Raw genomic sequence first — 40784 nt, forward strand, 5'->3', positions numbered from 1 at the left:
GGGGATCTCATGACGGATCAGCCGAGCGCGATTCCCGTGTAGTAGTTCTGCAGGATCCTGCCGTAGCTCCATCCGGCTCTGGCCTTGTCGCGCGAGCCGTTCTGCGACATCCAGTCGCCGTCGGTCCAGTCGCGGCAGGCCGTCGTCGTCGCGCAGTACTGCGCCCGGAAGATCTTCCCGCTGCGCGTCAGCCTGGCGCCCCACGTCGCGTCCACGGCGGCGCTGGTCGCCGCCGTGGCGGAGCCTGGCTTGTAGACCTGGCTCGACGTGTGGTCGTAGACGTCGAAGCACTGGCCGCTGGACGTCTTCTTGTTCGAGTGCAGCGCCCAGTACCAGCCGAAGTTCTTCACGGCCATGGCACCGGCCTTGAGCGACTCAGCCGGCCAGGTCGACACCCACTCGTTGGGCAGGACGTTCTTGACGTACGTCTTGAACTCCACCCGCTCCACACGGTCCAGCGACTTCCGGTACACGAGGATCGTGGTGGGCAGCCTGGTGTCCGAGCCGTCGCTCTTGCACCCGGTGGGCGCTGAGCTCAGGAACTGGTGCGAGGCGTTCTGGTTCTTGAGCGTGGGGTTCAGGTTGGCCTTGGCGCCTGGGGCGAAGTCCTGGTAGGTGCCGGTGTGGCCGCTGTTGTAGAAGACGCGGACGGTCTGGCTGCTGCGGTTCCAGACCGAGGCGGCTTCGTTCTTGATGCACTTGCCCTGGCCCTCACCGGGCCCCTTGAAGTCGTAGCAGGTGGGCTGGCTGGTGGCGTAGTCGGCGACCGATGCGGTGAAGTCGGAGACCGAGCCCTGGTTGTTGCTGTTGAAGTAGTAACAGAACTCGCCGGTCTCGCAGTTGCCGTCACGGGCGGCGGCCGAGGCGGGCGTTGCGGTGGTGGCGAGTACGGCGACGCCGAGCGCCATCGCGGCGACGATCCTCACGGGTGTCTTCCTCACTATCGGACGCTGTAGCCCTGGGAGTTCCAGAACGAGGTCGGGTTCGGGTTCTCCAGGTTCGGGTCGCCGACGCTCTTGGCCGCCCGCGTCACCTGGCCGAGGCGCATCTCGACGTGGGTGTGCGCGGACCCGCTGCTGGACACCCCGTGCCACGCCTCGGTGGCGATGGTCTGGCCGCGGCTGATCGTCTGGCCCACCCGCAGGGAGGACAGCGGGGCGGTGTGCAGGTAGACCACCGTCTTGTTCAGCGCGCCGTTGTAGATGGCGATCGTGGACAGTCCGGCCCGGCCGTTGTAGCCCTGCTGGACGTTCGTGATCGTGCCCGACACCAGGGCCTTGACGCTCGAGCCGATGCCGCGGGCGATGTCGATGCCCTCGTGCCTGCCGGAGGTGGAGGTGTAGCCGTCGAAGCCGCAGGTGATCGAGCCGCCGCTGAGCGCGTACAGCGAGAACGACATGTTGCTGCGCCCAGGCGACGGGGTGGATCCCGGGTTGAACAGGTGCGAGGCGTTCTGGTTCTTGAGCGTCGGGTTCAGGTTGCCCTTGGCGCCCGCGGCGAAGTCCTGGTAGGTGCCGGTGTGGCCGCTGTTGTAGAAGACGCGGACGGTCTGGCTGCTGCGGTTCCAGACCGAGGCGGCCTCGTTCTTGATGCACTTGCCCTTGCCCTCGCCAGGGCCCTTGAAGTCGTAACAGGTGGGCTGCGTGGTGGCGTAGTCGGCGACCGAGGCGGTGAAGTCGGAGACCGACCCCTGGTTGTTGCTGTTGAAGTAGTAACAGAACTCGCCGCTGTCGCAGACGCCGTCACGGGCGGCCGCCGAGGCGGGTGCCGTGGTGGCGAGTACGGCTCCGCCGAGCGCGACTGCGGTGAGGATCGTGGTAAGGGTCTTCATCGTGTTCTCCTTCTCGTGAATTCGGGTGGATCAGCCGCGCTGGTATTCCTCCCAGGTGCGGATGGTCACCTTCGGGCCGTCGTCCGGGCCGCGGCCGGCGAGCCCGTCCATGCCGAGGTAGTAGTCACCGATCTGGTGCTGGGCCTGACCGGAGAGGTCGGTGTCGCTGATGGCGACGGCGTGGATGTGCCACGGCCAGTCGCCCTGCTCGGGGCTGCGCACCCAGGCCGCGAAGCCGACGCGGCGCAGCGCGCGGGCGACCTCGGTGCGGGTGGCGGGGCTCATCCCCTCGACCGAGATGTCGACGACGCCGCCGCCGTCGTGGGTGCCTGCGGAGGTGGGGTCGCCGCCGGGGTTGTACGAGCCCTGGTCGAGCTGGAGGTCGCGGCCGAGCAGCCGCTGGGCCTCGGCCAGCATGTTCCGCGTGCGGGTGTTGATGACGAAACCGCCGCCGGTGGACAGCCGGGCGCCGGGTTCGACGGTGCGGATGACCTTGAACCGCCCGGCGCCGAGCCCGGTGAGCGACGTCTTGCCCGGCAGCCCGTTGGCGTCGAGCCCGGACAGGCCGAGCGACTTCTGGTACTTCGCGTAGGCGTCGACCGTCGTGGTGCCGAAGTAGCCGTCCACCCACTTCGCGTCGAGGAGGCGCCGGTCGCGCAGCGCCTGCTCGACGAGGAGCACGCTGGCTTTGGCACCCGGGGTCAGCGTGGTGTCGGCCCGGCGCGGGTCGATCTGGGCCGCCTTGACGGTGGCTTCCATGTTCACGCTCGGAAGCGCCTTGGCGCCGGCCGCGTGCGCCGCCGACATCCCGGTGGCTCCGGTCAGCAGGACGGCGGCTATGGTGGCGGCGGCGCGTTGGGGCAGCTTCATCGACACTCCTCAGGTGGATCCGTGTGCGGCGGAACCAACCTTTCGGCTCACCCCGGTGTCCACAAGGAGATCGTTGTTGTCAGGCTGTCCGACCTGCATTTACATACGCGCGGACACCCTTCCTGACACGTCCTCTGAAAGACCCGCACCGCTCACAAGATCGCCGAGGCCTTGGCCTGACCTGCATTTTGCAGGTGACACTGGTGCACGAGGCCCTACAAACCGGACACCCGTCCGCCGGACGATAGGCGCATGAACAAGGACATCACCGCCTTCCGGATCGCCGTTCCCCAAGCCGACCTCGACGACCTCGACGACCGCCTGGCCCGCACCCGCTGGCTCGACGAGCTCCCGGACGCCGGCTGGACCTACGGCATCCCGCTGAACTTCCTCAAGGCCCTCGCCGAGCACTGGCGCACCGGCTACGACTGGCGCAAGCAGGAGGCCCGCCTGAACGAGCACCCCCAGTTCACCACCACCATCGACGGCCAGAACGTCCACTTCTTCCACATCCGCTCCCCGGAGCCGGACGCCCTCCCCCTGCTGATCAACCACGGCTGGCCCAGCTCGATCGCCGAGTTCCTCGACGTGATCGGTCCGCTCACCGACCCCCGCTCGCACGGCGGCAACCCCGCGGACGCCTTCCACCTGGTCATCCCCGCGATGCCCGGCTACGGCTTCTCCGGCCCGACCACCGAGCCCGGCTGGAACACCGACCGCATCGCCCGAGCCTGGACCGAGCTCATGTCCCGGCTCGGCTACGAGCGGTACGGCGTGCAGGGCGGCGACTGGGGCTCGTTCGTCACCCCAGAAATGGGCAGGATCGCCCCAGACCGGGTCATCGGCGTGCACGTGAACTCGGCCAGCTTCGGCTTCATCCCGTTCGGCCCGGTACCCGAGGAGGAGCTGGCGACCTTCACCGAGGCGGAGAAGGCCAGGCTGGCCAGGCTGGAGGCGTTCATGAGCGACGGGAACGGCTACTTCCAGATCTCCGCCTCCCGGCCGCAGACGGTGGCGGTCGGACACGGGGACTCCCCGGTGGCCCAGCTCGCCTGGATCGCCGAGAAGTTCCAGGAGTGGTCGCACGACCCCGAGGCGATCGACCAGGACACCTTCCTGACCAACGTCATGCTCTACTGGCTCACCGGCACCGCCGCGTCGTCGGCGCGCCTGTACTGGGAGAACACGCACTCCAGCTCCTGGGGCAAGGCGCCGAGCAAGGTCCCGGTCGGGGTGGCGGTCTTCGCCGAGGACCTGCCGATCCGCCGCTACGCCGAGCGGGGCAATAACATCGTGCACTGGTCCGAGTTCGAGACCGGCGGCCACTTCGCCGCGATGGAGGTGCCGGACCTCTACGTCGAGGACGTGCGGGAGTTCTTCACCTCCCTCAGGTAGGGAAGGGTGCCTCAGTGATTCGTGTGCTCGTGGCGGAGGATGTCCGCATCCTCCGTGAGGCGCTCGTCACCCTGCTCGGCTATGAGCCGGACATCGAGGTCGTCGCCCAGGTGGAGACCGGCGACGCGATCGTCCCCGCCGCGGTCGAGTCCAAGCCGGACGTCGCCGTCCTGGACATCGACCTGCCGAACCTGGACGGCCTCTCCGCGGCGGCTCTGCTGCGTACGGCGCTGCCGTCCTGCCGGGTGCTGATCCTCACCGGCATCGGCAGGCCGGGCCACCTGCGGCGGGGCATCGACGCGCAGATCGCCGGGTTCCTGCCCAAGGACAGCCGCCCGGCGGATCTCGTCGCCGCCATCCGCACGATCGCTGCGGGTGGCATGGCGATCGACCAGCAGCTCGCCTACAGCGCGCTGGCCGCGCCGACAACCCGCTCACCGACCGGGAGGCCGACGTGCTGCGGCTGACCGGATCCGGGGCCTCACCGCGGCAGATCGCCGAGGACCTGCACCTCACCTACGGCACCGTACGGAACTATCTGGCCTCGGCCGTCACCAAGCTCAACGCCAGGACCAGGAGCGACGCCGTCCGCATCGCCGCTGAGGCCGGCTGGCTGTAGGCGGGCCGCCAGCATGAACGTGCCGCCGGCCAGGCTCGTGGTGAGCCCGCCGCCGGTGCGCTCGTCCAGCCCGGCCAGCCCGCTGCCCCCCTTCTCGTACGGCTTGGCGCCGTCGTTGACCACCCGGAGCAGCTCGGGAGTGATCGTGATGTGGCAGTAGGTGGGCTCGGCGTGCCTGATCACGTTGGTCACCGCCTCCCGAAGGATCAGGGCGGCGCTCTCCGGCAGCGTCCCCTCCGCGCGCTCGACGGTCACCGCGATCCCCAGCCCGGTCAGCACGGACCGGGCCGCCTCCAGCTCCTCAGCCACCGACAGCTCCATCGTCCGACCGGTCAGCGAATGCACCTCGGCCAGACCCCGCTCCGCGAGCCGCCGTACCTCGACAATCTGCTCGGGGTCACGCTCGGCCAGCCCCGCCTTGAGCGCGATCGCCGAGGTGGTGAAGCCGAGCAGGTCGTGCAGGTCCCGGCCCACGCGCAGCCGTTCCGTGACCACCGCGACCCCGGCAAGGTCGGAACGCAGGCGGCGGAGCAGGGACGCGGCCTGCGGCAGCGCATTGAGCGCGTAGACCATGATCACCCCGGGAAAGACGGCCAGCCCGCTGTACAGATCCACGGTGATCGCAGACTCCGGCCCGGGAATCCAGTTCGCGCCCCCGAACGAGCGCCACACGACCGCTGCCCCGAGCACCGGCAGCGCCCAGCGCAACCGGACGCGCACCGTGAGGCTGCCCAACGCCAGGATCACCAGGGGCCACGCGGCGTTGCCCACGATGACCTCGGTGGCGCCCGCCGCGGCCAGGTGAGCCGTCACGGTCCAGCGTCTGCCACGCGGATCCCGCCGCCCGGGGAGGCTGTGGTGGAGGAACAGTACGGCTCCCGCCGCGACCCCCAGCCCGGTGGCCACCCACAAGGACGCCCTGTGTTCCAGGTAGAGCACGTTGGTGACGAAGAGGGTGGAGTAGACGACCACCATGGCGACCGCCATGCGCCTGGCGATCCGCAGCTCGACGGCCACGTCCGGCGCCGCTTCCACGGCCGTCCCGGGAACCGGCTGACGCTGGGTGTTCGCCAGCTCCCTTGCCTCGCGACCCGCCTGAACCGCCAGGTCGGCGATCTCCTCCAGCTCCGGCGGAGCCGCCCGCGAGAGCCGTACGATGCCCGACAGCCGGTCCCCGATGGCCAGCCGTAGACCGTGCGCCAGCTCCAGGCGCTCGCGGGCGACCTCGCGCTCGGCGAGCTCGCCCTTGGTGTGCTCGGCGTGGGTGACCAGTTCTGCCAGCCGTACGAGCACGTAGAACGTGAGGGCGACGTTGACGTTGACCAGCAGCGCGCCGATCAGGTCGAGGGCCAGCTCGCCGTCCGGGAACCCCGGCGGGTAGTTCAGCCACTCCAGCGCCCCCGCGGTCACGGGGACGGCGGCGAACATCCACCAGCCTCTGCGCCCGCCGAACGTCAGGGGCAGCAGGGCGGCCAGCGGCCCGGCCAGGGTCCACAGCTCGAAGAAGAAGCTGGGGACGAAGGTCAGCGCCACGAGCGCCGCCAGGGCCGTGCGGCTGGACCGCCGCCACACCAGCACGGCCGCCGCACCGAACAGCGCCACGACGACGGCCGCGCTCGGCCACGCTGACCGGCCGAAGTAAGCCGCGATCTCCTGCTGCCAGAAGATCCGCGCTGACATGGTCAGGATGATGTAGGCCGCCACGAGCAACCAGGCGCGTCGAGAGGTCATGATGACCGAATCATGCCAGTTCGCCCGGTAAGGCAGTCGCCGTCGGGCGACAAGCACCTCTTCGAGAACTTCAGCACCCGCCTTGTGCGAGAAGCCATCGAGCCCAGCACCCGGCCTCGCCGTACCTCGCCCTCTGGAACAGGATCGCCGGGTTCGACCCGGCGGACCTGGACGCGGCGTTCGCCGACCGCAGGATCGTCAAGGCGACGCTCCTGCGGGCCTTCACCGCAGCCCCCACGTCAACGCAGCACCCAGCAGCATTGCGGACCCTGATCACCCGCTATCTGGCCGGATACGGCCCAGCCTCGATAGCCGACATCGCCCAGTTCACCCTCATATCCCGACCCAGGATCCGCAACGCCATGCCCCATGTGGGACAACGTTCTGCTGGCGTACGCCGACCGCAGCCGCGTCATCCCCCCGGCCTACCCGCAAGCTCGCGATCCGCTCGAACGGCGACGTCCTCCCGACGCTACTGGTCGACGGCGCGGTGGCAGGCGTGTGGCGGCCGGTGGAGGAAGGCATCGAGATCACCCCCTTCCACCCCTGCCCGACCAGGTCTGGGACGACCTGACCATCGAAGCCGAGGGGCTCGTAGCGCTGCTGTCCGACCGCGAGCCCGAGGTCTACGGCCGCTACAACCGCTGGTGTTCGAACCTGACCGTCTTCGGTGCCGCCCGCATCCCGAAATAGACGTACGGCCCGCCGTTCGGAAGCGTCCCGAACACCAGTGGCAGCCACGGCACGCTGACGGGACCCAGGCCGGGCATGGCGAGCACCGTGTCGGACACCGCCACCAGGTCGACCTCGAACGGCGGCGCGTAGTCGGCCATCCCGCCGGTCAGCTGCAACCCCAGCCGCGGCCTGCCGCCCCGCTCGGAGATCGTGAGGCGCACGCCTTCCCGCTCGTACGTGCCCACGAGCGGGGCGACATCGACCGGGCGCGGCTCCGCGGGGGGAGCGAAGGCGTCCGGCATGCGCACCCCCGCGAGCTCGCCGAGCAGCTCCTGGAACAGCTCGACGAAGAAGCCGGTCGCACCGCCGCCGTTGGTGAGCAGCGCGGCGACGACGCCGCTGCCGGGCACGACGCGCAGGTACGAGAACTGCCCGCCGGAAGCGCCGTCGTGACCGTAGCCGGCGACGCCGTCCCAGTCGTACAGCGCCCACCCGTGGCCCCAGCCGTTCGCCATGAACGACCATTCGTCCAGGCAGTCGACGACGTGGCGCCGCATCGTCGCAGCCGACTCCGCCGACAGCACGCGCCCGCCGCCGTCGAGATGCATGCGGGCGAAGCGGACGACGTCCGCTGCAGTGACCAGAACGCGCCCGTACGGCCCGGCCGAGCGCGGCATCATGTCCCACACCGGCGCCGGTTCAGGGTCGCTCCCCAGCTCGCCGAGATGGCTCATCGCCACCTGGAACCGCAGCGCCTCCTCCGGCAAGGTCATCGTCCGCTCCAGACCGAGCGGCTCCAGCAGCCGGCTGCGCAACGCCTCGTCCCAGGTCTGGCCGGTGACCACCTCCACGACGCGGCCGAGAATCGTATATCCGGCGCTGCAGTAGGAAACGATGGTCCCCGGCGGGCAATCCTGCCCCAGGTCCGCGCACGCCTCCACGTAACGGGCCAGGCAGTCGTCACCGCGCCCGGTGTCGAGGACGAAGTCCCCGCTGATCCCGCTGGTATGGCTGAGCAACTGCCCGATCGTCACGCTCCTGGCGACCTCGGCGTCGGCGAGCGCGAAGCCCGGCAGCACATCGGCGACCCTGGTGTCCAGTCGCAGCTCGCCGGAGTCGACGAGCTGCATCACCAGCGTCGCCGTGTACACCTTGGCGATCGAACCTGACTGGAACACCGAGTCGGTGGTCACCGGCACGCCGGTGCCTCGGTGCAGGACGCCGGTGGCGAGCTCGTGGATCTCCCCATCCACCAGCACCGCCAGCGCCGCCCCCGGAACGTGATGAACGGCGCGTAGCGCATCAAACCTGGTCTGCCAGTGGTCGGCCTCGAATCGCGACATAAAGCCCTCCTCTTTCCGCCGCACACTGTACGGAGATCGGTACAGTGTGCGCAAGCCGTACACTGTTCGGAAGGAGCGTCGTGAAGGAGACCGCATGGAGCCGTACCCGTCGGTGTGGGCCCGCCCGCAACGCCCGCGGCGTGAGCAGCCGCCGCTGAGCAGGGAGCAGATCGTGTCCGCTGCGGTCCAACTGCTGGACGCGGAGGGCATCGACGCCCTGAGCATGCGCAAGCTCGGCACCCGCCTGAACGCCGGGGCCACCTCGATGTACACGCACGTGGCCAACAAGGACGAGCTGATGGAACTGGTCGTCGACCAGATCTACGGCGAGGCCGAGATACCGGAGGCCGGCGATCCAGCGGGGTGGCGCGCGGCCGTCACACGCTGCGCCCACAGCATCAGGGCGGGACTGCTGCGCCACCCCTGGGTCGTCTCGGTGCAGGGCGAGGCGGGCGTCGCGTATCTGGGACCGAACGTGCTGCGCCTGAACGAGTCAATGCTGGCGGTCTTCGAGCAGGGAGGCTTCACCCTGGAAGAGGCCGACCGTGCCCTGAACGTGGTCATGGCGTACGTCATCGGGATCTCGACCAGCGAGGCCGCATGGCTGACGACGCTTGCCCGCAGCGGCCAGAGCCCACAGGAGTGGACCGAGAACCTGTGGCCGGCCGCCGAACAGGCCGTCCAGGACTACCCACGCCTACGCCAACTGTACGCAGCCCAGCGAAACCGAAGCACCACCCCTGACGACGATTTCAACACCGGCCTCCAGTGCGTCCTGGACGGCCTGATCGCCCACTTCACACCCACGAAAGCCGAGTCGCGTCAATTCTGAACGGATGTCCCGCCTCTCGCCGGGACACGACCCATCCTCGTCAGTCAGACCGGCCTCCGCGAGGATGGCCTGCACCATTGCGTTCTTTCCTCGGCCGTAGTCGTCGATGGTGGCGGCCTTCCTGCCAACGCGATTCTTCACCGTGGCGTACTGGTCGGGAAGGCTCGGGTTGGTGCGCAGGATGTCCCTGACCGCCCAGGACGTCCGCAGCGGCCTCGACATCCTGCTCGGCCACCACGATGTCGCAGTCGATGATCGGCTTGGCAGCCAGTCCGGGAACGGACGTGCTGCCGACATGTTCGATCGCAATCACAGGTACGCCGGCCTACCTGTGCCGCCTGGTGAGGATCGCCACCGCGATGACCGGCACCATGCACACGATCTGCGTCGCGGCGTACCACGGTGGGCACACGCCGGGGATCAGGTCCACGCCGATGATCGCGATCGGCATGATCAAGGCGACGGTCCGTACGCGGTCGAAAGCCCGTCGAGACCCCCGCGAGGCCGACACGGCCATCCAGAAGAGGACCACCGCCACCAACGGGAGCAAGATCGCCCGTACCCACATGAACGTGTTGACCATGTGCCCGCTGACCGCCACCGAGACGACCGCCACAAGAGCCGCGGCGCTCAGCGCGCCGAAGATCGCGATGCCGTTCTTCACCATCCTGGTTTCCATGCTCACCGACGCTACGAACCGAGCCGCTGCCGCGGTATCCGTCTAGACCCACTGCCGGGTGGGCCTAGACCCACTGCCGTCCTGACCTGCGAGGCAAGTAGCGTGCTGGCCATGAAGCAGTGGGTGGCCCGCGGCGGTGTGGGGTTCGTGCGAGCGTGTGTGGTGGCGGTGGTCGCCGGGCTGGTCCCGGCCGTGTGGGCCGCCGCGGTGGCGTGGGGGATCTGGTGGGGAGCGGCGAACCCGTGGTCGTGGGTGATGCCGTTCGTGCTGGTGTGCGTGGGTACGCTCACGTTGTCCCGCCCGATCTGCCGGACGGTCCGTTATCTGCTCGTACGGTGGACCGGAACGGTCATCCCCCCCGGCTACTGGGAGGCCGGGCAGGTGACGCGGATGTCGACCGGGTACTGGTGGAACGGCTTCACCTATGAACCCACGCGGCGCGACGCCCTGCTCGACCAGAAGTGGCGCCTGCGGTGGAAGGACCCGGCCAACTGGCGGGACCTGCGGTTCACGCTGGCCTTGCCGTTCACCGCCGGGGTGGTCGCCGCCATCCCACCGGCCGGGCTGGCCGTGGCGGTCCTCGGGATCGCCTGGCCGTACAGGCTGCTCGCTCTGGTCGTGGCCGTCGCCTCGGCCCCGTACGCGTGGCGCCTCCTGGAGCCGATGGCCGTGCGCTTCCTGCGTCCTTCGGCGGCGATGATGATGGCGGGACGCGTCGAGGAGCTGACCGCGCAGCGCGCGGACACGACGGTCGCGCAGGCCGCCGAGATCCGCCGGATCGAACGCGACCTGCACGACGGCGCCCAGGCTCGCCTGGTCGCGCTCGGCCTGTCCCTGGCGACCGCCGAGAAGCTGATGGAGACCGACCCGAAGCGCGCCACCGCGCTGATGCGGGAGGCGCGCGTCGGCGCGACCGCCTCCCTGAGCGAGCTGCGCGAGCTGATCAGAGGCATCAGCCCACCCGTACTCAACGAGCGAGGGCTCCTCGACGCCGTGCGCGCCCTGGCCCTGGACATCCCACTCGAAGTGACCGTAACCGCCGAAGGCCGCCTCACCCTGGACCCGCCGATCGAGTCTGCCGTCTATTTCAGCGTCTCCGAGCTGCTGACCAACGCCGTACGGCACGCCCAGGCGTCGCGGGCGCGCGTGCACCTGGTGAACGACGAGGGCGGCCTGGTCGTCGAGGTCGAGGACGACGGCCGGGGCGGGGCCGACGAGCGGTCCGGCAGCGGGCTCGCGGGCCTGCGCCGGCGGCTGGCGGTCTTCGACGGCAGAGTGAAGATCTCCAGCCCGGCCGGTGGTCCGACCCGAGTCACGATTGTGGTGCCATGCGAATCGTTGTAGCCGAAGACCTCTATCTCCTTCGTGACGGGATGGTCCGCCTGATCGAGGCGTACGGCCACGAGGTGGTGGCGACCGCGGCCACTGGACCTGAGACGTTGGACGCGTTGCGCACGTGGCGCCCGGACGTGTCGGTCATCGACGTCCGCATGCCGCCCGACCAGTCCGATGAGGGCCTGCGCGCGGCTCTGACGGCGCGTGGTGAGATGCCTGGGTTGCCGGTGCTCATCCTGTCGCAGCACGTGGAGCAGTTGTACGCGCGGGAACTGCTGGCTGATGGGTCTGGTGGGGTGGGATATCTGCTCAAGGAGAGCGTGTTCGACGCCGACCAGTTCATCGGGTCGCTGGAACGGGTGGCTGGTGGGGGCACTGCCATGGACCCGGCGGTGATCGCCAAGCTGCTGTCCGGGAGTCCGCCTGGTCGGGGGCTTGAGCGGCTTACGGAGCGTGAGCACTCGGTGCTGGCCCTCATGGCCGAGGGCTTGTCGAACCTGGCCATTGGGCGGCGGCTGTTCCTGAGCGACAGCGCTGTGAGCAAGTACACGACGTCGATGTTCGGGAAGCTGGGCATTTCCGATGACGACGACACGAACCGCCGCGTCCAAGCCGTCCTGACGTACCTGAACAAGCCATAGCCCGACGCAAGAAGGCAAGAGATCACAGAGAGGAAGATGCTCCCGCCCGAACAGCGTTCTGGCGTGGCCGGGGCGTAAGGACGAAACGAGGACGGGTGCCGCTACTATCCGACGCGGTATTTGTCGCTTTTGTCGGGGGGAAGCATGCTTTCGCGTCGCCGGTTTTTGTATACCTTCGGAGGCTCCGTCCTCCTGCTCGCTGGCTGCCGTGACCGGGGCGAGAACGTCCTGAACGCCGATGACTACAACCGCTTCACCCAGGAGTTCGTCGCGCGGCGCAACGGCGCGCTGAAGTCAGGTGAGGAGGCCGCCTGGTTGAAGGGCGTGGACCCCTCGAACCAGGCCTTGGTCAAGCACGAGAAGATGTTCTTCGCCAACCTGCGCAAGGTCGGCTTCGAGCAGCTCGAGTTCGTCACCGAGCCCTACCCCTTGGTCCCCGAGCCGCAGCGCTACACCAAGAGCCTCACTCACGAGCACCCGATCGCCTACAAGGTCTCCATGCGCAGCAAGCTGTCCTTCGACCGGGTGGCCAGCGAGGCGGACTACACCTACATCTTCGGCCTGGTCGGCGACACGTGGACGCTGCTCGACTTCGGACCGGACACCGAAGACGCCGACACCCGATACGACGCCCCCTGGGACCTCAACGCCCTCAAGGTCGTCAAGGCGGGCGACGTCCTGCTGGCCGCCGACAGCTCGGTCAAGGACTTCGAGAAGTACGCCAAGGTCGCCGCCCGCGCCTCCCGCGAGGTCAGGGCGCTGTGGGGCAAGCACGCCGCCCTGCCCGGTTTCGCGGTCTTCCTCACCCAGAGCCAGAAGAACTACGGTTCCTGGTACGGCAAGCACGACCCCTCCCGCACCGAGGGCATGGAGATGACCCTGCGTGAGAAGGGCAACATCGAGCAGTACGCCGGCGCACGCGTCATCATCAACCTGGCCAACTCCCTCAAGGGCGGCGACCCCTTCAGTGCGCTGAAGCACGAGATGACCCACGCCATCGGCGTCATGCTGCAGAAGCCGACCATCGCCTTGCCCGGCGCGGGCGGCGCGCTGGAGATGAACACCGGTGTGCCCACCTGGGCGGTGGAGGGTTTTGCCACCTACTTCGAAAACCGAGGCGTGCCGCGCAAGGTGGCCAACGAGGCGGCGCTGGTCGGCGACGGGATACGCAAGGGCCTGCTGCGCGGCGACCTACCGCGCAACAAGGGCTTCTACGACGGTGACGAGATCTACTTCAACTACGCCGTCGGCTGGTCGATCTTCGACTTCCTCGCTCGCGCCAAGGGCCACGAGACCGCCGTCGCCGTCTACGTGGACCTGCTGACCCACCCGGCCTTCGACAACATGCAGGGCGCCGACGCGCTGTTCGACTCGCTCTACCGACTCAAGCTGCAGAGCGAGCCCTTCGTCGACACCCGCAACTCGAAGTTCTGGGCCGCGTGGAAGGCCCACGTCAGCCGGTTCTAGCGTTTCTTGATCATTGGACTGGGGTGACTGGCCGCTTGGCACCGACGGAGATCACCCCGATGAGCAGGACCTCCCACTGTCCTACCGCGCCGATCAGGCCCAGCAGGAGAGCGAGGACGGCGAACACGCCGACGGCGACGAGGAGACCGCGAAGAGCTGGTTTCATCGGACCAGAGCCCGTGGGTGTAGCTGTTGGTTCCTATGTTGGTCAGGGTTGGGCATCAACGGCGATGACACGGACGGTCGCGAGCATCGAGCCCAGTCCCACAGTGGTAGAGGAATCCGCATCGGTCGGGGGAGGCGTGATTGCTGCGCGCGGTGGCCGCGATCCTGGAGAACCCTCGCTACACCGGTCGCCAGATCTGGGGATGGGAGCACGCGGGTTTCCGCTGGCCGGGTTGCTTCGGTGTGCTGTGTGTCTGCGGCGGATGGATGCGCATTGGGTGAACGACCGGCCCGGCTACCTCCCAGAAACAATCATCGGGGAGCCCGAAGTTTCTCAAAGGAGCCCGTTCCTGGATATGGGGAAACCCTGTGTCCGAAGCTCGACTGCTCACTCCGTGTGAGATGAGGGGTGCGGCGCCCGCCGGGTGTGGTGGTCCAGTAGGCGGGTGAGCAACCGCACGAGCTGGTCGCGTTCTGCGGGGGTCAGCGGGGCGAGCAGCTCGTCGTGGAGGTCGTCGAGGACCTGGTCGAGGCGGCGCAGGTTCCGGCGGCCCTGGGCGGTGATCGTGATGACGTTGCGGCGGCGGTCGTCGGGATCCGGCGTCCGTTCGACGAGGTCGCGCTCGGCGAGTTCGTTGAGGACGCCGACCATGTCGCTGCGGTAGATGCCGGTGCGTCGGCTCAGTGTCGCCTGGCTGCCCGGGCCGTGCTCCTGCAACGAGGCCAGCACGGCGTAGTGCCACTTGCGGGCGTCGACCTGGGCCAGTCCCTCGTTCACCAGCCGATCCGATTGGGCGGTCATGCCCGACAGCAGGCGGCTGGCTCGTCGGCGCAGCCTGTCTGGCGTGTTCGTCTCGCTGTCGTGCGGCATGTCGGCGGCTTCGGCTCTGCTGCTCATGACGCTGATCCTACCCTGTTGCGTTAGTCCGACTAACGATGTAAGTTCGTTCACACCAGAAACGTTAGTGCAACGAACGAAAGAGGCCACCGTGTCCACGGATACTTTGATCGCCGACCGGGTCGAGATCGCCGACCTGTTCGCCCGCTTCGCACGCCTGCTTGACGACAAGCGATGGGAGGACGCCGACACCGTCTTCGCCGACGACGTGACAGTGCACTCGCCGCGCGGAGGCCAGCTCCACGGCATCGACAAGATCGTCGACTTCATGCGACGGAGTGAGGTCGAGGGGCAGCAAGCCCAGCACCTGACCACCGACCTGCTGGTGGAGGTCAACGACGATCAGGCGACCGCCTCGGCGTACTCTCTCGTGTTCTACTACCGCGACGGCCAAGCACCCCACTTCACGGGTGGCCTGCGCATGGCCGGCAGCCTGGTGCGGACGCCGGCGGGCTGGCGATTCCGCGAGCAGCGCATCACGCCCGCCTGGACCCGCGAGAACTGATTCCTGTCGCTCTCTTAATGGATTGGACTTAGTCATGGCGCCCACCCAGGCCTTCGGCCCCGCACTCATCGGCCAGACCGAGAAGACCCTCAACGCGATCCTGGAGCGCCAGCTCGACGGGACCGGCATCACCGAACCCCAATGGGTGACGCTCACGCTGACGGTGGCGAGCGGCGAGACCATCAACCGCGCCGAACTCATCCACAAGGTCAGCGAGGCCACCAAGTTCAGCGAGGCATCCGTGGCCGAGCGCATCGCCGAGTTGACCGCCGCGGGCCTCCTGCGCGACGGCGGCGACGGCGGCGACGGCAGCGTGCAGGTCAGCGAGGCCGGCCAGGAGCAGTGGACGCAGGTCCGCACCGCTCTCGGCCCGATCATCCAGGAACTGTGGGGCGACCTGCCCGCCGAGGACCTCGCCACCGCGGGCCGTGTCCTCAGCACCGTCCTGGACAGGGCCAACGCCGTTCTGGCCAGCGCCTGAAACCCCTCTCAGACAAGGAAACGTCCATCATGCCCAGCATCGACGTCCTCGACTCGACACTTCACTACGAAGACCACGGCAGCGGACCCGCCGTCGTCTTCCTGCACGGCAACCCCTCCTCCTCCCACATGTGGCGCAAGATCCTCCCGCTGGTCGGAGCGGGACGGCTGATCGCCCCCGACCTCATCGGCATGGGCCGCTCGGGCAAGCCGGCTGGCGACTACCGGTTCGCCGACCACGCCCGCTATCTGGACGCGTTCCTCGACGCGCTCGATCTGGACGACATCGTGCTCGTCGGCCACGACTGGGGCGGCGCGCTCGCCTTCGACTGGGCGGCCCGGCACCCCGAACGGGTGCGTGGTCTCGCCTTCTTCGAGACGATCGTGCGACCGATCGCCTCAAGCGAGCTCTCCGAACAAGCCCGCGCCCATACCGCGAGGTTCCGCACCGCCGAGGGCGAGGCGTTGGTGCTCGATTCCCACTTCTTCGTCGAAGCCGCCTACACCGGGGGAGTGCTGCACCCGCTCGGCGACGAGGAACTCGACGTCTACCGGGCACCGTACCCCAGTCGCGAGAGCCGGCGCCCGGTGCTGAACTGGACCCGTTCGCTGCCGATCGACGGCGACCCCGCCGACGTGACCACCCGGATCGGCGCCTACGGCACCTGGCTGGCCGACAGCCGGGACGTTCCCAAACTCCTGCTCACCTTCGACTCCTCGCCCACCCTGCTCATCACGCCGGAAGTCGCCGCCTGGTGCAAGGACAACATCGCGGGCCTGCAGATCGAACACTGCGGCCCCGCCGGCCACCACGCGGCCGAAGACCAGCCAGAAACGATCGCCAGGGCGATCGCCACCTGGCTCGACCAGCAGAACCTCCGATAACCCGCCTCACCACGCGCCACCGACGCCCGCTGGCCAGCCAGATCTCCGCCTCCAGCGCGTACAGGTCAGGTTGCGAGGCACCGCCGCTGACTTCAACCCCTTGGCCGGGTGGCCGCGGCTCCTTATGGTTTGAGCCATGATCTTTGGACGCTGGTACGGCGTCGCCGTACTCGCGCTGATCGTTACCGCGGTGATCCTGGCCTGGCACGAGCTGCCCGGGACCTCTCCTGGCCAGTTCGACCCGGTCAGCGCGGTGGTCGCGGTTGCCAGCTTCGCTGTGAGCGTCGCGGCGCTCGGCCTGGGAGTGTACGCGCAACAGCAGGCGGATACGGATGTCGCTGTCCTTCTGGCGCGGCTCTCGATCGCAGTCGGTGTCGTGGAGGGGGAGGCCAGACGGCACCTGATCGACGGGCAGGGTGCCGCGATCAACGTGGAGTTCCGGCTTCAGGAAGCACCGAAGAGCCGCGGCAGCCGCCGCGGCTCCTTCCATGAGGTGACCACCTATTTCCATGGCCTGAGCCCTCGCCGGCTGGTGATCACCGGGGCGCCCGGGTCGGGAAAGACGATGCTCGCGGTGGAGCTGATCCTCGGTCTGCTCGATGGACGCGGCCCAGCCGATCCGGTGCCGGTACGGTTGCCCGCTGCGCAACTGGACACCGCCAAACCGGTGGAGAGCGCGCTCCAGGACTGGCTCGTGCAGCACCTCACCCGGGTCTACCGGCTGTCCAAGCGCTCCGCTCGGAGCCTGGTCGAGGCTCGACTGGTGCTTCCCGTGGTCGATGGCCTCGACGAGGCGGACGCGGCAGACGAACCTGGATACACATCGCGCGCCGCTCACATCGTGCGAGCGTGCAACAGCTACCTTGCCGGACACAAGACCGGCGCTGTCATCCTGACCTGCCGATCCGTTCAGTACCGGGCACTGGCCAAGTCCCGAGAGTGGGCGCGGCACGCCACCTGGGTGGAAATCCATCCCGTGGGGCTTCCTCAAGCACGTGAGTTCATCACGCGGAGCGCGGCCGAGACCGAACGCTGGCAGCCGGTGCTGGCGGCCATGCGCCGCGACGGGAACCGGCCGCTGGCCCGAGCGCTCACCACGCCCTGGCGGTTGTCTCTGGCAGTCCTCGCCTATGACCAGCAAGACCCCTCGACCGGCGACTACGTTCGAGACCCGGACGAACTCACCGACCCGACGATGGACACCGAAGACAAGATCCGAGACCATCTGCTCGGTCTCCTCATCCCCTCGGTCTGCCGAGGGGGGCGCCACGATCCGGAACGGGTACGTCGCTGGCTTGGCACCCTGGCCGTCCACGCCCAGAAAACCAACTCTGACCTTGTGGTGGATGAGCTCTGGCCGATCGCCGGCGGTGGTGTCCAGCGGATACTGTCGATGCTGGCCATGCTGCTGTTGTGCATGATGATCGCGATCCTCGGCCAAGTATGGTTCCCACAGGCGTTACCCACCGGGTCGGGGTTCTCGACGCTCATCGCAGGTGCGATTGCCCTCGTCCTGGTACCGGCCAGTAGGAGGAGCACCTCCTTCTTGCAACTGAAGACGCCGCTCACTGGGCGACCATGGGTTTCTTTGGTCGTGCTTCTGATCAGCAGTGCGGTGATCTTCAGCATTTCGCTCGGGATTCTGCTGAACGCCGGCGGAGAGCACCGCGAACCCTTTACGAGAGGGTTGCCGCTCGGGCTGACGGTCGCGCTGATCTATACGTTGCTGATCGTGTCGCTGACGAGGAAGCGCGATCATGCGGGCCCGTTCGACGCCATCCGATCCAGCCTCCTCCTCGGGCTTCCGGGAAGCGTGGTGGCCGCGCCCGCACTCGGGTTCGCCGCAGGGTGGTCGATGGGCTGGACCCTCACCTTCCCCATCTCCGTCCTCGGCCCCTTCCCCAGCGCGGTGGTCTTCTGCAGTATCTACGGCGTCGTCAGCGCGCTCGCCGTCGACATCGCCTACAAGGGGACTGGCGGGGATCGGGCCGTCCGCTACCTGGGACTGCTCCTGTCTACGCGGCGCTGGACAGGGACGCCACTGCCCTGGAGGCTCGTCGGCTTTCTGCGCTGGTGCTACGGGGCAGGGCTGATACGGGTCGCGGGGACAGGTCTGCAGTTTCGGCACCGGGAGATCCAGGACTACCTCGCCGACCCTGCCCGCCATCGCTCAGCCGTCCCAAGGTAATCGAGGATGTACGGCTGCCCGTTCGCGTGACCGCCGCGCGACAACCAATACGCTGGCCGCCGGCCAGGCCTCGGAGACCGCCAGCCGCACCTCACGGAGGGTGCGTAGCCACCCCGGATGGCGTCTCGCTGCCGCGGAAGAAGCTTGCAGTATGGGCGACATCACAGATCGCGGTGAAGGCGGAGCCCCCTCTTCATGTCCCAAACAGCCGCTCTGGGGCTACCAGTCATGGTCCTTGACGCGCTGCCGGAGGCCGAGCAATGCCAGGCGACCTTCATGAAGACGATGGAACCGCTGCAGAGCGGGGCGGTTTCCCAACTTCTTGTCGTCTCGACCTTCTGGCTCGGCTCATCTCAGGCAGAGGGTCGTTTTCGACGAGGGAGAGGAGGACCGGGTGATCCCGTTGGGGTGGTGGTTGATAGCGAGGATGGCCTGGCGGAGGCCGTCCGAGGTGGACGTCACCTCGAGCCCCGTGAAGTGACGACATTTAGGCGAGACGTCCCGATCACAGCATCGGGGGCAAGGTGGTCAACCTGTGACGTCTCTGTCGTTGGCGCCGACGACGCGAGGTCGCTCAGCACACTCAGGTGATCGATGCCTGACCCGGGACTTCGGTGGCAGCAGGCGTGCTGGCCGCAAACTCACCAGTACCGCACCGCCCTGGACGCCGTTGCCAACCATGGCATCATCGCGGGCCGGATGAACGACGAGCAGTCCCGACGCTCCGAAATCCAAGGAAGGCTCGACCGCCTACCCGTGGTCGACCGCAGTCCCTTCGATCGCGCTGCACTGGCCACCGCGCTGCACGGCCTGGGCGACACGGTCAAGATCCTCAGAAAGGCTGACTCCGCAAGAAAGGCGAAGATTTATGCCGACATGGGCCTTGAGCTGACCTTCGACCCGCAAACAACGAAGTCCTGGTCGCTGCTGTGAGCAACCAGGACTCTCATTGGGTATCGGTGTGTGTCCGAGGGGCGACACACTCGATACGTACATGCCCTTCGCGGCTTCCGCGACACTCGTTCTCCCTGGTCGGGAGGGGTGAGGCGGCGTGGAGCCCACCACTCAGGCGGTGCGGCGGATCCAGCGTACGACCATCGTGGGTGTCGGCCTTCTGGCGGGGATCGCTGCTGTTGTTTCCTTCCGCCACATGCACGAGCTCTGCCTGCGCCACGGTGAAGACCACCTCGCCGCTGTTCTCATCCCGCTCGCTGTCGACGGGACCATCGTGGTCGCGTCGATGTCGATCCTTCTCGCCAACCGGTACGGCTCACGCGGCGGCGCCTTGGCTTGGACTCTGCTGATTGTCGGCAGCCTGGCCAGCTTGGGTGCGAACGTCGCGGTCGCCGAGCCCAGTGTGATCGGCCGAATCATCGCCGCCTGGCCCTCAGCAGCTCTGATTGGCAGCTACGAACTGCTCATGGCACAGGTTCGTCGAGTCTCCACCGAACCGGTACCAGAGAAACCTCAGACGGAGAGCGCGGCTCCGGATGCCGAGCCCGTGGAAGACCTAGAGCAACCCGGCGGTCCGCCTCGTCAGCGTGGTCACGCTGTCGTGGATCTCCACAGGTCGGCCTGGCAATGGGCTCAGTCAAACCGTCTACCTGACGGAGCTCTTCCGCCGGGGAAGACGATAGCTTCACAGTTCGAGCGCAGCGCCAGATGGGGTCGTTGGATCAAGAAAGCAGGTCTGGCTGGTGAGCTTGGGTCGTGAGCACGTTGTTTGTGAAGATCGCGGGACCATCCCCGCACGCGCGGGGAGCACGCGTCCAGCCCGAACGGCGCCAGCCGTTAGATGGAACCATCCCCGCACGAGGATGTTCCCGTCCAGGCCTCCCGCTGGCCAGCTACAGGAGATCACCAGAGAGGGATGGATTTTGGCCAAGAGGACGGGACCACCCGGTAGCCGGTGATGGGACAACGGTCACCGCAGTGCGGTGGCGCTCTCTGGGCAGCGCACCGGGGTCAGCCCGAACGGGAGGATGCGACCGGCAGCCGGCGCCGGCCCCTGGACATCAGCAAGCAGCGGCGGCTACCGAAGTACCTCATCAACCAGTAGCGGCCGGGCCGAGGTCCGTTGACCGGTGGGGACCCAGAAGCAGCAGGCTCACGTCTCGCTCGCCAGCGGCATGGCTTTCGGTGGCACGGCCAGGCTGAGGCCAGCGACGGAGCAGTGAGTGCGGTCCTCGCCGACCACGGCAGTGGCCAGGCTGTCGAGCATCGACAGAAAGAGGCGCGCCCGGTCGAGATTGAACAGGTCCTTGCGGTAGCGCAGCCGGACCATCGTGTCGGCAGCGCTGTGGAACACCTCTATCGCCAGCCGCCTGCCGTGCAGGCGCTCGCCTCCGTGGAACAGGGCAGGGGCCGAGTCGAGCGCGGCCAGCGGACCGCGCTCGGTCTCGGCGATCACGATGTTGAGGAAGTTGTCGGTCATGCCCTCGGTCAGGCCGCCCCGCAGGATCGCCGACATCTCGGCGATGGGCGTATGGCAGGACCGCTGCGCCCGCAACAGGCAGACATGAGAAGAGTTGAGCACTTCGCCCCAGCGGTCCGCCGGTCGTAGGGATGTGTGCACCATCGTGGGCAGATACATCTTACCGGCCGCGATCCGAGCCCGGGCAAGCACCCGGTTCGAGCAGATGACGTTCGGGGCGTAACGGTCGGCACCGAACGCGCAGAACTGGGCGATCCGGACGAGCGAGAGGTAAACCGCTCCCGCGGGGGCGCGGTACTTGTCGGCGGCGGCCAGCACGTTGCGCGCCAGGTCGGCTGAGACTAGATGGAGGCTCACTGTCGGGATCGAGCCGTCCCTGTCCTGGTTCCCGAAGGCGGCCAGGTGCCTGCCCCCGACCTCGATCGAGGATTGGATGGCTCGCACTACCTCGCGCAGGCGGCCCAGGCTGGCCTCGGCGGGGAAGGCTGGCGCCCGCTCTATCCGGGCCACCTGCAGCGGCTGCAAGGGTGGGGTGCCTTGAGACGACACCACATGGGACGCCCACCGCGAGCGTACCGCCCGGGTGTCGCCCTCGGCTGCGTACGTCTCTACCTCGGCCCGGATCACTTGCGCGCCCCAGTAGTCGGTCACCACGTGGTCGGCAACGAGGACCACCCGCGAGCGGTCCGGGTCGGAGCTGACGACGCGGACCCTGATGGGGACCTCGCCGGTGAGGTTGAACGGTCTGCTGGCAGCATCGGGATCGTCGCGGACGTCTGCTACCTGCAGCATCAGTGACCGCAGGTCCAGCGCGGGCGCCAGGACCAGTTGGGAGCCGCTAAGCATGATCCCTCCGGCGAACGCGTACCGGGTGCGCAGCGTCTCGTGCCTATTAATGCACCGGACGAGCCCTTCAAGTAGCAGCTCGGTCCTTCCCGGACCGGCATTGAGGTCGACGAGGACGTTGTCTAGGCCCCGCTCGGCCGCCGCCAGGTCTACCCCGCGCAGCCACTCCTGCTGCGGATAGTTCAGCGGGCCGTTGTCCACTACGCGGGCATCAACATGCATCGTCGGTTCGCTCCCGTGAAGTCTCGCCAGTGGGTCCGCGGTCACGCGGGCCGGTAGTAGTCGACCGCGACCACCGACCAGGCCTTAGGGCTTGACGCGATCAGCATTAGTTGGTCGCCGTGGGCCAGTGAGCCGTCCGCGTCCAGATCAGCCAGGCTGATCAGGATGTCGGCGGAAAAGCAATGGCCGAGCTCGCCGACGCGCGGGGCATAGTGGGCCTCTGGCTCAAGGCCTGCCGCCATCGCCAGCAGCGACCGCGGTGTTACACCGTAGTTGCCGGTCAGCAGGTGGCGGCTTTCCGTCGCCGACGACTCGGAATTCCGGAACGCACGCGGAACGAGCTGGCCCACCGCCGTGATGAGCGACCGCGCCGACGCCAATCCCTGCCCGTGATGCCTGGTCGCTGCCCGCACCAGCGAGGCCATCCCGGTGACCCGGAAACCGCGCTCGGGCGGCTCGGCGGTGACCCGGCATGAGGCGGCGCTGTCGCTGAGCACCGTCAGGCCGCTGGCGACGAATCGGGTGCCGGTGATGACGCGGTCGGTCGTCACTAGCAGGATATCCATGTGCTCGCCGCCCATCAGCAGGCCCCGGGCCACAGCCAGTCCGGGGCCGAGGTTCCCGCAGCCGCTGCCCCCGCTGACCACTGCGGTTCGGTCGGGGATCCCCGTCTGGCACAGGAAGTCCCACATGTCGTCGGTCAGCGTCATCGACGGCGGGCTGTCGGTGCAGTACACGACGCCCGCGCTCCCAGACAGCCCGGCCACGGTTTGGGGCAGGCAGCTGGCGGCGGCCAACTGCGCCGGCGTAGACTCCGACACGCGGTAGGACTCCACGCCTTCCTGGCGCAGGATGTCGAGGCTGTCGCGCGCCTCGCGGTCTCCCACGACAGAGGCAACCGGGGTCGGCTCGCCGAGAGTGTAGCCGATGTCGGACAGATACAGCGCCGCCCCGCTCATCCGGAGACCGCCCGCAGCGACCGACGGTGGACCGGGTCGCCCATGGACACCACGATGCGCCGGTCGCCGCGGTACGGCGCCCGCGCGTGCGCCGTGATCATGTTGTCGATCACCAGGACGTCGCCGCGGCGCCACTCGACCGCCGCGGCCTCGGCGGCATAGGCCTGCCTGATGAGGTCGACCGTCTCCGCGTCCAGCGTGGTGCCGTCGCCAAGGCTCGTGTCACTGGATCGCATGTCCGCCCCGACGTCCAGTAGCGCCTCGCGTAGAGACTCTGGCTCCAAGCCGTGCACATTGAAGATCAGCGCATGGTTGAACCAGCACAGTTCGCCAGCGGCGGGATGTCGCACTACCGCATCGGCGTACTGGGTGGTGTGCAGGCCAGCTGGCGACCAGCGCCACTGGATCCCGCGCGCGTTGCACGCACGCTCGACCTCGTCGGGGTTCTCGGTGCCGAACGCGACCGACCAGGCCACACCCAGGTTTGTGATGTTGCGCTGATACCGGATGCCGAGCCGGACGAACTCTGGCAGCCGCTCCTCGGGCAGGCGCCGCAGCACCCGCCGGGTGTCGGAGAGCAATGTGGTCCCGCCCGAGCCGGGCGGGACCAGGCATCCGAACACCAGCCGCGCTGGCCAGGTGTCGGAGTAGGAGTACTCGCTGTGGAACTGGATGCCGTAGCGCGCGGGGTAGTCCGTCGAGGTGAAAGAGATGTCCGTCAGCCGCGTCCGCGACGATGACTCCTCCAGGAACGTCCCTGGTTCGCGGATGAGCGCCGCAGTGGCCTCGTCGAACTGTGCAAGGTCCGCGAGCTCGAAACCGCGGAACAGCACAGCTCCGTGCCGGTGCAGCAAGTCGTCGACAGGGCCGCGCTGCCAGCCACCGCGGGATTGTGCCCCGTGCAGGCGCGTCGATCGCGAACGGGAAGTCGAGGCGGTCGGAGCTCATTTAATCATCTCGCGGTTCCATTCAGCTCGAGCGGCAGATGCTTCAGCCCGCGGTGGGAGGTGGTGTCGACCCAGGCCAAAGTGCCCCCCTGCCCCACCTGGTCGGGCAGGGCACGGACCACGGCGGCGAACGCGGCCGACGCTTCACTGCGGGCGAGCCGCGCCCCGAGACAGAAATGAGCCCCTGCGCCGAACGACAGATGGCCGGTGCCGGCGGGCCGGCGGATGTCGAACACATCTGGCTGCTCGAACTGGCCGGGGTCGCGATTGCTGGACCCGAGCAGCAGTGCCACGTGCTGGCCAGCCTGCACCGGCTGCGCACCCGCCATCGTGTCAGCGAGCGCCGACCGGGACACCACCTGCATAGGGCTGTCGTAGCGCAGCATCTCGTCGACTGCGCCCGCGGCCAGCCCCGGCTCTCGCCGCAGCAGGTCCAGTTGGTCGGGATGGCGCAACAGCGCCAGCATCCCGTTGCCAAGCACGTTCACGGTCGTCTCGTGCCCGGCCGCGAACAGCAGGATGACATTGGCAACCCACTCCGGCAGTGTCATCGCGTCGGCGTCGGTGCGCAGCAGCTCACTGACCAGGTCCTCGCCAGGCAGAGCCCGTCGGCGCTCCACCATTTCGGAGAAGTACCCGAGCAGCTCAACCGCAGCCTCGTTAGCCTCCCGCACCGTCTGCGCTGCGGTACCGCTGAGCCCGAAGGTGAGTAGCACCTTGTCCATCAGGCCGCGGCAGTGCACGCCGTCCTCGTAGGGCATAGCCAGCAGGTGGCAGATGGTTCGCACCGGCACGTGCACTGCCACGTCCGACATGAAGTCGCCGCCGCCGCGGGCGGTCAGCTCGGCCGCGTGATCGTAGGCCACCTGCCCGGCGTAGGCGGCAGCGTGCTGGACCCGCTCTGCCGTGAGCGCGCGGGCGAACAGCCGCCGCGCGGCCTGGTGCTCCTCACCGTCCCGCAGCATCAGCCAGGTGCGCTGGAGCACGAGCAGCGGGCACTCGAGATCCTCGTAGATCGCCTCGGCAAGCTCCGGGTACAGGTCCCACGCGTAGGGGTCTGAGGTGAAATGCCGGCTGCGTAGCACGGCAGCCACGTCACTGTACCTGCTGAGGATCCATACCCCGAGCCGGTCCTGCTGCGGGCCCTGCTCTCGTAGTCGGGCATAGATTAGGTACGGGTCGGTCCGCAGCTCGGGGTCGTCGGGGTCATAGCGGACGGGTACGGCCGGGACGGCTTCGAATCGTGCCGTCACTGGATCCACTTGCCGATGTCCGGAGTAAAGATCCAGATGTTGATGTTGATAGCCACGGACTCGGCGCGGGCGCTATGCCACCAGAAAGCCGGAATGTAAAGCATCTCTCCCACCTCTAGCGTCACCTCCATGCCGGTGGCCTTGCTGTACTCCGGATGCACGGATAGGTCGGGGTCGGCCCACTCGACCTGGCTGACCCACGTGTCATCGGAGATGCGCATCGTGTACAGGTACTGGTGCTCCTCAGGAGGGAACAGCACGAAGGTCTTGCGGCCGTACACCTGGGCGTTGAAGCCGTGGTTGCTGTCGTTGTGGATAGTGGACCGTTGGCCGCGGCCGCCGATCCACAGCCGCAGTTCCTCGCCCACTCGGTCGCGGAGCACGTCGGGGAAGGCGAAGTGGTCGCGGATAGGGGCGAACCAGCACGTGGTGTCCGGCGAGGCGATCGGGATGTTGCCGAAGTACGGCTGACGGCTGCCTTCCAGTAGCTCCTTGTCGAGAGCGTCGATGTAATCCGAGACGGACATGACCCGCTTGGTGTGGTTGACGAACGCGTATTCGATCTCGTCGTCGGTCTCGCGCAGCGGGTGTTCCATGCCAACCAGCAGGTCGCGGAAATAGCTGGGCGTCCACATTCCCATGGCGGCCCACTCATCCATTCCGCCGGTGACGACGACGGGGATGTTGCGGGCGTAGAACTCGGGCCAGAATCGCTCAAGCAAGCGCGCATCCATGCGTTCGACAGTCCCACGAGGTGCAAGCTGGCGGCTGTCCACTCGATCGCTATTGGCTGTCAATGTCTTCCCCGTTTCGATGGCTGTATGGATTCCTCGCGCCGCCTCATTTGCAGACTACGATTACATGGCCGATCCCGATTTGGGAAGAGCTTTCCCAGCGGCCTCGGGCTCCAGGCTCTCGAAGGCCCTACAGTCCGGCACGCCGCAAACGTCTCATCCGGCTCTCCGACGACCCCTCATGCCGTCGAGCTCGTCCTCGCCTGGAGTTAATCCAGGCCCACGCCCCCGCCCTCGCGCCCCCCTAAGTCCTGCGACTCCCGACCTGATCAGCAAGAATATGGCGATCAGCCGCCCGCCGGCGGAGACCAGAGGTACCTCTTGCAGACTGGTCCGTGCCCTCATCATGCGCGCGGGGCTTGTCAAGGCAGCATCTGGGTGATAGACCAGAAATCGATTTCCCAATCATCGTCGGAAGATAGCGATCTTGGATACCTGTGTCATCCGTATCCGGTTCTTGCGTGAATGAACACGTTAAGCACCAGGAAGTTGCGGGCAATTCGGGGACGCGACATGGCCGCCGTAGTGGGTATTTCCACTGCGTGCTGACAATGTCTCGCCACAGGCGCACTGAGCTCCTCCTAGTTATTCCCAGAGAGTTGTGCACGTAATTCACGACAGGGAGGTCATCGTCGGCGTGCAATCATCGGACGACACATCGGAATGCTCCTCCGGACTTCTTCTCGCCGCTTCCCAGGAATGGCTATTCGAACAGCAGCCGGAAGAACCAGATATGTTCAACCAGGCCGTTGCCTTGGCCATTCGCATACCGGTTTCGCGCAACATCGTCGAGCGCGCCGTCAGAACAGTCACCGAAGCGCACGAAGCCTTCTCGCTGCGCTTCCGGCAGGACCCGCAGGGCGTGTGGCGTCAGCACCGCGCCGCCAGTGTCGACGTCCCGGTCGAGTTCGTGCCGCTGGGAGACATGTTCACCGGCGACGTTGCCAGGGCCGCCGCCGAGTGCGCGGAGCGCCTCCACGGCGGCCTCGACATCTCCGCTGGCCCGCTGGCGCGGGTCGCCGTCCTCGACCAGGGCGTACGCGCGGACCCGCTCATGATCTTCGTTGCCCACCACCTGATCGTCGACAGTGTGTCGTGGCGTGTCCTGGCAGAAGACCTCGGTCACGCCATCGATGCATGGGCTCAGGGCCGCTCGCCGCAACTTCTCCCGGCCACCGGGTTCACCGACTGGATTGCCGCCCAGCACGCCGCCGCAGCTGACTGGGCCGAGGAGGTCAAGTTCTGGTGCGACCAGTCGCCGGCCGCCGTCGGCGGCCCGCTGCCGGGATCTGTCCCGGTCCGTCACCTCACCGTCCTGGACGCGGCGCAAACCACCGCCGTATCCGGCGAATCCGAGCAGGGCCGTCGCGGGCCGGATCACGTCATCCTGTCGGCTCTGGCTAGAGCACTGCAGCCCGGCGGAGGCCCCGGCCTGCTCGTCGACATTGAGACCCACGGCAGGGGAGAGGCCGTACCCGGCGCCGACGCCTCGCGCACGATCGGGTGGCTCACCGCGACGTGGCCGCTGTACGTGCCGTCCGACCCACAGCCGGTCGGTGCTGCAGCGGCCGGCATCGCCGACAGGATGCGGGAGGTGCCGCGCGCCGGACAGGGCTTCGGCATCCTGCGAGTACATCCGCTCGGTGCGCGCTTACGGGCCCTGCCGCCGGCCCGTGTGCTCTTCACCTACCTCGGCCGCTACTCTGCTTCCGGCCAGTCGGCCGTGGAGATCGTTCCTGCCGAACTCGGCGACGGCCGCTGTGAGCTGCGCACTCGTCGCCACGCGCTCACGGTCAACGCCTGGATCGAAGACGGCAACCTCTCTGTGCAGTGGATCGGGCAGGCCGACGAGGACTTGGGCGAGGCTGCCGAGCGCTTCGCCAGCCTGCTGCGCGCGGCTGCAGCGGAACTGGCCGCGTCCGGCCAGCCCACAGCCGCAGCCGCAGCTGCCAGGGCCGTCACAGAGACGGAGGAGAGTGTCAGGGCCGCATGGGCGCAGGTGCTGCCGCGACCCGAGTCGAGCATTGGCGTTACCGACGACTTCTTCGCCCTGGGCGGCGACTCCATCCACATGATCCAGATCGCTTCGCGGCTGCGCCGCACGCTCGGTGTGCGCGTCCCGCTGAAGGTCATCTTCGACTACACGACCATCCGCGACCTCGCTGCGGCGATCGACCAGGTCCGCGCTGGCACCTTCACCTTCTAGGAGCAGCCATGTTCGACGACGACGACGCGCTCTACCTCGTGGTGCGCAATGACGAAGAGCAATACTCGCTGTGGCCGGCCGAGGGCCGGCCGGTGCCCGACGGGTGGCAGGCCGCTGGCGAGGCGGCGTCCCGTGCCGACTGCCTAGCTTACATCGAGGCGAACTGGACTGACCTGCGGCCCAAGTCCGCCCGTCCAGTCTGACACGGGGAAGAACGGGATCGGGGAGCAATGACTGGCTGGGTTTCGGTGGTTGATCGGTTGTTGGGGGTGGCGGAGTCGTGCGGTGGTGCGGCGGCAGTGGTGTGCGGGGATGGGGTGGTGTCGTTCGGTGAGTTTGGTGCGCTGGTGGGGAGGGTGGCGGGGGAGCTGGCGGGTCTGGGCGTGGGCCGTGGCGATCGGGTGGGGATTGTGGGTGTGCGGGGTGTCGGGATGGTGGTGGGGGTGTGGGGGGTGTGGCGTGCTGGTGCGGCTTTCGTGCCTTTGGATCCGGAGCTGCCGGCGGCTCGACTGGCGGTGATGGTGGCGGATGCGGGTGTGTCGGTGGTGGTGGGGCCGGCTGGAGGCGATGGGGTGGTGGAGGGGCTGGGGTGCCGGGTGGTGCGGCTGGGTGTGGATGGTTCAGTAGCCGAGTCGGCAGGTGCTGCTGCTGCGGGGGCAGGCGGGTTGCCGGTAGGCGCTTCGGATGCGGCGTATGTGTTGTTTACCTCGGGTTCGACAGGCCGGCCCAAGGGTGTGGTGGTCGACCACGGAGGCGTTGCAGGGCTGGTGGACGGGCTGGCGGGAGTGGTGCCGCAGTTGGGCGGGCTGCGAGTGTCGGTGAACGCGTCGCTGGCGTTCGATGCGTGCGTGCAGCAGCTCGTGCAGCTGGTGTGGGGTAGCTGCCTGGTGATGGTGGAGGAGGAGGTGCGGCGGGATCCGGAGCTGATGGTGCGGTTCCTGCGGCAGGCGCGGGTGGATGTCCTGGACTGCACGCCGACGCAGTTGCGGGGGCTGGTGCGGGCGGGGGTGCTGTCGGAGGGGCCATCGGTGGTGCTGGTGGGTGGGGAGGCGCTGGACCAGCGATTGTGGGATGAGCTGCGGGCGGCTTCAGACGTGCGAGCGGTGAATGTGTACGGGCTGACGGAGTGCTCGGTGGATAGTACAGCGGCGGTGGTCGGGTGGTCGGGGCCGGTGCCGTGTGTGGGGCGGCCGCTGGTGAAGGTGCGGGCGTTCGTGGTGGATGCAGCGGGGGCGCTGGTGGGGCCGGGTGTGGTTGGGGAGTTGTGGCTGGGTGGGGCGGGGGTTGCACAGGGATATGCCGGGGATCCGGTACTGACGGCATCGCGGTTCGTGCCGGACGGGTTCGCCGGGGCGTTGCCGGGGTCACGGCTGATGCGCACGGGTGATCTGGTGCAGTGGCAGCCTGACGGGTCGCTGGTGTTCGTGTGCCGTGCTGACGGGCAGGTGAAGGTGCGCGGCTACCGGGTGGAGCTGGCCGAGATCGAGCATGCACTGTTAGGGCATACGGCGGTGGAACAAGCCGCGGTTGTCGCGCGGGCCGACGCCTCAGGCAACACCCGCCTCACCGCCTACATCACGGCGATGCTCGACGACAGCCGCGACACCGACGAGAACGTTCACAGCGGCCGCTCCTCCCAGTGGCAGGCCATCTTCGAAGCATCCAACCCCGACAGCCAGCGCAACGACCCGCGCTTCGATACCCGCGGCTGGAATAGCAGCTATACCGGTCTGCGCTACGACGACCAGACCATGCGGGCTTGGCTCGACGCCACTGTGACGCAGCTGCTAGCGCAGGCGCCACGTAAGGTGCTGGAGATCGGCTGCGGCACCGGACTGATCCTCTTCCGGTTGGCGCCCCACAGCGAAAGCTATACCGGCCTAGACTTCTCCGTTTCCGTGCTCGACCATATCCGCGCTGCCGTCGCGGCAGGCGCACCGGTCGGGCCTGGCCTCCGCCTAGTCCAAGGCTCAGCCGAAGATGTTGCCGAACTGTGTCAGGGCAGCTACGACCTGATCGTGATGAACTCCGTGGCGCAATATCTCTCCAGCCTCGACCACCTGCGTCAGACGATCGACCGGGCGCTGTCGCTGTTGGCGCCTAGCGGCGTCATGTACATCGGTGACGTGTGCAGCGCCCCGTTGGCGTACGCCCGCCACGCCTCGATCCGACTGTTCCGGGCGCGGTCGTCGCAGTCGGCAGCCGAACTACGCAAGGCTGTTGAGCAGGCAGTGCACGACGATCCCGAACTGGCCGTCGACCCAGTCTTCTTCACGATGCTGGCAGACCACGACCCCCGCGTCACCGCTGCATCGGTGCACCCCCGTCGTGGCACCGGCGACGACGAGATGACCCGGTATCGCTATGACGTGTGGCTGCGCACCTCAGGCACACTTGTCGACGCCGCCTGGCTCGACTGGGGCGCCGACATTGCCGACCTCCCCGCACTGCGCGAGCGGATCGGTGCCGCCCGCGGCGCCGTGCTCGGCATCCGCGCCGTGCCTAACAGCCGGGTCAGCGCCGACGTCGCACTGGCCGAACGCCTGACCGACGAACAATCCGAAGACGATGTCCAGATACTGCGGACAGCGCATGCCGCCAACCGGGCACCGCGATGCGACCCGGCGCTGATGGCGGAGTTAGCCGCCGACGCAGGGCTGCACGCACGGTCAAGCTGGGCGCGCGGAGCCGAAGACGGATCCTTCGACGTCGCCTTCGGTGCTGCACTGCCTGACCTCGACCAGCTGCGGTGGCCGACCGCACCCGACCCGGCTGCCCGCTCCATGTCCAACAACCCCATGCGTCGAACCCGCAACCGTCGCCTGCACCGCGACCTGCAAGTCTGGCTGGCCTCGCGGCTTCCAGAGCAGATGCGCCCGTCGGCGCTGGTCTTCCTGGACCGGATACCCCGCACAACAAGCGGCAAGATCGACCGTGCGGCTTTGCTGGACCTCGACGCCGCCAACAGACGCCCCGCCGCCGACGACGGACTCGCGCCCACCGATCGGAGCCTCTTCGACATCCTCGCCGAAGTCCTCGAGCACTCCGACTTCGGCCTCGACGACGCCTTCTTCGCCGTAGGCGGCGACTCTCTGCGGTCGCTGGAAGTGATCACCCTGATCCGCCATCGTCTATCTGTACAGGTGTCACTGGCCCAGTTCATGGCGTGCAAGTCCATCCGCGAACTGCGTGACCTGGTCGCTTCACCGCACGCTCAGGTGCCCGCGACGCTCATCCCTCGGCGCAGCCGCTGACCGACCAATTCCCACCGAACCGCAGCTGTGAGGAGCTTACGATGAACGACCAGCTGAACACGGCGTCCGAGACCGACCAGATCGCATCGGAGTGTGTGCTGTCCGCGACGCAGCAGCGGCTCTGGTTCCTACAGCAGTTCCACCCGGACAGTTCCGCCTACAACGTCCCCCTCGCCTGGCGCATCTGCGGCCCGCTGGACACAGACGCCCTGCGCCACGCGATCAACGACGTGGTGGCGCGCCATGAGGTCCTGCGGACCCGGTTCGCCTCACGCACAGACGGGCCGGTCCAGCTCATCGACCGGGGCCGTCCGGCGCGGCTGACCATCGCCGACGCGTCCCGCCTGGACGAGGCGCAGCTACGCGAGCGCGTCCTCGAGGAGACTGCCCGCCCGTTCGACCTTGAGCACGATGCCATGCGTGTGACCCTTCTGCACCGCGCTGACGACGAGCACATCCTGCTGCTGACGTTGCACCACATCGTGTGCGACGGGTGGTCGCTTTCCATCCTCAACCGGGAGCTGTCGGCCTGCTACACCGCACGCGTCGCGGGGGCGGCCTGGACGGGCGAGCAACCGCAGTTGCAGTACTCCGACGTAGCGGCATGGGAGCGCGAGCAATCCGGGGAAAACGCGCACGCCCACCTCGAGTTCTGGCGGGCCGCCCTACGCGGATACGAGGACCTGCGGCTGCCGACGGACTTCGCCCGCCCGGCGGTACAGAGCACGATGGGCAGCAGCATACCTCTGCACATCGGCGCCGAGCTGGCCTCGGCCCTGAAGCGGCTGGCCGCCGACCAGTCGGCCACCCTGTTCATGGTGCTGTCGGCGGCGTACTCCGCGCTGCTGTCCCGCGTGTCCGGCCAGGAGCGCATCGTCGTCGGATCGCCGGTGGCCAACCGCGACACCCCGCAGACTCACGAATGCATCGGCCCGTTCGCCAGCATGCTGACGGTGCCCGCCGACTGCACGGAAGACCCGACCTTCCGTGAGCTGATCGGCCGCATCCACGAAGCGACGGTCCAGGCGCTGTCGCACCAAGATGCGTCGTTCGAGCGAATCGTGGGCAGCCTCGGCGGGGCCCGCGACGCCAGCCGCCACCCGGTCTTTCAAGTGAGCCTGGCCTACCAGAACGTTCCCGACCAGCCGCTGGAGCTGCGCGGGCTGGCTGTCGAAGCGGTCGGCACCGCTAAAAGGGCGGCGATGTTCGACTTGAGCATGTTCCTGTACCCGTTGGGAGACGAGATCGCCGGGTCGATCGAGTACTCCACGGACCTGTTCACCGTTGCCACCATCCGCCGGCTTGCCGACTACTTCACTGGCCTGCTGGCCGCGGTCATCGCCGACCCGGAGGTCCGGCTGTCGCGGATCCCGCTGCCCGGTCCTGCTCCGATTACCGCCGCCGCGCCGATGGCGCAGCCGTGGGTTTCGGTGGTTGATCGGTTGTTGGGGGTGGCGGAGTCGTGCGGTGGTGCGGCGGCAGTGGTGTGCGGGGATGGGGTGGTGTCGTTCGGTGAGTTTGGTGCGCTGGTGGGGAGGGTGGCGGGGGAGCTGGCGGGTCTGGGCGTGGGCCGTGGCGATCGGGTGGGGATTGTGGGTGTGCGGGGTGTCGGGATGGTGGTGGGGGTGTGGGGGGTGTGGCGTGCTGGTGCGGCTTTCGTGCCTTTGGATCCGGAGCTGCCGGCGGCTCGACTGGCGGTGATGGTGGCGGATGCGGGTGTGTCGGTGGTGGTGGTGCCGGCTGGAGGCGATGGGGTGGTGGAGGGGCTGGGGTGCCGGGTGGTGCGGCTGGGTGTGGATGGTTCAGTAGCCGAGTCGGCAGGTGCTGCTGCTGCGGGGGCAGGCGGGTTGCCGGTAGGCGCTTCGGATGCGGCGTATGTGTTGTTTACCTCGGGTTCGACAGGCCGGCCCAAGGGTGTGGTGGTCGACCACGGAGGCGTTGCAGGGCTGGTGGACGGGCTGGCGGGAGTGGTGCCGCAGTTGGGCGGGCTGCGAGTGTCGGTGAACGCGTCGCTGGCGTTCGATGCGTGCGTGCAGCAGCTCGTGCAGCTGGTGTGGGGTAGCTGCCTGGTGATGGTGGAGGAGGAGGTGCGGCGGGATCCGGAGCTGATGGTGCGGTTCCTGCGGCAGGCGCGGGTGGATGTCCTGGACTGCACGCCGACGCAGTTGCGGGGGCTGGTGCGGGCGGGGGTGCTGTCGGAGGGGCCATCGGTGGTGCTGGTGGGTGGGGAGGCGCTGGACCAGCGATTGTGGGATGAGCTGCGGGCGGCTTCAGACGTGCGAGCGGTGAATGTGTACGGGCTGACGGAGTGCTCGGTGGATAGTACAGCGGCGGTGGTCGGGTGGTCGGGGCCGGTGCCGTGTGTGGGGCGGCCGCTGGTGAAGGTGCGGGCGTTCGTGGTGGATGCAGCGGGGGCGCTGGTGGGGCCGGGTGTGGTTGGGGAGTTGTGGCTGGGTGGGGCGGGGGTTGCACAGGGATATGCCGGGGATCCGGTACTGACGGCATCGCGGTTCGTGCCGGACGGGTTCGCCGGGGCGTTGCCGGGGTCACGGCTGATGCGCACGGGTGATCTGGTGCAGTGGCAGCCTGACGGGTCGCTGGTGTTCGTGTGCCGTGCTGACGGGCAGGTGAAGGTGCGCGGCTACCGGGTGGAGCTGGCCGAGATCGAGCATGCACTGTTAGGGCATACGGCGGTGGAACAAGCCGCGGTTGTCGCGCGGGCCGACGCCTCAGGCAACACCCGCCTCACCGCCTACATCTGCTCCACCAGCGGCACCCGTGAGCTGCGAGCCTGGTTGCGCCAGCGGTTGCCCATGCACGCCGTACCCCACAGGATCATGCGGCTGGATCGTATGCCGGCTACTCTCAGTGGTAAGATCGACTACTGGGCGCTGCCTTCCGCCGACGATGAGATAGAAGCCGAGGCGCAGTATGTCAGCCCCTCGACCGACACCGAGATCGAACTGGCCGTCATCTGGGCCCGCATACTGCGGCGCACCGAGGTCGGCGTACACGACAACTTCTTCGACATCGGCGGCGACTCGATCCTCAGCCTCCAGATCACCGCGCAGGCTCGTGACGCGGGTCTCGCATTGACCACCAGGCAAATCTTCGAATATCCGACCATCGCCCAGCTCGCGCGGCTGGTCCAGCCCGCCGTCACGGTCGCGGTTGGTCCCCGGCCGGTACAAGGACCGCTCACGCCGGCCCAGGAATGGTTCACCCGCCAGTGCTTCGGCCAGCCGAACCATTGGAACATGGTCCGTGCGCTCACTCTGCCCGACAGCACAAGCCTGGACACCGCACAGCAGGCACTGGCGCATCTTGTCGCCCGACACGAGGCGCTACGCACCCGCCTGCTTGACGGTGCCAACGGCCGCTACCAGTACGCTTCCCCAGTCGCGCAGGCCCCGGCCATCGCACTTCTCGACCTGTCGCCGGTCGACCCCGCCCATCGCGCCGAGCACCGTTCGCGGGCCATGGGCGCTCTCCAGTCCGGCCTAGACCTCAAGAATGGGCCGGTCGTGCGGGCGTTACTGGAGACTGACGGCCCCAGCCGCCGACTTGTGCTTGCCGCCCACCACGCCGCGGTCGACGCGGTCTCCTGGACGATCATCGCCGACGACCTGGCCGCCTTCCTCACAGCCAGCCCCGCCCCCGTCGGCCCGCCCCCGTCGCTGCTGGCGTGGTCGGCGGCGCTGGCAGAGTCGGCTGCCGAAGACGCCGAAGTCTCCGCCTGGTGGACTAGTCAGATCCCCGACGAGGCGCCGCAGTTGCCTGTCGACGAACCGGACGCGGAAGACCTTGAGGGCACCCAGCGCGTCTACGAGTTCAACCTCGACCAGGCCCGTACCAGCAGCCTGCACGCGGCCGCGACCCGTATGCGCGCCCGCAACGACGAGATCGTCCTGGCTGCGTTCGCCGCCGCGCTCAGCGCATGGTCCTCCCAGAACAGTCTTTTGCTCGATATCGAGGGCCACGGCCGCGACGACCTGATCGAGGGCCTCGACATGAGCCGCACCGTGGGCTGGTTCACCAGTCTCTACCCGGTGTGGCTCGATAGCCTCCCCAGTGACCCGCTGATGGTGTTGGCCAGCGTCAAGAAAATATTGCGCGCCGCACGGCGGCGCAGCGTCCTCTATGGTATGCAGCTGCGCCACAGCCCGGCCGCCGCCGACCTGCTGGCTAAGCCCCCAGCCCAGGTGGTGTTCAACTACCTCGGCGACGTCTCGCCCGCGGCCGGTGCCTCCGTCGCCGTGGAGCCCATACGCTACGACGGCACGAGACACGCCGCCAACCGCCGGCCGCATCTGCTCGTCGCTGACGTCCAGATCGAGCACGGCCAGCTGCGGCTCTACCTGTCCGCCGGCCCCCGGCACCTACCGCAGACCGTCGAGCGACTGGTGAGGCTCTTCGCCGAACAGCTAGACGCGCTGTGCGCAGGAACCGACCGCGCCCGCGAAGCCTGGATTCCTGAGGATTTCCCGCTGGCCGACCTAAACCCGAGGGAGCTGCGCCGCCTGTCAGACCGCTACCAGGACGTCACCGACATCTTCGCGCTCACGCCGACACAGGAAGGCCTGCTGTTCCACTCTCTGCTTGAACCAACCCGCGGCCTGTACGTCGAGCAGCGGGTGTGGACCTTCGACGGCCCGCTCGACCGGGCCGCGTTGGACAAGGCATGGCGGCAGATGATCGCCCGGCACTCGGTGTTCCGCACCTCCTACTGCTGGGAAGGAGTACGCAACCCGGTCCAGATCGTCAGCGCCGCCGGCAGCCTCGCCGTCGAGGGGCACAACCTGACCGCTGTGCCCCCCGCCGAGCGCGACGAGCAGGTGGCCGCACTGCTCGCGACCGACCAGCTCGAACCCTTCGACCTGCAGCGTGGCCAGACGATGAGGGTCAAGGTGCTTGCGCACAGCGCCGAGCGGTGGATGCTCGTGTGGACGACGCACCATCTGCTGCTCGACGGGTGGTCCAACGCCATCCTGGTCACCGAACTATTCGAAGGCTATGCCGCAGCGGTAGAAGGCCGGGCTCACACGACACTCGGCCGGCCCGCAATGCGCGAACTGGTCCAGTGGCAGCGCGGACTCACGCAGCCCGGTGCCCGGGAGTACTGGACCGAGCGGCTGGACGGATTTACCCAGGCGACCGCGCTAAGCCTGCGCGTTCCGACCGGGCAGAGCTCCGGCTTCGTCGAGCTGACCCTGCCCCTGCCTGCGGGCATGCCCGCCAAACTTGAGGCCATGGCCAAGCAGCACCAGCTCACGCTGAACTCAGTCGTCGAAGGCGCGTGGACACTGCTGCTGAGCCGCTACTCCGGCGAGCACGACATCGTGTTCGGCGCCGTCAGCGCAGGCCGATCCCCTCAGTTGCCCGGCATCGACGACCTGATCGGCCTATGTATCACCACCCTGCCGGTGCGTTCGCAGGTCGACCCGACCGCCCCAGTCGCGCAGTGGCTGGCGCGGCTGCAGTCCGACCAGGTCCGCCAGCGCGAGTTCGAGCAGACTCCGCTGGTCGATGTACAAGGCTACAGCAGCGTCCCCCGCGGCCAGTCGCTCTTCGACACTCTGCTCGTCTTCGAGAACTACCCGCTCGGATCCGGGCCCCGCCAGGCGCTGTCCCAGGCGGGGCTGTCCCTTGCAGACGAACTGATCATCAGCCCGGTCCCGTACACTGTGCGCTGTTGCTTCATCCCCGGCGACGACGCACGGGTCATCCTAGGCTTCCATCGCGACCGCGTCGACCTCGCCGACGCCGAGCATCTGGGCCGGCAACTCGTGACGCTGCTCGCCGACATCGCCGATCGGCCCGACACCAGAACCGGCGATCTGCTGTTGCGCCCGGCCGACAGCGAACCCGACCCGGCGGCTGACCTGTCGGCCGAAGACCAACCCCCCCTACCCGACCTGGTCGGGCGCTGGTACGAGCAGACCCCGCACGCGGTCGCCATCCGCCAGCACGACACGCAGACTACCTACGAACAGCTCGGGGCGGCATCCGGGGCAATCGCTGCAGCCCTGCGCGACGGCGGCTTGCGAGCTGGCGACGCGGTCGCCGTCACCGGAGCCAAGTGCTCGGGCCTGGTCGCGGCGATGCTCGGCGTGCTGCAGGCCGGCGGCGTACTGGTCCCGATCGATCCAGCCCACACCCAGGAGCACCAGCGCCGGCTGGTCGAGGCGGCCGGGTGCCGGGCAGCCGCGGCGGCCAGCACCGACCCGGCCTGGCTCGGACTGCCTATACTTTCCGTCGCAGCCGACGGCGCGGTGACCGCGCCCGTTGCACTGGGCAGGCCCAGCTGCGAACCCTACGGCCCGGACGTGGCCTACGTCATGTTCACCTCCGGTTCGACGGCCGCACCCAAGGGAGTAGTGGGCTCGCACCGCGGACTGAGTCACTTCCTGAAGTGGCAGTGCGACACCTTCGGTGTCGCACCCGGCGACACCAGCCTGCAGCTCACCCGGCTGGCGTTCGACGTTCTCCTGCGCGACGTCTTTCTCCCCCTGATCGCCGGAGCGACCCTGGCGCTGCCCGATGGCCACGACGCACTCGGCCCGGACGAGGTCATAGCGGCGCTGGTGCGCCACCGCGTCACGCTGCTGCACACGGTGCCCAGCCTCGCCGAGTTCTGGCTAAACCGGCGGCATAGTAGCGGCCCGGCGCCGACCACGTTGCGTCTAGTCTTTTTCGCAGGCGAGCCGCTGACAGGCGACCTGGTCAATCGGTGGCGGCAGATGGCAGGTACCGGGCTGGAGGTGGTCAACCTCTACGGCCCGACCGAGACCACCCTCGCTGTCTGCGCCTACCGCGTACCCGCCCATGTGCAGCCCAGCGTGCTCCCGCTCGGGTGGCCGATTCCGGGCACCCAGGTCTTCGTGGTCGACGAGCACCACCGGTCCCGCGCTGCCGGAGAGCCGGGCGAACTGGTAATCCGCAGCCCGTACCGGTCCCACGGCTACCTCGGCGACGCGGCCCTGGCTTTCACCCCAAACACGCTGGGGCATCAGGCCCCGGCCGACGACCTGCTCTACCGCACGGGCGACCTCGGCCGGCGCCGACCCGACGGGATGCTAGAGTTCCTCGGCCGCCGCGACGAGGAAGCCAAGATTCGCGGCTCGCGGGTCGACCTGCAAAGGGTCGCCGCGACGGCCGCCCAGCACCCGGGCGTCGTTGCGTGCACGGTCACGACCCTCCTGGACACCCGCGGGGAGCAGATGCTCGTCGGCTACGTGATCCTCGATGAGCGGCGCCCCACCGACCACACGAGCATCCGCGACTTCATGCGCCGCGAATTGCCGCTGACCAGCGTGCCGAGCGCCTTCGTCACTGTGGCCGAATTCCCGCGCCTGGCCAGCGGCAAGATCGATCGCAACGCGCTCCCCGCACCGGTGCTGCGTCGCGGCGACGGATCGGGCACATACGTGCCCCCAGTCACCATCGTCCAGCGCAAGCTGTGTGAACTCTGGACGGAGTCGATGCACCTCGACCAGGTCGGCATCACCGATGACTTCTTTGACCTCGGCGGCCACTCTCTAATCGCCACAGGCCTGGCTTCCCGCATTCGCGAGGAGTTGGAGGTAGCGATCCCGCTGCGGGTGCTCTTTGACGCGCCGACCGTACAAGAGCAGGCTGAATGGATCGAGGCAAACTCCAAGGAAGCGGCAATTCGCGAGCAGGGGACGATAAGTCGTACCGCCCTTGATGAGGTCGAGCAGGCCCTCCACAGACTTCAGGAGCTTCCAGCAGAATTGCGCGAGCAGATCTTGAGGAACTGGTGACCGGCTTGGACAGCGCCGGGCTCGATCCCGCAATCGCCGCGCTGCTGGAGGCTCTCACCCCCCAGCAGCGGGCGGTGTTGCAGGCCCGGCTGGCCACCGGACCCGACAACCGGCGCGTTCGGGCCTCGGCTTCCCAGCGCCGCCTCTGGTTCCTGTCCCAATGGGACACGAACTCCGCCAGCTATCACGTCGCGCAGTCGTGGCGGCTGTCCGGATACCTCGACCTCGGAGCACTGAAGGAGGCGTTCGACCACGTGGTGGCACGCCATCGGCCACTGCGGACCACGTTTGAGCTGACCGAGGAGAACCTCTACCAAATCGTGCACAACCCGGCGCCCGTACCATTCGACATCGCCGACACGAGCACCGAGCCCGACCCTCAGGCCTCGGCCGAGCAACTCTCTCGCGCCCATCGCCAGCGGCCCTTCGACCTGGACACCGCGCCACTGCTGCGGGTCCTGCTCGTTCGGCTCCGCCCGGACGACTATGTCCTGTCGCTGGTACTGCACCACCTGACCTGCGACGCATGGTCCATTGGCGTGCTTTACGAAGACGTCGCCACGGCGTACGCCCATCTGCGGGCAGGCAGGCAGCCGTCGCTGCCGCCCCTGCCAGTCCAGTACACCGACGTGGCGCTGTGGGAACACAGCCAGGAGGTAGGCGACGAACTGCTCGACTTCTGGAGGACCGCAGTCAGCGGGCTGGAGCCGGTCGAGTTGCCGACTGACCACCCCCGCCCGGACCTTGCCTCAGGCGCCGGGGCAAGCATCCCGCTGCACCTGGACACCGACCTGACCGTCCGTATCCGCCAGTTCGCCGTAGACGAAGGCGTCACCGTCTTCATGGTCCTTATGGCATCACTGCAGGTCCTGCTACTGCGCTACACCGGCCAGGAAGACTTCGCAGTCGGCATCCCGATTGCTGGCCGGACCGCGCGCGACACGGAACGGCTCGTGGGTCCGTTCTTCAACGTACTCCCCGTCCGCAGCGACGCCCGAGGCTCTCTCACCTTCCGCGAACTGGTGAGACGCGTACGACAGCGCGTGCTCGACGTATTTGCCCACCAGCAGGCCCCCTTCGACCGGCTCGTCGACCTCGCTGACGCCGACCGCCATCCCGGCCGCCACCCCCTGTTCCAGGTGACCTTGGCGGTACAGAACGTCCCAAACGACGTTCTGACACTGGACGGCATGCAGGCCCGCTTCCTGCCGCTCCCCAGCGACACCTCCAAACTGGACCTCGCATTCGTACTGGCCGAAGACGCGGACGGGATCACCGGCCAGCTGGAGTGGGCGACCGAGCTATTCGAGTCGGATACCGCCGCCGCATTGCGCACCCGCTGGCTCGACATCATCGATGCCGCGCTCGCCGAACCGCAATGCCCCATGCGTGAGCTGCCCATGAGCGGCGGAATGCAGCCGATCGGCAGCCCCGGCACTGGAGGCACCTTGTGCTTGCATGAGTTGTTCGAGGAATGGGTGGGTCGGGTTCCTGGTGCGGTGGCGGTGGTTGGTGCTGGCGGGGTGCTGACGTACGGGGAGCTGGA

At 68.0% G+C, this 40784-nt stretch carries 29 protein-coding genes and 4 pseudogenes; 19 read left to right on the forward strand and 14 right to left on the reverse strand.

Translation table 11 applies throughout. From position 1 onward, the window contains the following. Positions 1–17: 17 nt before the first annotated feature. The 3 genes from ACIBG8_RS46525 to ACIBG8_RS46535 are packed head-to-tail and all read right to left on the reverse strand — an operon-like array spanning position 18 to position 2701. Positions 18–926 (reverse strand): SpoIID/LytB domain-containing protein, encoded by a 909-nt coding sequence (locus ACIBG8_RS46525; protein ID WP_397349705.1) that lies wholly within the window; start codon positions 924–926, stop codon positions 18–20. Positions 927–940: 14 nt separating this feature from the next. Next, entirely contained in the window at positions 941–1831 is an 891-nt protein-coding gene (locus ACIBG8_RS46530) for a peptidase inhibitor family I36 protein (RefSeq protein WP_397349706.1), read from the reverse strand. 30 nt (positions 1832–1861) lie between these two features. Next, on the reverse strand, positions 1862–2701 hold the full coding sequence (locus ACIBG8_RS46535) for a peptidoglycan-binding protein (protein WP_397349707.1): 840 nt from the start codon (positions 2699–2701) through the stop codon (positions 1862–1864). A gap of 252 nt (positions 2702–2953) precedes the next feature. On the opposite strand from ACIBG8_RS46535, the gene ACIBG8_RS46540 reads away from it, so the two are divergent. Both ACIBG8_RS46540 and ACIBG8_RS46545 read left to right on the forward strand, forming a co-directional pair. Further along, on the forward strand, positions 2954–4096 hold the full coding sequence (locus ACIBG8_RS46540) for an epoxide hydrolase family protein (RefSeq protein ID WP_397349708.1): 1143 nt from the start codon (positions 2954–2956) through the stop codon (positions 4094–4096). Positions 4097–4110: 14 nt separating this feature from the next. Next, positions 4111–4715, forward strand: a pseudogene (locus tag ACIBG8_RS46545) (DNA-binding response regulator). A 342-nt stretch (positions 4716–5057) separates the two neighbouring features. On the opposite strand, the pseudogene ACIBG8_RS46550 reads toward ACIBG8_RS46545, so the two are convergent. Beyond that, positions 5058–6446 (reverse strand): annotated as a pseudogene (locus ACIBG8_RS46550) (histidine kinase dimerization/phosphoacceptor domain-containing protein); the annotation flags it as partial. Between the two features lie 113 nt (positions 6447–6559). On the opposite strand from ACIBG8_RS46550, the pseudogene ACIBG8_RS46555 reads away from it, so the two are divergent. Both ACIBG8_RS46555 and ACIBG8_RS46560 read left to right on the forward strand, forming a co-directional pair. Then, positions 6560–6655, forward strand: a pseudogene (locus tag ACIBG8_RS46555) (DNA glycosylase AlkZ-like family protein); the annotation flags it as partial. Positions 6656–6815: 160 nt separating this feature from the next. After that, positions 6816–7139 carry a hypothetical protein gene (locus ACIBG8_RS46560; RefSeq protein ID WP_397349709.1) on the forward strand — a complete coding sequence of 108 codons (324 nt, stop codon included), beginning with the start codon at positions 6816–6818 and terminating at the stop codon, positions 7137–7139. On the opposite strand, the gene ACIBG8_RS46565 is transcribed toward ACIBG8_RS46560, so the two are convergent. Next, complete coding sequence (locus ACIBG8_RS46565; RefSeq protein WP_397349710.1) at positions 7082–8464, reverse strand: serine hydrolase domain-containing protein; 1383 nt, start codon at positions 8462–8464, stop codon at positions 7082–7084. The genes ACIBG8_RS46560 and ACIBG8_RS46565 overlap by 58 nt on opposite strands. Before the next feature lie 94 nt (positions 8465–8558). Here ACIBG8_RS46565 and ACIBG8_RS46570 point away from each other — a divergent pair, with 94 nt between their 5' ends. Continuing rightward, positions 8559–9296: a TetR/AcrR family transcriptional regulator gene (locus ACIBG8_RS46570; RefSeq protein ID WP_397349711.1), complete on the forward strand. Its 738-nt coding sequence runs from the start codon at positions 8559–8561 to the stop codon at positions 9294–9296. A 69-nt stretch (positions 9297–9365) separates the two neighbouring features. Here the strand turns inward: ACIBG8_RS46570 and ACIBG8_RS46575 are convergent. Both ACIBG8_RS46575 and ACIBG8_RS46580 read right to left on the reverse strand, forming a co-directional pair. Next, positions 9366–9609: pseudogene (locus ACIBG8_RS46575) on the reverse strand (GrpB family protein); the annotation flags it as partial. Positions 9610–9621: 12 nt separating this feature from the next. Continuing rightward, entirely contained in the window at positions 9622–9975 is a 354-nt protein-coding gene (locus ACIBG8_RS46580; protein WP_397349712.1) for a hypothetical protein, read from the reverse strand. 111 nt (positions 9976–10086) lie between these two features. On the opposite strand from ACIBG8_RS46580, the gene ACIBG8_RS46585 reads away from it, so the two are divergent. From ACIBG8_RS46585 to ACIBG8_RS46595, 3 genes are all read left to right on the forward strand, one after another. Continuing rightward, entirely contained in the window at positions 10087–11319 is a 1233-nt protein-coding gene (locus ACIBG8_RS46585) for a sensor histidine kinase (protein WP_397349713.1), read from the forward strand. Beyond that, on the forward strand, positions 11304–11951 hold the full coding sequence (locus ACIBG8_RS46590) for a response regulator (RefSeq protein WP_397349714.1): 648 nt from the start codon (positions 11304–11306) through the stop codon (positions 11949–11951). The genes ACIBG8_RS46585 and ACIBG8_RS46590 overlap by 16 nt, the downstream gene beginning before the upstream one ends. Before the next feature lie 165 nt (positions 11952–12116). Beyond that, positions 12117–13418, forward strand: a complete 1302-nt coding sequence (locus ACIBG8_RS46595; protein WP_397349715.1) for a hypothetical protein — start codon at positions 12117–12119, stop codon at positions 13416–13418. Positions 13419–13428: 10 nt separating this feature from the next. Here the strand turns inward: ACIBG8_RS46595 and ACIBG8_RS46600 are convergent, their stop codons facing one another. Continuing rightward, positions 13429–13584, reverse strand: a complete 156-nt coding sequence (locus ACIBG8_RS46600) for a hypothetical protein (protein ID WP_397349716.1) — start codon at positions 13582–13584, stop codon at positions 13429–13431. Between the two features lie 387 nt (positions 13585–13971). Next, positions 13972–14481 (reverse strand): MarR family winged helix-turn-helix transcriptional regulator, encoded by a 510-nt coding sequence (locus ACIBG8_RS46605; protein ID WP_397349717.1) that lies wholly within the window; start codon positions 14479–14481, stop codon positions 13972–13974. Between the two features lie 91 nt (positions 14482–14572). On the opposite strand from ACIBG8_RS46605, the gene ACIBG8_RS46610 reads away from it, so the two are divergent. The 6 genes from ACIBG8_RS46610 to ACIBG8_RS46635 all read left to right on the forward strand — a co-directional run bounded on the left by ACIBG8_RS46610 (position 14573) and on the right by ACIBG8_RS46635 (position 20253). Further along, a complete protein-coding gene (locus ACIBG8_RS46610) occupies positions 14573–14986 on the forward strand; it encodes a nuclear transport factor 2 family protein (protein ID WP_397349718.1) in 414 nt (137 codons plus the stop codon). 34 nt (positions 14987–15020) lie between these two features. Beyond that, complete coding sequence (locus ACIBG8_RS46615) at positions 15021–15467, forward strand: MarR family winged helix-turn-helix transcriptional regulator (protein ID WP_397349719.1); 447 nt, start codon at positions 15021–15023, stop codon at positions 15465–15467. Further along, positions 15374–16351, forward strand: a complete 978-nt coding sequence (locus ACIBG8_RS46620) for a haloalkane dehalogenase (protein WP_397349720.1) — start codon at positions 15374–15376, stop codon at positions 16349–16351. The genes ACIBG8_RS46615 and ACIBG8_RS46620 overlap by 94 nt, the downstream gene beginning before the upstream one ends. A gap of 136 nt (positions 16352–16487) precedes the next feature. Continuing rightward, the gene (locus ACIBG8_RS46625; protein WP_397349721.1) at positions 16488–18539 is read left to right on the forward strand and encodes an NACHT domain-containing protein; all 2052 of its coding nucleotides are present in this window, start codon (positions 16488–16490) and stop codon (positions 18537–18539) included. 594 nt (positions 18540–19133) lie between these two features. Next, complete coding sequence (locus tag ACIBG8_RS46630; protein WP_397349722.1) at positions 19134–19472, forward strand: hypothetical protein; 339 nt, start codon at positions 19134–19136, stop codon at positions 19470–19472. 118 nt (positions 19473–19590) lie between these two features. Then, complete coding sequence (locus ACIBG8_RS46635) at positions 19591–20253, forward strand: DUF2637 domain-containing protein (RefSeq protein ID WP_397349723.1); 663 nt, start codon at positions 19591–19593, stop codon at positions 20251–20253. A gap of 393 nt (positions 20254–20646) precedes the next feature. Here the strand turns inward: ACIBG8_RS46635 and ACIBG8_RS46640 are convergent, their stop codons facing one another. Genes ACIBG8_RS46640 through ACIBG8_RS46660 form a run of 5 tightly spaced genes read right to left on the reverse strand, consistent with a single transcriptional unit; the run spans position 20647 to position 25934 of the window. Further along, on the reverse strand, positions 20647–22041 hold the full coding sequence (locus ACIBG8_RS46640) for a hypothetical protein (protein WP_397349724.1): 1395 nt from the start codon (positions 22039–22041) through the stop codon (positions 20647–20649). A gap of 41 nt (positions 22042–22082) precedes the next feature. After that, positions 22083–23000, reverse strand: coding sequence for a hypothetical protein (locus tag ACIBG8_RS46645; protein ID WP_397349725.1), 918 nt, complete (start codon positions 22998–23000; stop codon positions 22083–22085). Further along, a complete protein-coding gene (locus tag ACIBG8_RS46650; protein WP_397349757.1) occupies positions 22997–23905 on the reverse strand; it encodes a TauD/TfdA family dioxygenase in 909 nt (302 codons plus the stop codon). Before ACIBG8_RS46650 ends, ACIBG8_RS46645 begins: the two co-directional genes overlap by 4 nt. Before the next feature lie 47 nt (positions 23906–23952). After that, the gene (locus ACIBG8_RS46655; RefSeq protein WP_397349726.1) at positions 23953–25200 is read right to left on the reverse strand and encodes a cytochrome P450; all 1248 of its coding nucleotides are present in this window, start codon (positions 25198–25200) and stop codon (positions 23953–23955) included. Continuing rightward, positions 25197–25934 (reverse strand): cupin-like domain-containing protein, encoded by a 738-nt coding sequence (locus tag ACIBG8_RS46660; RefSeq protein WP_397349727.1) that lies wholly within the window; start codon positions 25932–25934, stop codon positions 25197–25199. Before ACIBG8_RS46660 ends, ACIBG8_RS46655 begins: the two co-directional genes overlap by 4 nt. 661 nt (positions 25935–26595) lie before the next feature. On the opposite strand from ACIBG8_RS46660, the gene ACIBG8_RS46665 reads away from it, so the two are divergent. From ACIBG8_RS46665 to ACIBG8_RS46685, 5 genes are all read left to right on the forward strand, one after another. Beyond that, entirely contained in the window at positions 26596–28200 is a 1605-nt protein-coding gene (locus tag ACIBG8_RS46665) for a condensation domain-containing protein (RefSeq protein WP_397349728.1), read from the forward strand. A gap of 8 nt (positions 28201–28208) precedes the next feature. Beyond that, entirely contained in the window at positions 28209–28403 is a 195-nt protein-coding gene (locus tag ACIBG8_RS46670; RefSeq protein ID WP_397349729.1) for an MbtH family protein, read from the forward strand. A 27-nt stretch (positions 28404–28430) separates the two neighbouring features. After that, on the forward strand, positions 28431–31454 hold the full coding sequence (locus ACIBG8_RS46675) for an amino acid adenylation domain-containing protein (protein ID WP_397349730.1): 3024 nt from the start codon (positions 28431–28433) through the stop codon (positions 31452–31454). A gap of 41 nt (positions 31455–31495) precedes the next feature. After that, on the forward strand, positions 31496–39238 hold the full coding sequence (locus ACIBG8_RS46680; protein ID WP_397349731.1) for an amino acid adenylation domain-containing protein: 7743 nt from the start codon (positions 31496–31498) through the stop codon (positions 39236–39238). Continuing rightward, positions 39235–40784, forward strand: a 1550-nt coding sequence (locus tag ACIBG8_RS46685; RefSeq protein ID WP_397349732.1) for a condensation domain-containing protein, incomplete at its 3' end; no start/stop codon positions are given. The genes ACIBG8_RS46680 and ACIBG8_RS46685, both read left to right, overlap by 4 nt.

This window comes from Nonomuraea sp. NPDC050556, from assembly GCF_044457355.1.
GTDB lineage: Bacteria > Actinomycetota > Actinomycetes > Streptosporangiales > Streptosporangiaceae > Nonomuraea.

What these genes read in the sequence shown, in the direction of transcription:
- ACIBG8_RS46615 (WP_397349719.1), top strand. Translation starts at nt 15,021, where the DNA reads ATGGCGCCCACCCAGGCCTTCGGCCCCGCACTCATCGGCCAGACCGAG.
- ACIBG8_RS46560 (WP_397349709.1), top strand. Translation starts at nt 6,816, where the DNA reads ATGTGGGACAACGTTCTGCTGGCGTACGCCGACCGCAGCCGCGTCATC.
- ACIBG8_RS46660 (WP_397349727.1), bottom strand. Translation starts at nt 25,934, where the DNA reads ATGGATGCGCGCTTGCTTGAGCGATTCTGGCCCGAGTTCTACGCCCGC.
- ACIBG8_RS46540 (WP_397349708.1), top strand. Translation starts at nt 2,954, where the DNA reads ATGAACAAGGACATCACCGCCTTCCGGATCGCCGTTCCCCAAGCCGAC.
- ACIBG8_RS46580 (WP_397349712.1), bottom strand. Translation starts at nt 9,975, where the DNA reads ATGGAAACCAGGATGGTGAAGAACGGCATCGCGATCTTCGGCGCGCTG.
- ACIBG8_RS46670 (WP_397349729.1), top strand. Translation starts at nt 28,209, where the DNA reads ATGTTCGACGACGACGACGCGCTCTACCTCGTGGTGCGCAATGACGAA.
- ACIBG8_RS46530 (WP_397349706.1), bottom strand. Translation starts at nt 1,831, where the DNA reads ATGAAGACCCTTACCACGATCCTCACCGCAGTCGCGCTCGGCGGAGCC.
- ACIBG8_RS46640 (WP_397349724.1), bottom strand. Translation starts at nt 22,041, where the DNA reads ATGCATGTTGATGCCCGCGTAGTGGACAACGGCCCGCTGAACTATCCG.
- ACIBG8_RS46625 (WP_397349721.1), top strand. Translation starts at nt 16,488, where the DNA reads ATGATCTTTGGACGCTGGTACGGCGTCGCCGTACTCGCGCTGATCGTT.
- ACIBG8_RS46565 (WP_397349710.1), bottom strand. Translation starts at nt 8,464, where the DNA reads ATGTCGCGATTCGAGGCCGACCACTGGCAGACCAGGTTTGATGCGCTA.
- ACIBG8_RS46600 (WP_397349716.1), bottom strand. Translation starts at nt 13,584, where the DNA reads ATGAAACCAGCTCTTCGCGGTCTCCTCGTCGCCGTCGGCGTGTTCGCC.
- ACIBG8_RS46680 (WP_397349731.1), top strand. Translation starts at nt 31,496, where the DNA reads ATGAACGACCAGCTGAACACGGCGTCCGAGACCGACCAGATCGCATCG.
- ACIBG8_RS46645 (WP_397349725.1), bottom strand. Translation starts at nt 23,000, where the DNA reads ATGAGCGGGGCGGCGCTGTATCTGTCCGACATCGGCTACACTCTCGGC.
- ACIBG8_RS46585 (WP_397349713.1), top strand. Translation starts at nt 10,087, where the DNA reads ATGAAGCAGTGGGTGGCCCGCGGCGGTGTGGGGTTCGTGCGAGCGTGT.
- ACIBG8_RS46630 (WP_397349722.1), top strand. Translation starts at nt 19,134, where the DNA reads ATGCCTGACCCGGGACTTCGGTGGCAGCAGGCGTGCTGGCCGCAAACT.
- ACIBG8_RS46535 (WP_397349707.1), bottom strand. Translation starts at nt 2,701, where the DNA reads ATGAAGCTGCCCCAACGCGCCGCCGCCACCATAGCCGCCGTCCTGCTG.
- ACIBG8_RS46605 (WP_397349717.1), bottom strand. Translation starts at nt 14,481, where the DNA reads ATGAGCAGCAGAGCCGAAGCCGCCGACATGCCGCACGACAGCGAGACG.
- ACIBG8_RS46590 (WP_397349714.1), top strand. Translation starts at nt 11,304, where the DNA reads ATGCGAATCGTTGTAGCCGAAGACCTCTATCTCCTTCGTGACGGGATG.
- ACIBG8_RS46570 (WP_397349711.1), top strand. Translation starts at nt 8,559, where the DNA reads ATGGAGCCGTACCCGTCGGTGTGGGCCCGCCCGCAACGCCCGCGGCGT.
- ACIBG8_RS46675 (WP_397349730.1), top strand. Translation starts at nt 28,431, where the DNA reads ATGACTGGCTGGGTTTCGGTGGTTGATCGGTTGTTGGGGGTGGCGGAG.